Here is a 54,580-nt window from a genome sequence, read left to right as displayed (position 1 = left end):
GCTCTCCGAGCTCCTGGGCCTGGACCTCCTCGCGGTCCTCGAGGCCGAGCGCGCCACAGGTCGTCCTGGCGAGGCCGTCCGCGTCGTCGTGCCCGACGGGCTGCCCGAGGCACCCGAGGTCCGCACCGTCCTGCTCCTGGGCGTCGGCGACGCCGGTCCGAGCGCGCTGCGGCGCGCCGGCGCCACCCTGGCCCGCGCCACCACCGACCGCGACGCCGTCGCCACCAGCGCGGCCTCGCTCGGCGACGACGCCGGCCTCGACGCGTTCGTCGTCGGCCTCGTGCTCGGCTCCTTCGGCTTCCACTGGCGCTCCACGGGCCCGTCGGTGCGCCCCGTGGGCCGGGTCGTCCTCACCGGCTGCGACGCCGACCGTCGGCCCGTGCTCGAGCGCGCCCTGGCCGTCGGCGCCGCCAGCTGGCGCGCCCGCGCCCTCGCCGCCACCCCCTCGAACCTCAAGAGCCCCGCATGGCTGGCCGAGCAGGCCGTCGCGGTGGCCGAGGAGACCGGCCTGAAGCACCGGGTCTGGGACGAGCGCGAGCTCGCCGCCGACGGCTTCGGCGGCATCCTCGGCGTCGGCCAGGGCTCGGCCACCCCGCCGCGCCTGGTGCGGCTCGACTACACCCCGCCGAAGGCGAGCCGCCGCACCCCGACGATCGTCCTGGTCGGCAAGGGCATCACCTTCGACACCGGCGGCCTCTCGATCAAGCCCGGCGAGGCGATGGCCTCGATGAAGCGCGACATGACCGGCGCGGGCGTCGTCCTCGCGACGATGGCCGCCCTGCGCGACGTCGGCTGCCCGGTGCGCGTCGTCGGCCTGCTGTGCTGCGCCGAGAACGCCGTCTCCGGCTCGGCGATCCGCCCCGGCGACGTCCTGCGCCACTACGGCGGGCGCACCTCGGAGGTCACCAACACCGACGCCGAGGGCCGGCTCGTCATGGCCGACGGCCTCGCCTACGCCGTCGAGCAGATCAAGCCCGCGGCCCTCGTCGACGTCGCCACCCTCACCGGTGCGGTCAAGGTCGCGCTCGGCCTGCGCACCGGCGGCCTGTTCGCCTCCGACGACGTCCTCGCCGCGAGCCTGCGCGACGCCGGCACCGCGGCTGGCGAGCCGGTGTGGCGCCTGCCGTTGCACGCCGGCTACGAGGAGCGCCTGGCCTCCCCGGTCGCCGACGCCGACAACGCCGCCGGCGGCCCGGGCGCCGTCACGGCCGCGCTGTTCCTGCAGCACTTCACCGGCGGACTGCCGTGGGCGCACCTCGACCTCGCGTCGGTGGGCGACTCCCCGTCGGACTCCTTCGAGTGGAGCGCCGGACCCACGGGCTTCGGCGCCCGCCTCCTGCTCACCTGGCTCGGCTCGACCGAGCCGCTCGCGGGGGTCGGGGGCCGGGGGTGACCCGGTGACCCGCGCCCGCCGTCCGCTGCTCGGGCTGACGGTGCGCTGGTCGCTGGTGGGCTCGGCCGCCGACCTCGTCGACGAGCTGGCCACCCACGTCCACGGCCCCGAGCACGCCCGCCACACCGGCCAGGCCGGCCTGCGGTTCGTGCAGTGGCGCGCGGTGCGGGGCGCCTGGTTCGAGTGCCTCTACCTCTTCGGCGACGAGGCCAGCCGCGAGCGTCACGAGGAGTCGGTGCGCACCGGGGGCGCGGCCACCGCGATCTCGCGGGTCGTCGGAGCGCCGCCGGCGCTCGTCGAGGCCTGCGAGGTGCTGGCCCTCGCCGAGGGCTGGGACGGCTTCGTCCCCGCCCCGGAGTAGAGCCCCTCGAGCAGGTCCTCAGCCGGCGTCGGGGTGCCAGACCTTCCGGGCGCACAGCAGGCCGTCGCCCACCGGCAGGAGCACCGGGACGAGGCTCTCGTGCGCGGCGACGGCGCGGCCGAGCTCGCGGACGGCGACGGTCTCCTCGTCACGACGCGCGGGATCGGCCACCCGGTCGTGCCACAGGGCGTTGTCGAACGCGACGACGCCGCCGGGACGCAGCAGCCGCAGCGCCTCGGCCAGGTAGGCGGAGTACTCGGTCTTCTCGCCGTCGCAGAACACGAGGTCGTAGTGGCCGTCGGTGAGGCGGGGCAGCACGTCGAGGGCGGCGCCGGAGATGGTGCGCGCGCGCTGGGTGGGGATGCCGGCCTCGGTGAAGGTCTGGCGGGCCAGGCGCTGGTGCTCGGCCTCGATGTCGACGGTGGTGAGCACGCCGTCCTCCCGCATGCCGCGCAGCAGCCACAGGCCCGAGACGCCGGTGCCGGTGCCGATCTCGACGACCGAGCGGGCGTCGAGCACCGAGGCCAGGAAGCGCAGCACGGCGCCGGCGCCCGAGCCGATCGGCACGACGCCGACCTCGACGGCGCGGTCGCGGGCGGCGGCGAGGATCTCGTCCTCGGCCACGAAGGTCTCCGCGTAGGACCAGCTCGCGGGTGACACGGGGGGCAGCGCGCTCATGGGCCGCAACCTATCGCGCGACGCGCCCGGGCCGCCCGGACGCGCCCGGGGTGGGAACGCACGCGGCTCATCGGCCGTTGGACCAGGTCACAGGCTCCTCTCAGTCGGGGCCCCTAGCGTGAGCGAGGTCGAGGTGAGCATCGGCAGGAGAGGACGAGCCATGACCGGGCAGCAGGGGCATCAGGAGCCGCAGGGGCGCGAGCAGGCGCCTCGCGAGGGCGTCCCGAGCTGGGACGAGGTCGTCGAGCTGCACTCCGACCGCGTCTACCGCCTGGCCTACCGGCTCACCGGCAACCGTCCCGACGCCGAGGACCTCACCCAGGAGGTCTTCGTCCGCGTCTTCCGCTCGCTGGACTCCTACACGCCCGGCACCTTCGAGGGCTGGCTGCACCGCATCACCACCAACCTCTTCCTCGACCAGGCCCGTCGACGTCAGCGCATCCGCTTCGACGCCCTCTCCGACGAGCGGGCCGACCGCCTCACCAGCGCCAGCCCCGCGCCCGAGGCCGCCTACCACGACCAGCGCTTCGACGACGACGTCGAGCGGGCGCTGGCCACCCTGCCCCCGGACTTCCGGGCCGCGGTCGTCCTCTGCGACGTCGAGGGCCTCACCTACGAGGAGATCGCCGAGATCCTCGACGCCAAGCTCGGCACCGTGCGCTCGCGCATCCACCGCGGCCGCGCGATGCTGCGCAGCGCCCTGGCCCACCGCGCCCCGGGCCGCGGACGCACCCGCTTCGCCGGCCCGGTGCTCGAGTCGGCCCCCGTCGTCAAGCCGGTGGCGGGCCGGTGATCGGGCACCTCGGCACCCGCGTCAGCGCGCTCCTCGACGGCCAGCTCGGCCCCGAGGAGACCGAGCGCGCCTGGGCGCACGTGCACGTGTGCCACGGCTGCCGCGATCTCGTCGAGCGCGAGGGCTGGATCAAGACCCGCCTCTCCGGGCTCTCGGCCGACGCCGTGCCCGGCGCGCCCGAGGGACTCAAGGGCCTGCTCAAGGGCGACGCGTCCGGCGCCCCCGCCCCGGTGCCTCCCGCGCCGTGGCCCGCCCCGCCGAGCCGCTCCGCCGACCGGCCCAGCCGCGGCGCGCTGACGCTCGCCGCGATCGGCGGCGGTGCCGCGGGCGCCGCGGTCATGGGGGTCCTGACGCTCGGGGCCGCGCCGGCCGACGCCCCGACCCGTCAGCAGTCGCCGACGGTCTCGGTGGGCACGCCCACCCAGACCGACACCGTGCTCTTCCGCCGTCTCACCCGCTGACGCCACCGCTCGCGCACGACGCCCCGGCATGATGGAGCGGTGAGCGAGCAGGATCCCGCGGCGCCGCCGCCGTACCCGCACCCCTACGGCAGCCCCGCGCTGCCGCCGTCGTACCCGGGCGCGCAGCAGGCCGGCTACCGGCCCGTCCCCTCCAGCATCGACGTCGGCCCGCCGCAGGGACCCGGCCGCGAGCCGCGCGCCCGCACCTCGCCGTGGATCTGGCCGGCGGTCAGCGCGCTGGCGCTCGTGCTCGGCGTCGTCGGCGGCATCGTCGGCGCGGCCGCCTACGACCGCGGCGAGCAGCCCGCGATCGGACCGGTCGTCGACGGGCTCGACGGCGTCGACCTCGCCACCCGCGCCCCGCTCACCCCGCCGAACGGCACCGTCGCGAAGGTCGCGAAGACCCTGCTCCCCAGCACCGTGCAGATCATCGCCGAGTACCAGGGCCAGGACGACGGCGCCACCGGCTCGGGCTTCGTGCTCGACCGGCAGGGCCACGTCATCACCAACAACCACGTCGTCGCGGCGGCCGCCAAGGACGACGGACCGATCCAGGTCGTCGACCAGGACGGCACCCGCTACGACGCCACCATCGTGGGCCGCAGCACCGTCTACGACCTCGCGGTGCTCAGCGTCCCGAAGGCGAAGGGGCTGCGTCCGGCCGCGCTCGGCGCCTCCCGCAGCCTCGTCGTCGGCCAGACCGTGGTGGCGTTCGGGTCCCCGCTGGGCCTGAGCTCCACCGTCACCGCGGGCATCGTCAGCGCCCTGCAGCGGCCGGTGAGCACGGGGCGCACCGACGACCAGTCGTCCTACATCAACGCCGTGCAGACCGACGCCGCGATCAACCCCGGCAACTCCGGCGGCCCGCTGGTCGACCTGCTGGGCCGCGTCGTCGGGGTGAACTCCGCGATCGCCACCACCGGCGGCGGCGCGAGCACCGAGTCGGGCAGCATCGGCGTCGGGTTCGCGATCCCGGTGGAGCAGGTGCGCATCACCGCCGACCAGATCCTGCGCACCGGACGCGCCCAGTTCCCGGTGATCGGCGCCCAGGTGCGCACCGGGCGCGACGACGGGCGCGGCGCGGTGCTGGCGGAGATCGTCGACGGGGGCGCGGCGGCGGCCGCCGACCTGCGCTCGGGCGATCGGATCACCGCGGTCGACGGGCAGCGCGTCACCGACGGCATCGGCCTCATCGTCGCGATCCGCACCCACCAGCCCGGCGAGCAGGTGCGCTTCCGCGTGACCCGCGACGGCGAGACCCGCGAGATCGCGGTGCGACTGCGCGCCGAGGTGGGCTGAGCCCGAGGTCGATCCCGACCCGAGACCGGCAGCGGGACGGCTCAGGCGTCGGTGTCGGCGTCGACGTAGGGGTGCTCGTCGACGAACGCGCGGGTCTCGGCGTACATCCGCGCGATGTAGGCCTCGAGCTGCTCGGACTCCACCCGCCACTGGCCGCGTCCGCCGATCTTGATGGCGGGGAGGTCGCCGCGGCGCACCAGCGCGTACACCTGGGCGCTGGAGGTGTTGAGCACCTCGGCGACATCGGCGAGGGTGAGGAAGCGGGGCGTGCCGGCCATGTCCCCATCCTCGCACCCGCTCCGTCGGGACGCCGCCGCGGCGCCCCGGCCTGTGGAGGACCAGGTTTGAGCCGGCGGCGAGCGCGGAACTCGACCTGCATGGATCTCGGGACCCTCAGGACGTCGCGCGCGTCCACCACCGCATCGGAGCCCGCGCCGGGCGGCGCCGCCCAGCCGGCCCAGCGCACCCGCGCTCCCGGCTGGCGCGATCCCCGCCTCTGGGTCGGCCTCGCCCTCGTCGCAGGGTCGGTGCTCCTCGGCGCACGGGTCGTCGCGGCCGCAGACGAGACCGTGCCGGTCTGGGCGGCGCGCGCCGACCTCGGCGCCGGCACCACGCTGCGTCCGGGCGACCTCGTCCGCGAGCAGGTGCGGCTCTCCGACCCCGCCGACCTCGACCGCTACCTGCGCGCCGACGAGCCGCTGCCGGACGAGGCGGGCCTCCTGCGGCCCGTCGGCGCCGGCGAGCTCGTGCCGCGCGCGGCGCTGGGCGAGCGCTCGGGCACCGTCGAGGTCCCGCTCGCCGTCGACCCCGAGCAGGTGCCGGAGTCGGTGCGGCAGGGCAGCGTCGTCGACGTCTACCTGCTGGGCTCGTCCTCAGGCTCTTCAAGCTCCTCGGGCTCCTCGGGCTCCTCGGGCTCCTCGGGCTCCTCGGGCTCCTCGGGCTCGGCCGCCGGCGCGACGGACGCGCCCGGCGGCGCGCCCGCGCTGGCTGGCGTCAGCGTCGTCGACGCCCGCACCTCCGAGGAGAGCCTGGCCGTCAGCGGGAAGCGACGGCTCGTGCTCGCCGTCCCCGAGGACGCCGCCGCGGGGTTCTTCCGTCGGCTCGGTGCGCTCCAGGGTCCGCAGATCATCGTCGTCGGCCGTGGCTGAGCGATGAGCGGTCCCGTCGTCGTCCTGGTCTCCGCGGCCGGCGCCGCCTGGGAGTCCACCGTCCTCGCGGCGATGGCCGCCCGCCGCGACGTCGCCGTGCTCAAGCGCTGCGTCGACGTCGAGGACCTCCTCGCCTCCGCCGCCACCGGGCAGGCCCAGGTGGCCGTCGTCGGGCTCGACGCCGTCGGCCTGGACGCCTCGGCGCTCGAGCGACTGCGCCACCACCAGGTGACCCCGGTGGTCGTCGCGGGCCACGGCGTCGACGAGCGGGCGCGGGCCCACGCCGATCGCATCGGGGCCCGTCGGCTCGTCGCCGACGACGACCCCGCCGCGCTCCTGGCGGCCGTGCTCGAGGCCGGCGCGAGCGAGCCGGCGGGCGCACGCGCCGTCGCCGCCCTGCCCGAGGACCCCGGCCACCCAGGCGGCCACGGCGATCCCGGCCGGGCCGACGCGGACGCCGACGACGTCGAGCCGGTCGAGCCGGCCGGGCCGGCCGGGCCGGGCCGCGTCATCGTCGTCTGGGGGCCGGCCGGGGCCCCCGGACGCAGCACGGTCGCCGTCGGTCTCGCCGCCGCGCTCGCCGACCTCGGGCGCCCCACGGTGCTCGTCGACGCCGACCCCCAAGGTGGTGCGCTGGCCCACCAGCTCGGCGTCATCGAGGAGGTCTCCGGCCTCCTGGCCGCGGCCCGCCTCGACGTCACCGGTGCCCTGGAGCGTGACGCCGCCGGCGTCGTGCGCACCCTCGCGCCGCGCTGCGGCCTGGTCACCGGGCTCCCGCGCGCCGACCGCTGGAGCGAGGTCCGGGCCGGCGTCCTCGAGCGGCTGCTCGCCGCGCTCGTTCGCCACGGGGACGTCGTCGTCGACGTCGGCGCGAGCCTCGAGGACGACCCCGCCGCCGAGCTCGCCGGTCGACCGCCGCGTCAGCAGCTGACGCTGGAGGCCCTGGCCTGCGCCGACGCGATCGTCGCGGTCGGCGCCCCCGACCCCGTCGGGCTGGCGCGCATCGCCCGCGGGCTCGCCGAGCTGCGCGAGGTCGGCGTGGTCGCCGCCGTGGTCGTGCTCAACCGCATGCGCACCACCCTCGGCTGGTCCGAGCGCGAGATCGTGGCGATGCTGCGCGAGGTCTGCCGCGCGGAGGAGGTCGTGGTCGTGCCTGACGACCCCGCCGCCGTCGACCGCGCCCAGGCCGGTGGACGCCCCGTCACCGACGCCGACGGCCCGGCCGCCCGGGCGCTGCGGGTGCTGGCCGCCTCCGTCGCCGGCGTCGAGCCGCCCGCGCCCGCGGGCGGGGTCAGGCGGCGAAGAGGAGGTAGAGCCCGCCGACGGTGAAGCCCACCATCGCCACCAGCAGCGGCAGCTGACCGGTCACCTGGTGCCGCTTGGGCAGCAGCTTGATGGCGCGGTCGTGGGCGGCGATGACGCCGAGCACGTGGCCGGCCACGACCGCGATCACCTTGGTGTTGGCCAGCAGCGTCGGGTGGTAGGAGAGCCAGTAGCTCACCGTGAGGTTGCCGGTGCCGAGGTAGTCCGACCCGTTGCTGAGCGGATCGCTGGCCTTGACGACGGTGTCCTGCCCGACCTCGACGAAGTAGGAGAGGTAGTGCGCCACGATGTAGCCGACGATGATCGGCACCACCGAGTGCGCGAACCGCGGCGGCAGGCTCAGCCGTCGGGTGCCGGCCTCGACGCCCGTGGCGGCCGTGCCGGCCACCAGCACGCCGGCCACGACGAGCACGAAGACGAGCAGGCCCGCGTTGTTGGCCAGCTGGTTGGCCCAGTCGTGGTCCTTGACCACCGGCGTGTTCTGGATGAAGCGCACCCAGTGGCTGGAGTCCTTGAAGGAGTCGAAGGCCGTGCTGCCGAAGAGCACCGACACCACCGCCACCAGGCCGGGCAGAGCCGGAGTGGTGTCGAGGTTGGCCAACGGGCTGCGCAGGACGATCTGGCCGTCACGCCGGCCCCACACCGAGAGCCGGGCGACGAGGGAGGAGTAGACCTCGAAGGGGTCGGCCCGCTCGTAGAACCGGTCGCCGAACAGCGCGCCGCCGAGCAGCATGACGGCCACGTACACCGCCATCCACAGGCGCACGGGGCCGAGCTCGGTGGAGTAGGGGTAGACGAGCTCGAGCCACACGAACGCGTACAGGCCGAGGGCGGCGGGCCACAGGCCGAGGCGCTCTGGGTACTCGAACAGGCCGCGGGAGGAGTCGCCGCCGGTGACCTTCGCCAGCACCCAGTTGATCGAGCGCACCGGGCTGACGGCGCGGTAGAAGGGCCCGAGGAGCACGCTGGCGGGGACGATGCCGACCCACAGCCACACGTAGAACATCCCGAAGAACGGGTTGGTGAGCAGGTCCTGCCCGAAGACGGCCGCGAAGACGCCCCAGCCGAAGATCGCCAGGCCCACGACGCGCGCCAGCACGCGGAAGGCGACGCTGTCGACGACCGGCGTCAGCCAGGTCAGCGGCGTGCCGCTGGTGCGCTCGTCGAAGCGCGGGGTGCGCCACGCGACGGCGAGGACGACGAAGGAGACCGCCAGCGCCGCCACGGCGCCGACGATGGCCAGCTCGGGCGAGATCGGCAGGTCCTTGGCGCCGCCGATGCCGTGCGCCAGCGTCACCCCGTCGCCGACGACGGGGGAGTCGGTGCCGATCACGAGACCTGGAGCTGGACGATGACCTTGTCCAGGGTGTGCGACTCGACCGTGATGATGCCGGGCTGGTCGAGGTTGGTGAGCGTGAGCTCGGTGACGCCCTTCTGGTACTCCAGCTCCTGCTCGGGGGTGGAGTGCACGTGGATCTCGCCGGGCTTGTCGGCGGTGACCTTCAGGACCACCGGCTGGCCGACCTTGGCGGGCACCCGCTCGCCGTTCGGCGTCACCTGGTCGCCCTTGATCGTGACGTCGATCGTGGTGCCGGTGGCCTCGCTGGACGGGCTGCCCGACGCGCTGCCCGACGCGCTGTCGGACGCGGAGCCGGAGGCGCCTGCGGCGGGCGTGCCGGCGTCGGCTGCGGTGTCGGCCTCCCCGCCGCAACCGGCGAGGGCGAGGACGGCGGTGAGGGCGACGGCGGTGGCGGCCAGGCGCATGATCGATCCTTCGATGCTGGGTGCGGTGGGACGGGCGGGTGAGGCGGGCCACGTCGGTTGCGCCGAGACGTGGACGGTCCGGCGCCGTGACCTCTGCAAGAATCCCACGACGGACAACCACGCCTGGACGGAGGTCGCTCGATGGGTGAACGGCTGCGACCGCGCGACGCCGCGCTGCTGGCCGAGGAGTCCCTCGCGACCCCCAAGCACAACGCCACGGTCGAGATCTTCGACCCCGCCGACTCCGGCTTCGACCATGAGCGGCTGCTGGAGCTGATCGCCGACCGCATCGCCTTCGCGCCGCGCTACCGGCAGCGCCTGATGACGGTGCCGGGCCGTCTCGCGAACCCCGTGTGGGTCGACGACCCCGACTTCGACCTGCGCTTCCACGTGCGTCGCTCGGCGCTGCCGCGCCCGGGCACCCCCGACCAGCTGCGCGAGCTGGTGTCGCGGATCGTGTCGCGTCCGCTCGACCGCACCAAGCCGCTGTGGGAGATGTACCTCGTCGAGGGGCTGGCCGACGGCCGCCTCGCCCTGCTCTCGAAGTCCCACCAGGTGCTCGTCGACGGCGTCGAGACCGTCGACCTGGGCCAGGTGCTCCTCGACGCCTCCCCGACGCCGAAGGTGCTCGGCGCCGACGAGTGGCGGCCGTCCCGCACGCCGTCGCCCGGAGGCCTCGTCGCCGGTGCCGTGCGGGAGTCCCTCACCTCCGCCGACGTGCTGGCCGACACCATGCGCACCACCTCCGGCAGCGTGCTGCGCACCGCGGAGCACTGGCGCCACTCGGCCCGCCGCACGGCGGCCGCGCTCACCGGACGCCGACCGCAGCGTCCGCGCGGCATGCTCGCCGCGCACTCCCAGCAGCGCCGGGTCGTCTCGGTCGTCTCCGACCTCGCGGCCTACCGTCGCATCCGCGAGGTGCACGGCGGCACCGTCAACGACGTCATCCTCGCCACGATCGCCGGCGGCCTGCGCGGCTGGCTGCTCACCCACGACGAGTCGCTCGCGGGCTTCCGCCAGGTGCGCGCGCTCGTGCCGGTCTCGGTGATCGACCGCGAGCTCGAGGCCACCTCGCTCGGCAGCCAGATCGCCGCCCACTTCGTCGACCTGCCGATCGCCGAGCCGAGCCCGGTCGTGCGCCTGCACCAGGTGTCGTACTCCTTCCAGGCCCACAAGGAGACCGGACGCGGCGTCGCCGCCAACCGGCTCGCCGGCATCGCCGGCTTCGCGCCCACCACCTTCCACGCGATCGGCTCGCGGGTGGCCGCCGAGCAGGCGCGTCGCAGCTTCCAGCTGATGGTCACCAACGTCCCCGGCCCGCAGTCGCCGCTCTATGCCGCGGGCGCCCGCATGGAGCTCACCTATCCCGTGCCGCCGCTGCTGCCCGGGCACGCGCTCGCGATCGGCGTCACCAGCTACGACGGGCAGGTGGCCTACGGCATCACCGCCGACGGCGCGCGCGTCCCCGACGCCGACGTCCTCGGCCAGTGCCTCACCGAGGCCCTCGACGAGCTCCTCGACACCGTCACGGGCACCCGTCCGCGGGTGCCTCGTGGCCGCAAGCGGAAGGCCACCTCGTGATCCGCGTCTACGTCCCCTCGACCTTCGCCGAGCTCGCCGAGCTGCACGCCGCCGGCTCGGTGCCGACGACCGACGGCGTACGCGCCGGCGACACCTCCGAGGAGGCCGAGTACGACGCCCTCCTCGACGCCGCGGTCGCCTCCGCAGAGCGCGCGTCGGCCACCGCCGACCCCCGCCGCGTGGTGCTCGCCGTCGACGTCGCCACCCCCGGCGTCAGCGCCCCGTGGCGCGACGTCGCCAGCGTGCACGTCGACCTCGAGCCGGGCGCCGAGCCGGACGACGATCTCGCCTGGCACGCCACGCAGGAGGTCCCCTTCCTGCTCGGCGACGCCTGACCGCTCCGCGCGCACCTCGAGCCCGGGACCGGGGCTCGGTCAGGGGCTGGGATGCTCGCTGGGGTTCGGGCGGCGTCGGGGTGCGGGGGTCTCGACAGGCTCGACCACCGAAGTGGCGCACCGACGCAGGGCGGGAGGCCGGGCTCGCCTGGCTGCGCCTCTCGAGCGCGACGGACGAGGCGAGCCGCCGACGGCGAGGACCCCCGAGCCGCGACGCGGAGCACGGCGACCCCGTATGACACGATCGCGCGCATGGACGGACTCACCCACCCACCGACTCCGCTCAACGAGCCGAACCTCACCTACGGTCCGGGCTCGCCCGAGCGTGCCGCGCTGCTGACGGAGATCGATCGTCTCGAGAGCAGCCCGCGCGACCTCCCCGCCTACATCGGCGGCGAGTGGCGCACCGGGGGAGGCGCGGCGCTCGACGTCGTGCAGCCCCATGACCACGCGCACGTGCTCGGCACGACGCACCACAGCACCCGCGCGGACGCGCAGGCCGCGGTCGACGCCGCCACCGGCGCGGCGGCCGACTGGCGTCGCATGCCGCTGGACGAGCGCTGCGCGATCCTGCTGCGCGCCGCCGACCTGCTGGCCGGTCCGTGGCGTCAGCGGCTCAACGCCGCCACCGTGCTCGGCCAGTCGAAGACCGCCTTCCAGGCCGAGATCGACTCCGCCTGCGAGCTCATCGACTTCTGGCGCTTCAACGTGCACTACGCCAAGCAGATCGTCGCCGAGCAGCCGATCGCCAACAGCCCCGGCGTGTGGAACCGCACCGACCACCGTCCGCTCGAGGGCTTCGTCTACGCGATCACGCCGTTCAACTTCACCGCGATCGCGGGCAACCTCCCCACCGCGCCCGCGCTCATGGGCAACACCGTCGTGTGGAAGCCCTCGCCGACCCAGCAGCTGGCCGCGTCGCTCACCATGGAGCTGCTCGTCGAGGCCGGCATGCCGCCGGGCGTCATCAACATGCTCCCCGGTGACGGCCTGGAGGTCTCCGAGGTCGCCCTGACCCACCGCGACCTCGCCGGCATCCACTTCACCGGCTCCACCCCGACCTTCCAGCACCTGTGGCGCACGGTCGGCGAGAACATCGCCGGCTACCGCTCCTACCCGCGTCTGGTCGGCGAGACCGGCGGCAAGGACTTCGTCGTCGCCCACCCCTCGGCCGACCCCGAGGTGCTCATCACCGCGCTCATCCGCGGCGCCTTCGAGTACCAGGGCCAGAAGTGCTCGGCGGCCTCGCGCGCCTACGTGCCGCGCTCGCTGTGGGAGCAGATCCGCGACGACCTCGTGCAGCGCACCGAGGAGCTCAGCGTCGGCGACCCCACCGACCTCTCCCACTTCATGGGCGCGGTCATCGACGAGCGGGCCTTCCGCAAGCACGTCGCCGCGATCGAGCGGGCGCAGGCCACCCCGCACCTCGACGTCGTCGCCGGCGGCGGCACCGACGACTCCGTGGGCTGGTTCGTGCGGCCGACGATCGTCACCTCCACCGACCCGACCGACGAGATGTTCACGACCGAGTACTTCGGCCCGATCCTCGCCGTGCACGTCTACGAGGACGCCGACTTCGAGCAGGTCGTGCACGGGATGGAGTCGATCTCCTCCTACGCGCTCACCGGCGCCGTCATCGCCCGCGACCGGGCGGCCATCGCCTGGACCCGCGCGACGCTGCGCTTCGCGGCCGGCAACTTCTACATCAACGACAAGCCCACGGGCGCCGTCGTCGGGCAGCAGCCCTTCGGCGGCGGGCGCGCGTCGGGCACCAACGACAAGGCCGGCGCGGCCAGCAACCTGCTGCGCTGGACCTCGCCGCGCTCGATCAAGGAGACCTTCGTGGCTCCGACCGACCACCGGCACCCGCACCAGGGCTGAGCCCCGGCACGCACGACGGCCCGGACCCCGCGCGGGATCCGGGCCGTCGTCGCGTCAGCGGTGAGGCTGGCGGATCGGGCAAGCCTCAGGCGGCCAGGTAGCGCTGGCCGACCTTGTACTCCGCGCGCAGCGCCTTGAGGAGGAGATCGCCGATGAGGCCCTCGATCTTCGAGCCGACCAGCGGGATCCGCACGCGGATCTCGAGGTCGACGGTCTCGGTGGTGACGCCACCGGCCTCGGTGAGGGTGATGGTGCCCTCCATCTCGCCGGGCTTGCCGGGGATGGTGACGCTGAGGGCGGCGCGGTCCAGCGTGCCCCAGGTCTCCTTCTGCACGATGTTGACCTCGTCGCCCACGAACTTGGTGGCGAACGCGGGGATGCCCTGCGCGCGCTGCACCTGGTCGAGGGTGACGCTCATGCCGGCGCCGCTGCCGGAGACGGTGACGTCGTGCCGCACGACGCGCTGGTACTCGCAGACCTGCTCGCGGAACGCGGGGTCGGCGAGCATCGCGGCGACGTCGGCCAGCGGCGCGTCGTAGGTCAGCTCGTGTCGGATGCGCTTGCTCATCGCTCGCCCTTCAGCCATGCCGTGCCCACGGAGTGCTCGGCGTCCATGCCGGCGACGATCCTGTCGGCCAGCAGCTTCTCCAGCTTGCCGCCGATCAGCGGCACCTTGACGGTGATGTCCAGCTCCACGGTCTCGAGGGTGCCCGCCCCGTCCGCCGCGAGGCGGATGGTGCCGCTCACGGTGGCGGGCTTGCCGGGCGCCTCGATGTCGAGCGTGCCGCCGGTGGTGGACTCCCAGTGCTCGCGCTGGATCGCGCGGGTGGTCTCCCCGGCGATCTTGGTGGCGAAGGAGGGGAGTCCGGTGGTGCGCTGCACCTGGTCGACGACGAGGTCGAAGCCGGACGCCGACGGCGTCGCGGTGACCTCGGCGGAGACGACGTCCTGGGCCGCGCAGGCGGCCCGGCGGAAGTCGGGGTCGGCCAGCATGGCGTACACCTGGGCGGGCTCGGCGTCGTAGACGAGCTCGTGTCGGAACCTCACGGGCGCCATCATGCCGGAGGCGCGGGCGTAGGTTGCGCAGCATGTCCGCCGATCAGTCGTCCCTCCCGCCCGCGCCGTCGGTCTCCGAGGCCGAGGAGTCCTTCGTCTCCTTCGGCGAGCAGGGCGCTCAGCTCACCTACGGCTCCTACCTGCGGCTGCCGCAGCTGCTGGACTCCCAGCACCTGGAGTCCGACCCGCCGGCCCACGACGAGCTGCTGTTCATCACCATCCACCAGGTCTACGAGCTGTGGTTCAAGCAGCTGCTCCACGAGCTGGAGGCGGCGCGGGCGGCGATGCTCGAGGGTCGGCTGTGGTGGGCCCAGCACCTGCTCGGCCGCGTCCACGTCATCGAGCGGGTGCTGGTGCAGCAGGTCGACGTGCTCGAGACGATGACGCCCCAGGACTTCCTGCAGTTCCGGCAGCGGCTGGCGCCGGCGAGCGGCTTCCAGTCGGTGCAGTTCCGCGAGCTGGAGTTCCTCTCCGGCGCGCAGGACGCCGCGTACCTGCAGCGCTTCCGCGGGCTCACCGAGGCCGAGGAGGCGCGGCTGCGCGCGCGGCTCGACGAGCCGACCCTCTGGGACGCCTTCCGGCACGCCGTCGGCGCCTCCGGCCTGGCCGTGGACGACGACGCCTCGCTCGCCGCGTCGCTGCGCGAGGCGGCGCACGACCGCGGCAGCCACGCGGCGGTCTGGGCGCTGGCCGAGGCGCTGCTGCAGCACGACGAGCTGTGCGCGAGCTGGCGGATGCGGCACGTGGTGATGGTCGAGCGGATGATCGGCGCGAAGTCCGGCACCGGCGGCTCCAGCGGTGCCGCCTACCTGCGCTCGCGGGTGCCGCTGCAGTTCTACCCGGTGCTGTGGGAGCTGCGCTCGGCGCTGTGAGGCTCGCCCCGTGCCCGCCCCGGCCTGCGGGTGAGGGGACGACGGCGAACGCGGCCTAGCGTCGAGACCATGCCGCTGATCGCCGTCGACGTCGTCCGTGGTCGCTCGCCCGAGGAGGTGCGCACCCTCCTCGACGCCGTGCACGAGGCGATGGTGGGCGCCTTCGAGGTGCCCGAGACCGACCGCTACCAGGTGCTCACCCAGCACGAGCCCGGCGAGCTGGTGCTCCTCGACACCGGCCTGGGCCTGGAGCGCACCGACCGCGTCGTGATGATCCGGGTGACCAGCCGCGAGCGCACCGAGGAGGCCAAGACCGACTTCTACGCCCGGCTCGCGCGCCTGCTCGAGGAGCGCTGCGGGGTCGCCCCAAGCGACCTGATGGTGAGCATCGTCGAGAACGGCGCCGCCGACTGGTCCTTCGGGCTCGGCGTCGCGCAGTTCCTCACCGGCGGCCTGTAGGCCGGCCGAGCACCGCACGGGTGGGCGGTCGCGACGCGACCTCCGCCTGCGCCAGACTGCCCCGGTGAGCACCGAGCAGTCCCCCCAGCCCCACAGCCACCGGGGCGACCCGGCCGACGAGCAGCCGGATCGTCGCCTCATCGCCGGCGCGCTGCTGGCCGTCGTCGTGCTGCAGCTGCTCTTCGCGCTGTCCTACATCGGCGCCTTCCACGACCCCGAGCCGCACCAGGTGCCGCTGGCGGTGGCGGGCCCGTCGCAGGCCGCGGCGAGCCAGGTCGCGCAGAGCCTGGAGAAGGAGGGCGGGGACGCCGTCGCCGCCACGGTCGTGGCCGACGACGCCGCCGCGCGGGCGCGGGTGCGCGACCGGGAGTCGGCCGGGGCGCTCGTGGTGGGTGCGCAGAAGAAGGACCGTCTCTACGTCGCCTCGGCGGCCGGCGTCGGGCAGGCGCAGGCGATCGAGCAGGAGGTCCGCACCGCCGAGACCCGCGAGGGACGCACCCTCGAGGTGGTCGACCTCGCCCGGCTGCCGCAGGCCGACAGCCGCGGCGTGACGCCGTTCTACCTCGTGCTGGTGATGGCCTTCGGCGGGTACCTCGGCGTCACCGTGCTCAGCCTGCTGGCCAGCCCGCAGGCCTCCCGCGGGCGTCGCGCCGTGCAGCGGCTCGGCGCGATGGCCGCCTACGCGGCGGTCAGCGGCGTCCTGCTGACGCTGCTCGCGCGCTCGGTCTTCGGGCTCGTCGAGGGGCACCTCGTGGCCGTCATGCTCGCCACGACGCTCGTCGGGTACGCCGTCGCGTCGGTGGCCGTGACCCTCCAGGCGCTGCTCGGCACCGCCGGCACCGGCGTCGTGATCCTGCTCTTCGTCGTGCTCGGCAACCCGGCGGCCGGGGGAGCGGTGCCCTACGACTTCCTGCCCGGGCCGCTGGCCGCGGTCGGGCCGTGGCTGGTCAACGGGGCCGGGGTCGACCTCGTGCGCAACCTCCTCTACTTCGAGGGCCACGCGATCGCGCGTCCGCTGCTGGTGCTGGCGGCGTGGGCCGTGGCCGGCAGCGTCGGCGCGGTGCTGGTGAGCGCGCGGCGCTACCGCGCGGGCGGCGGGCGCTCGGACCTCGCGCCCGCGGTGGCCGCCGGGCTCTGAGGCGCTTCGGGACCCGTCGGATTCTCTCCGGCTCAGGTATTCACTCGATGTATACACCTGGTGTATACATCCCCTATGAGCCTCGCCACCGTCCTCCTCGGCGTCCTCGCCGACGGACCCGCGCACGGCTACGACCTCAAGCGACTCCACGACGAGCGATTCCCCGCGAGCAAGGCGCTGCCCTTCGGCCAGGTGTACTCCACTCTGGCCCGGCTGCAGCGTGACGAGCTCGTGGAGGCCGTCGAGGTGAAGCAGGAGTCGGGCCCCGAGCGCACGGTCTACGCCCTCACCGACGCCGGCCGCGCGCATCTCGACGACTGGCTCGGCCAGGTCGAGGAGCCCGCGTCCGCCGCCGCCGACGAGCTGGTGCGCAAGGTCATCACGGCCCTGCATCGTCGCGTCGACGCCACCGACTTCCTCCAGCGTCAGCGCGCGGCCCACATGAGCGTGCTGCGGCGGCTCACCGCGCAGCGCGCGGCCGCCGCCGACCTCGGCGAGCGGATCGCGCTCGACCACGCCATCGCCCACCTCGACGCCGAGCTGCGCTGGCTCGAGGAGACCCGCGTCCGCGCCGCCCAGCCCGCCCAGCCCGCCGCGAGCGGACCCTCGGAAGGAACCCCCGCATGACCTCCCTCCCCGGCACCACCCCGCTGGTCACCGCCCGTGGCCTGGTGAAGACCTTCGGCTCCACCCCGGCGCTGCGCGAGGTCTCCCTCGACGTCGACCCCGGCGAGATCGTCGCCGTCTCCGGCCCCTCGGGCAGCGGCAAGTCGACGCTGCTGCACTGCCTGGCCGGCCTCGTCGTCCCCGACGCGGGCTCGGTGAGCCTCGGCGGCGAGCGCCTCGACCACCTCTCCCTCGACGCCCGCACCACGCTGCGGCGTCGACGCATCGGGCTGGTGCTGCAGTTCGGCCAGCTCGTCCCCGAGCTCACCGCGCTGGAGAACGTCGCGCTGCCGCTGCTGCTGGAGAACCGCACCCGCGCCGAGGCGTGGTCCGGGGCCCGCGAGTGGCTGCGGCGCCTCAAGGTCGACGACGTCGCCGACGCGCGGCCCGCGCAGATGTCCGGCGGCCAGGCGCAGCGCGTGGCCATCGCCCGCGCCCTGGTCGCCTCGCCCGATCTGATCCTCGCCGACGAGCCCACCGGCGCCCTCGACACCGTCTCCGGCGACCTCGCCCTGGAGATCCTGGTGGGCGCCGCCCGCGTCACCGGCGCGGCGCTGGTGATCATCACCCACGACCACCGCGTCGCCGCCCTCGCCGAGCGCGAGGTCGTCATCCGCGACGGCCGCGTCGAGTCCGACGGGCGGGGCGCCTGATGCGCGGGATGGTCACGGTGCGGCTGGCGCTCACCGGCACCGGACGCCTGCGCGTGGCGCTGCTGGTGCTGGTCACCGCAGCCGTCGGCGCCCTCGGTCTCGTGGGCTGCGCCTACGTCATGCTCGGCCTCTCCGACACCTCGCTCAACGGCGGCGTCCCGATCGACGGCAGCGTCGGCGACGGGCTCATCGACCCCGTCGCCGACCCCGGCCTGCGCCCCGGCGCCCTGTTCGGCCTGGTCCTGACGCTGGTGCCGATCGTCCTCGTGCTCGACCAGGCCGTGCGCCTGGGCACCTCGCACCGCCGCACCCGCTACGCCGCGCTCGCGGTGGCCGGAGCCGGCCCGCGTGAGCTGCGCCGATGGGGTGCGATCGAGGTGGGCGTGCCGGTGGCGATCGGCGCGGTCGCGGCCTGGCCGGCCTACCTGTTGCTGTACGTCGTGCTCGGCGTCGCGCTCCGCGGCTCGGGCTCGGCGCTCGTGCCGACGTCGGTCGGGCCGGGTCTCCTGGGTCTGGTGGTCAGCGTGGCGCTGGTGGTCTACGGCGTCCTCGCGGGCGCCCGCGCCGGCGCCCGGCTCGGCGAGCCGCTCCCCGTCGCTCGGGGGGTGCGGCCCGCGCCGCGGCCGTGGGGCGTGGTGCCGTTGGTCGGGGGCGTGGTGCTCGTCGCCGTGTTCTGCCGTCGGTCCTACGGCAATGACGCCGACCTGCTGCTCGCGTTCGCCGCAGCCGCGCTGCTGGTCCTCGGTCTGGCCGGCCTGGTGCCGTGGACGGCGCGGCGCGTCGCCCTGCGGGTCGGGCAGACCACCTCCGACGCCGCCACGCTGCTCGCCGCGCAGCGGCTGGCCGCCGACCCGCGGCCGGCCGGGCGGGCGGCGGCCGCCGTGGGCGGCGTCGTGCTGGTGATGGTCACCACCACGCAGTTCGTCGCCGACGTCCTCGCGCCCAGCTCCGGCGTCGACGACGCCGGCTACTACGTGCAGCCCTCCGTCCTGGTCGCGGCCCTGGCGGTGCTCGGCGCGGTGCTGGTCGCGCTGGCGCTCGCGCTGCACGGCGTCGAGACACTGCTCGAGCGGCGGCGGGAGTGGGCGGCGCTGGTGGCCGTCGGCGTGCCGGCCGCGGTGGTGCTGCGCTCGCTGCGCCGCGAGGCCCTGCTGGCGACCCTGCCGGTGGCCGTGCTGACGGCGGTGCTTGGCTCGGCCGGCGTCGTGGTGCTCTTCGCGAGCCTGGGCGAGTCGGGCCTCCCGCAGCCGTGGGCGTTCGTCGGCGGCGCGGTGGCCGTGGGCGTCGTGACGCTGGCGGTGCTGGCCTCCTCGCGGGCGCTGCGACGTCCGGTGGTGGCCGGGCTGGGTCTGGAGCAGCTGCGCACCACCTGATCGTTGTTGCAAACACTTTGCAACAACGAGAGAGTGGCGGCATGACCGTCTACTCGCTCCCTGAGCTGCCCTACGACTACTCCGCGCTCGAGCCCTACATCGCCGGCGAGATCATGGAGCTGCACCACGGCAAGCATCACCAGACCTACGTCAAGGGCATCAACACCGCCGTCGACCAGCTCGCCGAGGCTCGCGACGCGCGCTCCTTCGGCTCGCTCTCGACGCTGGAGAAGAACCTCGCCTTCCACCTGGGCGGGCACGTCAACCACTCGGTGTTCTGGCCGAACATGAGCCCCGACGGCGGAGACAAGCCCACCGGCGAGCTCGCCCAGGTGATCGAGGAGTTCTTCGGCGGGTTCGACGCCTTCCGCGCCCACTTCGAGGCCAACGCCCTCGGCGTGCAGGGCTCGGGATGGTCGGTGCTGACCTGGGACGTCGTGGCCCAGCGGCCCTACGTCATCCAGCACTTCGACCACCAGGGCAACGTGCCGATCTGCATGGTGCCGCTGCTCATGCTCGACATGTGGGAGCACGCCTACTACCTGCAGTACCGCAACGACAAGGCCACCTTCGTCCAGCAGTGGTGGAACGTCGTCAACTGGGCCGACGTGCAGGCGCGCTTCGAGCGGGCGCGCACCCAGACGCCGGGCCTGGTGCTGTGAGCACCCGAGCGCAGCTGACCCCGGTCGTGGACGCCGCGCAGCGGGTCGCCGGCATCGTGGCCGCCCGCGGACGGGGCGACGCCGAGGGCGCCCGCGCCCTGATGGCCTCCTTCGAGGACGCGCAGGAGCTGGCCGGCGGCGCGCTGCTCGTCGCCGAGCTCAGCCTCGGCCTGCTGCGCCGAGAGACCGGGGAGTCCCTCGACGACTGCGTCCACGAGCTCTGCGTGCGGCTCGAGGAGGCGCTGGGCCGACCCTTGCCGGAGCAGTAGAACGCGTTCTACTGTGCGGGATCCCCCCGAGGAGGGCCCCGTGCTCCCGTCCCGTCGCTCCCTGCTGCGTCCCCTGCTGCGTCCCCTGCTGCGTCCGCTGCTGGGCACCGCCCTGCTGCTGGTCGGCGCGCTCCTGCTCCCCGCGGCCCCGGCGATCGCCGCCGGATCCTCCGGGGGCGAGCCGACCCCGCAGCTGCACCGCAGCGGCCGCCACCTCGTCGATCCCTACGGCCGCGTCGTCCTGGTGCACGGGGTGAACCTGGTCTGGAAGCGCGACCCCTACGTCCCGCCGGACACCGCGGCCGGCTTCACGGCCGCCGACGCCGACCTGCTGCGGCGCTACGGGTTCAACGGCGCGCGCATCGGCACCCTGTGGGCCGGGATCACGCCGGAGCGCAGCGGCGTCGCCGACCCGACCTACCTGCGGCGCTGGCAGCGGGTCATGGACCTCCTCGCCGACCGCGGGATGTGGATGCAGCTGGACTTCCACCAGGACCAGTGGCACGAGATCTACGGCGGCGAGGGCGTCCCGGACTTCGTCGCGGCGCGGCGTCCCCTGCCCTTCGCCCTGCTCCCGCCGCTGACCGCGCCCTTCCCGGCCGGCTACTACCTGCCCGAGCTCTCGCAGGTCTTCGACGACCTCTTCGCCGGCCGTGGCCCGGCCCGGGCGAGCTGGGTGGCGGCCTGGCGCATCGCCGCCCGGCACTGGCGCGACCAGCCGTACTCGATGGGCTACGACCTGCTCAACGAGCCGTGGGCCGGCAAGGAGGGCCTGACCTGCCTGCTCACCTCCTGTCCGGAGACCTACCGGCGCGAGCTGCAGCCGACCTACGAGCTCGCGCTGCGCGCCATCCGGTCCGTCGACCCCACGGGCATGGTCTGGTTCGAGCCGCAGCACTTCGCGGGCGGCCAGCAGCTCGACACCTTCTTCACCCCCGTCTCGGGCGAGCGCAACCTCGGCTACGCCTGGCACTCCTACTGCCCGCAGGTCTTCCTGCAGTCGCAGGGGATCCCGTTCGCCGACACCGCGCAGTGCCGCTCCTTCAGCGCCGAGCGGCAGGCCCACGCCATCGAGCAGGCCCACGACATGCAGGGCGCGGCGCTGATGAACGAGTTCGGCGCCACCGACGACGTCCAGGCCGTCCGCATCGACACCGAGGAGGCCGCGCGAGCCTTCATGGGCTGGACCTACTGGGCCTACAAGGGCTGGGACGACCCCACCACCGCCGACGGATCGCAGGGGCTCTTCGCCGACGACGCCGATCTCTCCACGCTCAAGACCGACAAGCTCAAGGCCCTCGTCCAGACCTACCCTCAGGCCACGGCCGGCACGCCGCTGGCGCTCTCCTTCGACGGCGTCACCGGCGACTTCTCCTACCGCTACCGGCCGCGCACGCTGCGCGACGGACACGGCCGGGTGCTGCCGACGGTCGTCTTCGTCAGCCCGCTGCACTATCGGGGGACGCCGCGGGTCACCGTGCGGGGAGGCCGACTGCTCGGCTCGGCCGCCGACCGGCGACTGCGGATCGCGGCCACCGGCACGGAGCCGGTCACCGTGACGGTGCGCTCGCGCTGACCCGCTGCTCCTCGCGTCCCAGGCCCGCGGAGCGGCCGGCGGCGACCCGGCGCAGGTGCACCGCGACCAGCACGCTCGTCACGGCCGCCCACACGCACCACAGCGAGATCAGGCCGTCCTGCATGAGCCAGGCCAACGCCGCGACGACGGCGAGGTTGAGCGCGCCGAAGGCGATGAGCGGGCGGGAGCGGGCGGCGAGCCCCGGCCCGCAGGTGGCGATCACGTAGACCAGCAGGAACAGAGCCTCGGCGGGCGGGTCGATGGAGTAGGCGATGTGGTGGCCCTCGATGCGGCGCCCGAGGGGTCCGTCGAGCAGCGCCTGCAGGCCGACCGCGCCCGCGATCGCCCCGCAGCCGACGAAGAGCAGGTCGGCTCTCGTCGAGCGGCCCAGGCGCAGGGCCGCGAACGCCGCCGGCACTGCGATCGGCACGATGCACACCGCGATCAGCACGTAGACCCAGGCGGCGACGGCGCCCGCGGCGCGGCAGGAGTCGTGGCCCTGGAGATCCCACCAGACGAGGGTCTCCATGAGCTGATGGGCGCCGAAGAGCACCGGCAGTGCGGCGAGCGGCAGCTGGCGCCGCCGCGTCACGTGACGCAGAGCGTCGACGCCGACGAGGGTCACGGCGGTGCCCGCGACGAGGTCCATCTCGGGGGAGAAGCACATGGGGAGGCCTTTCGTGGGGAGGCCTGAGGAGAGCGGAGGCGAGACGCGACCGACGCTAGGTCGACGTCCGCGCGGGTCACGACGTCGGAAGGGTGGGAGGGGCGTCCTCGACCGCCCCTTGACCGCAGAACTGGAACCCGTTCTACTTCCGGGGCATGGCCTCCTCCCGCCCGCTGCGCGTGGTCCAGTGGACCACCGGCAACATCGGCTCCCGCTCGCTCCACGCGATCCTGGCGCGCCCCGACCTCGAGCTCGTCGGCGTCTACGCGCACGGTGCGGAGAAGGTCGGGCGTGACGCCGCCGAGCTCTGCGGCTGGCCCCAGCCCACGGGCGTCCTGGCCACCGACAGCCTCGAGGAGCTCCTCGCGCTGCGCCCCGACGCCTGCGCCTACAACCCGCTGTGGAGCAGCATCGACGAGCTCGAGGCGCTGCTGGCCGCCGGCGTGAACGTGGTGACGACGGCCGCCTGGATCACGGGGGGCCGGCACACGCCGGAGGACCGCGCCCGCATCGACGCCGCCTGCGCCCGGGGCGGCTCGACGATCTTCGGCTCCGGCGCTCATCCCGGCATCACGAACCTGGTCGCGATGGTGCTCTCCGGCGGCTGCGAGCGCGTCGACGAGCTGCGCATCACCGAGTCCGTCGACTGCTCCACCTACGAGTCGGCCGGCACCATGAGCGAGATGGGCTTCGGACGCGACCCGAGCACGCCCGGCCTCGACGAGCACGTGCGTCGGGAGTCGGAGGTGTTCGCGGAGTCCGCGGCGATGATGGCCGACGCGATGGGGCTGACGCTCGACCGCCTCACCTTCGACGTCACCTTCACCGCCGCTCACGACGACGCCGACCTCGGGTTCATGCGCATCCCGCGGGGCACCGTCGGCAGCGTCTTCGGCTACCACCGCGGCTGGGTCGGGGAGCGCAACGTCGTCTCGGTCGGCTTCAACTGGACGATGGGCGTGGTGACCCCGCCCAAGCCGGTCGCGCACGGCCACGTCATCCAGGTGTTCGGCCGTCCGAACTTCCGCACCGTGCTGCACTGCCTGCCGCCCCATGACTGGGACGAGGAGGGCTTCATGGGGCCGGGGATGATCTACACCGCGATGCCGGCCACCAACGCGATCCCAGCCGTGGTCGCGGCGCCGCCGGGCGTCGTCACCCTCGCCGACCTGCCGGTGGTGACGGGCACGAGCTGGTGACGTCGGCCGCTCAGGCGGCGCGCGGCTCCAGGATCCACACCGGGATCTCGCGCTCGGTCCAGGCGGCGTAGGTCGCGAAGTCGGCGTAGAGGTCGACCAGGCGCGGCCACAGCTCCGCGCGCTCCGCGGCGTCGGCCATCCGTGCCGTCACCGGCACGCCGCGCCGTCCGCGCAGGTGGACGCGGGTCTGCGGGCTCGCAGCGAGGTTGAAGTGCCACTGCGGGTGCTTCGGCAGTCCGCCCTGGGAGGCGACGACGATCCAGCGCTCGCCGTCGCGCAGGTAGAGCAGCGGCGTCGTGAACAGCGTGCCGCTGCGGCGGCCTCGGTGCTCGAGCAGCAGCGTCGGGACGGGCTTGCGGAACCCGGCGCCGATGCGCCAGCTGCTGCCGATGCGGCCGTTGGTGCGGCGGAAGGCCCACACCTGCGCGCGGGCCGCGTGCTTGATCAGCCGGGCGGTCCACGGAGAGTCGAGACCCGGGGGGCGGTCCTGGGGGAGGGGCATGCCCGGAGGCTAGGGCAGAGGCCGGCGTCGGGCGTCCGGATCGGCGAGACCGACCGGACGCCCGACGTCACGCCTGACCACACGCCGGGCTCGCTCGACGGGCGCGTGGATGCCGGTCCAGCCGTAGCGGCAGCGGCGGACTGGTCCCGGAGGCCTCCGGCCTGCTCGGCCAGATCCTGCCTCAGGGCTGAGCGGGCCCCCACCCCGATGGCCTCGGGGGCGGGCGTCCGCGCTGCCTACGGTGGCGCCATGCCCGTCCTCGTGATCCTCGGCGCCGGACCAGGTCTCGGCGCCGCCACCGCTCGTCGCTTCGCCCGTGAGGGCCTCGCCGTCGCGCTGGTCGCGCGCGACGCCGAGCGGCTGGGAGCGCTGCGCGACGCGCTGGTCGCCGAGGGAGTGCGCGCCAGCGCCCACCCCGCCGACCTCACCGACCCCGGCGCCGTGCAGGCGGCGCTCGACGCCGTGGCCGCCGAGCACGGCGCGATCGACGTCGTCCAGTACAGCCCGATCCCGAGCCGTCGCCTGCTCAAGCCGGTGCTCGACACCGACCTCGACGACCTCGAGGCGGCCCTCGACCTCTCGGTGCGCGGGCCGGTGACGGCGATCCGGCACGTGCTGCCGGGCATGCTCGAGCGCGGGTCGGGCAGCGTCCTGCTGGTCAACGGCGGCAGCGCCGCGACGCCCAACGGTCGCGTCGCGGGCACGTCGGTGGCCTTCGCCGGGGAGTCCGCCTACGGCGCGATGCTCCACGAGGCCGTCGCCGAGCGGGGCGTGCGGGTGCGCCAGCTGATCGTGCCCGGCGAGATCGGGGGAGGCGACCCGCTCTTCGAGCCCGAGGCGCTCGCCGAGCGGCTGTGGCTCCTGCACGCCGAGCCCGGAGTCTTCCGCGCGACCGTCGGCGGCTGAGTCCGGCTGCTCCTAGGATGACGCCGTGTCGTCCGCGGGGGAGCAGGAGAGCTCGGGCATCGTCCTCGACGCCTTCGCCCTCGAGGCCATGGCGCCGCTCGCGTCGCTGCCGGGCGTCGTCCGGGTCGGCCTGGCCGTGAGCGAGGGCGGTGGACGGCGGCTGCTGTTCACCTCCGACGATCGGCGGGCCGACGACGACGCCTCCCTGGAGTGGTGCGCCATCGACGCCACTGCGCAGGTGCCGCTGACGCTCGCCGCCCGCGACTCCCGCGCCACGATCGGCTCCCTCGACGACCTCGAGGCCGCGTTCCCCGACTTCGTCTCCGGCCAGCGCGAGGCCGGCGTCGCGGGCGTCGCCGCCGTGCCGCTGCTCGCCGACGGCGTGGCCCTCGGCGGGTTCGTCGTCTACGTCGAGGACTCCTCGGCGCTCGACGGCCTGCGGACCACCGGAGGCCTCGAGGAGCTCGGACGCGTCATCGGCGGCCGTCTGGCCCGGCTGCGCGAGGAGCACCGCCGCCCGCGCGACCAGGCCGTGCCCGACGACGTCGAGGTCTTCGAGATGTCGGACTCCCCGGCCGACGTCGCTCGCGCGCGCCGCTTCCTGCGCGGGGTGCTGGACGCGCGCGGGGTCGGTGAGGAGCAGGTCGACGACGCGATCCTCTGCCTCGCCGAGCTGGCCACCAACGCGATCGTCCACACCCACGGCGGCTGCCGGGTCGAGGTGCGCTGCACCGCGGCCCTCCTCGGCGTCCGGGTCGTCGACCACGGCGGCCTCGGCACCGCACGACTCCCCGGCGCCAGCGACGTCTCCACGGTCGGCCGTGGCCTGCAGATCGTCGACGCCCTGGCCAGCCGCAGCGGCCGCGACGCCGCCCAGCATGTCAGCTGGTTCGAGATCGACCTGCCGGGGTCCCTGGACGAGCGCTCGGCCTGACGCAGGCTCAGGCGCCGCAGGCTCAGGTGCCGCAGTAGGTGGTGTAGGGCCGTGCGTCGGGGTCGGGCTCGGCATAGCGCTGGAGCTCGGGACGCTCGGTGAACGGGGAGCGGACGGCGTCGAGCAGCTGGTGCAGCGGCGCGAGGTCGCCCTCGGTCTCGGCGGCGGCCAGGGCCTCCTCGACGAGGTGGTTGCGCGGGATGTGGACGGGGTTGGTCGCGTCCATCGCGGCGGCGTCCGGCTCGAGGGCGCGCCAGTCGGCCAGCCAGGCGTCGAGCGCCGGCAGGTCGAGGACGAGGCCGCGCACCGGCTCGAGGTCGCCGCGGGCCGCCTCGCCCAGCCGGCGCCAGAAGCCGGTGTGGTCGACGCGGGCGTCGGCCATCAGCTGCAGCAGCGGGGCGATCAGCGGCGTCACGCGCTCGGCGTCGACGTGGGCCAGGCCCAGCTTGGCGCCGTAGCCGGCCTCGAGGGCGGCGTCGTGCGCGGTGCCGAAGACCCGCAGCTCCTCGGTGACCAGCTCGACGGCGCGGGCCTCGTCGGGGTCGACGAGCGGGAGCAGGGCCTCGGCGAGGCGGGCCAGGTTCCACAGCGCGATGCCCGGCTGGTTGCGATAGGCGTAGCGGCCGTCGCGGTCGATGGAGCTGAAGACGGTGGCGGGGTCGTAGGCGTCGAGGAAGGCGCAGGGGCCGTAGTCGATGGTCTCGCCCGAGAGCGTCATGTTGTCGGTGTTCATGACGCCGTGGACGAAGCCGAGCAGCATCCAGCGTGCGATCAGGTCGGCCTGCGCGGCGACGACGCCGCGGAACAGCGCCAGGGCGGGACGCTCGTCGTCCGCGGCCTCGGGGTGGTGCCGCGCGATGGCCTCGTCGACCACGCGCCGCAGGAGGTCGACGTCGTCGAGCGCGCGGGCGTGCTGCACGGTGCCGACCCGCAGGTGGCTCGCCGCCACCCGCGCCAGCACGGCTCCCGGCAGCGGCTGCTCGCGCTGGATCGCCCGCCCGGTGACGACGACGGCCAGCGCCCGGGTGGTCGGGACGCCGAGCGCGTGCATCGCCTCGCTGATCACCAGCTCGCGCAGCATCGGGCCGAGCGCGGCCAGCCCGTCGCCGCCCCGGGCGAACGGGGTGCGGCCGGATCCCTTGAGGTGCAGATCGCGCAGCCGGCCCTCGGCGTCGACGACCTCGCCGAGCAGCATCGCGCGACCGTCGCCGAGCCGGGCGAACCCGCCGAACTGGTGGCCGGCGTAGGCCTGGGCGACCGGTCGCGATGCGGGCGGGGGAGCGGTGCCGGTGAGCAGGCCCAGGCCCTCGGGCGAGCGCAGCCGCTCGGCGTCGAGCCCGAGATCGGCGGCGACGGCCTCGTTGAGCACCACCAGCTGCGGCTCCGGCGCGGGCGCGGCCTCGACAGGCACCGCGAGCTCGGGCAGACGGTCGGCGAAGCGGTGCTGCAGGTCGACGATCGCGGTCGCGGTGCTCATGCCTCGAGCCTACGCAGCCCCGGGGACGTCCTCCGCCGACCTCCGCCGTCCTCCGCCGTCCTCGGACGCTGCGGTGGACGCTGCGGTGGGCGGTGCGGTCGGCGTGGTGGAGTGAGCCCGTGCCGTGCGCCGATCTCCTGCTGGGACTGGTCGCCGGATTCGGCATCGCGGTCCTGACCACGCCGGTGGGCGTCTCCGGCGCGGTGTTCCTGCTGCCGGTGCAGCTGGCGGTGCTGCACGTCCCCAACCCCGCCGTCACCCCGACGAACCTGCTCTTCAACGTCGTCGCCGTCCCCGGGGGCCTCTGGCGCTACCGGCGGGAGCGCCTTTCGGGCGAGGTCGCGGACCTCACCCGGCTCCTGCTGCGCGGCACGCTGCCCGGGGTGGTGCTGGGATCGGTCGTCCGGGTCGAGCTGCTGCCCGGCCCGCGCCCCTTCCGCCTGGTCGTGGGGGCCGTGCTGCTCCTGATCGGGCTGTGGCTGGTGCGTCGCGTGCTCGCCCGGCCGGTGCCGCGGGCGCCGCTGGGCTCCCGGTCGACGGTCGCACTGGCCGGCGTCGTCGGCCTCGTGGGTGGCGTGTACGGCATCGGAGGCGGCTCGCTCCTCGCGCCGATCCTCGTCGGCACCGGCACCTCGGTGGCGGTGGTGGCGCCGGCCGCCCTGGCCTCGACCTTCCTCACCTCGCTGGCGGGCGCCGCCACGTACGCGGTGCTCGCCCTCCACGCCAGCGGCACGGTCGCGCCCGACTGGCCGGTCGGGCTGGCCTGCGGCCTCGGTGGCCTGCTGGGCGGGTACGTCGGCGCGCGACTCCAGCCGCAGGTCCCGACCCGGCTGCTGACGCTGCTGCTCGGCGTCGTGGCGGTCGCGCTGGGCGCCGCCTACCTCGCGCTCGCGTCCGGCTGAGTCGCCAGCCATCACCCCGGGCCGGATCGCTCGTTGTGGTGGACGTCACCCTCCCCTCGACGTCTAGGAGCATCGTGCGACGTCCCCTCCTGCCCGCCCTCGCGGCGGCCACCCTCCTCGCCGCCGTCCTGGCGCCCGACCTCGGCGGCGCGGTCGCCGCGGAAGGAGCTCCCGGTCGCGGCGTCGACGACCACGGCTCGATCCGCAACATCCTGCCGCCGGGCTCCAATGGCACCGTCACCGCCACCGACGTGCTCGCGCTCGGCGGCAGCACCACGGCGACCCCCGAGACGCCGGCCAACACCGCCGACCAGCTCGAGCTCTACGACCGCCTCACCACGCTGCAGCCCTCGAAGATCACCGGCGCCGACATCGACCGGCTCTTCAAGGACGCCTCCTTCACCCCCGAGACGGTTGTCTCGACGGCGACCCCGCGCGAGGGCGTGACGATCCAGCGCGACGCCTTCGGCGTCCCGTTCATCACCGGCACGACCTTCGAGAACGTCGAGTTCGGCGCGGGCTACGCCTCCACCCAGGACCGCATGTTCCTCATGGACGTGCTGCGGCACACCGGGCAGGCCCGCCTCACCGAGTTCGTCGGCGACAGCCCGAGCAACGTCGCGATGGACCGCGCGCAGCTGAAGGCGGCGCCCTACACGCCGCAGGAGGCCGAGGCCCAGGTGCAGAAGGCGGCCGATCGCGCCGGACCGGTCGGCGGACCCCGTCTGCTGGCCGCCGTCGACTCCTTCGTCGCCGGCATCAACGCCGCCCAGAGCGCGATGTGCCCCGTCGTCATCGCCCCCAGCTGCCCCGTCGAGTACGCCGCCCTCCAGAAGACCCCGGCGCCCTGGACCCGCGCGGACGTCGTCTACGTCGCCTCCCTCGTCGGCGGCATCTTCGGCAAGGGCGGTGGCCAGGAGGCCGACAACGCTGCCTGGTACCAGGCGCTCGTCAAGCGGTTCGGCGCGACCAAGGCGCGGCGCATGTACGCCGACCTGCGGGAGAAGGACGACCCGGAGGCGCCGGTCACCAGCACCCTCCGCACGCCCTACGACGGCGGCAACGGCCTGCACCCGGATCGTCCCGGCGTCGCGCTTCCTGACGTCGGCGGCCCGACGGGCTCGGGCTCCGGCGACCCGGTGGCCGGAAGCGCGGCCCTGCCGCTCCCGGCGGCGCCCGGCATCACCATGCCCGACGGCTCGTTCATCGGCCTGGACCTGCGCAGCCATGGCATGAGCAACGCCGTCCTGGTCGACGCCAAGCACAGCGCCACCGGCAAGCCGCTGGCGGTGATGGGCCCGCAGACCGGCTACTACGCCCCGCAGCTGCTCACCGAGGAGGTGCTCATGGGCCCCGGCATCCGGGCTCGCGGCGTCGCCTTCGCCGGCACCAACCTCTTCGTCCAGCTCGGCCGCGGCGTCGACTACGCCTGGTCGGCCACCAGCGCCGGCAGCGACAACGTCGACACCGTGGTGGAGCGGCTCTGCGATCCCGCCGGGGGTCCGGCGACCGTGGAGTCCACCGGCTACCGCGTCGGCGGCGCCTGCCGCGCGATGGACTCCTACGTGCACTCCGAGACCACGACGCCGAACCTCACCTCGCCCAGCCTGCCGACGACCTACGACTTCCAGGTGCTCCGCACGCCGCACGGCGTCGTCCAGAGGCGGACGACCGTGGGCGGCGTCCCGGTGGCCCTGGTCTCGCAGCGCTCGACGTACGGGCACGAGGTCGACTCGGTGATCGGCTTCTCCCAGTTCAACGACCCCGGCTACGTCCGTGACGCCGCGTCGTTCCAGAAGGCGGCGAGCCACATCGACTTCACCTTCAACTGGTTCTACGCCGACGACCGTGACATCTCCTACTACTCCTCCGGTCTGCTCCCGATCCGCTCCACGCACGTCGAGCCCGACCTCCCGCACTGGGCGGGATCGCGGTACGACTGGCAGGGCTGGCTCTCGGCCGGACGTCACGTCCACGAGACCAACCCCGCGCGCGGCTACTTCGTGTCGTGGAACAACAAGCCGGCGCCGGGCTTCGCGGCCTCCGACAGCAACTGGTCCTACGGCTCGGCCTACCGCAGCCTCGCCCTCGAGGTGCCGCTGCGGCGGGCGCTGCGCCAGGGCCGTCTCTCGATCGAGGACGTCGTGGGCGTCATGGCCACCGGCGCCGTCACCGACGCCCGCGCGCTCACCACGCTGCCGCGGCTGCTGCGCGTGATCGGGTCCGACCCCGCGCAGAAGGACGCCGTCCGGCTCCTGCGTGCCTGGCTGGCGGCCGGCGCTCCCCGCGTCGACCGCGATCGCGACGGCGCCTACGCCCACCAGCAGGCGATCGCCCTGTTCGACACCTGGTGGGAGGACGGCACGTCGTCGGTGGCGCGCGACGCCCTGCGGCCGCGCCTGGGCAGTCTCGTCTCGCGGCTCCCGCAGGCGCTCGACGACCATCCGCGCTCGGGCACCGGCTCGGCCTTCAACGGCATCGCCTGGTACGGCTACCTGGACAAGGACCTGCGCTCCCTGCTCGGCGACGCCGTGAAGGGCGGCTACAGCACCGGCTACTGCGGTCGCGGCTCGCTCCGGGCCTGCCGCACGGTCCTGCGCTCGTCCCTCGACGCGGCCGTCACGCGGCTCCTCGCCGCCCAGAAGGTCGGCTCGCTCGCGCAGGTCACCTACGACAAGTCCCAGGACGACATCCGGCACACCACCGCCGGCCTAGTCGGGGTCCGGCCGATCGACTGGCAGAACCGGCCGACCTTCCAGCAGGTCGTCGAGCTCACCTCGCACCGGCCCCGCTGAGGCGCCCGTCGTCCGCCCGCCGTCCGGCGGGCGGACGGCGGTGGCGCGTCGACGGCGTCGACCTTGAAGTCGTAGGGCGGGTGGGGCTCGAACCCACGACCCAAGGATCATGAGCACTCCCACGCTCAACCCTTGTGCTACCAGCGGATACAGGCGTGAGGTCGAGTCCTTCGCGGGTCGAGTCCCTTGCTGTTGACCGGGAGGCCGTTCGGGCCTCTCGGCGACGCGCAGGGCGAGAGTGGAGGAATCGTCCATGAACGATGTGTCAGAGCCTCAGGGGAGCCTCGAGCGGCTGCTGCTTCCCGGCGAGGTCGCCGAGCTCCTCGGGGTCCCGAAGAGCTGGGTCTATGAGGCGGCCAGGCGCAACAAGATCCCGTACGTGGCGGTGGGGCGCTACGTGAGGTTCCGTCGGGTGGAGCTGGAGCGGTGGATGGCCGAGGGTGGCACGCCGGCGGACCGAGAGCAGGTGTGAGCTCCGTCCGGCACCGCCAGAACGGACGTTCTGGCGGTGCCGGACGGGCGATACGTGTTCGGGGCGGGAGGCGGATCCTCTCCTCCTCGCGGAGAAGGGGCCCAGATGCACGCCAGGTAAGCCGCGTAGGCTGGCGAGCTGGCGATGTGCCGGCGCTCAGCGCAGTCAGGCTGAGATCACCGCCGACATCGTCCTCGGGGACGTCTTCGTCCCCGAGTCCTGCCTCCTGGGGGAGCCCGAGGCGGGCATGTCGGTCGCGGTCGGTGCGCTCGTGCGGGGACGGATCGGCATCGGCGCGGCCGGCGTCGGCGTGGCCCAGGCCGCGCTCGACCTCTCCGTGCACCGACTGCAGACGCGGGAGGTCTTCGGTCGGCCGCCGGGCGCGATGCAGCACTGGCAGTTCACGATGGCCCAGGGGGCCACGGAGATCGAGTGCGCGCGCAGCCTCTACCAGAAGGCGGCGATGCTCCTTGATCTCGGCGATGCGACCGCGGAGCCGGAGGCGGCGATGGCCAAGGCCTACGGCACCCGGCTGGCCAACGACTTCGTGCGCGAGGCGATCCAGATCCACGGTGCGCTCGGCTTCTCCCGCGAGGTCGGCGAGAGCGGTGAGTCGGTGCGGCTGGAGGAGATGTACCGCGACGCCAAGATCCTGGAGATCTTCGAGGGCGCCAACGAGCTGCAGCAGTGGATCGTGGCGCGGCGCCTGATCGGCCGCGACATCACCGGCTGACGTCGACCGATCACGACCGCCGGCGTCCCGCCGCCGGGGGACGTCCGTCTCCCGCCCGACAGGCGGCGAGGTGCACCGAGGCTCCCGTGCGCCGCAGTCCCGCCACCGCAGCCCCGTCGCCGCGGCGGACTGCTCGCCGACCGCCGCTGCCGCGGTCGTCGCCCAGGCCTGAGGACTCGCGACAGCGCGCTCCGGCGGCGAGACGGTCACCGCCGCGGGCCAGCCGAGCACCCCGACGTCGATGCGCGCGTCGTAGCCCGACGACCGCAGCGCGAGGACGAGCTGGAGGGCCGCGGCGAGCGAGGTCAGCCCGAAGAGGAGGCAGTGGCTGGGTCCGAGGAAGTCCCATGTGTCCTCAGCCCAAGGCGAGGCCGGACGTTCGTGCTCGGCGCACGAGAGACGGGAGGGCGCGGGCGAGTGGAATGGCGGTGGCGGCGCCACCTGCCCCCTCAGTCGTGGCGCCGCCTCCACCTCGCTGGTCCGCAGGGTGCTCATCGGATCCTCCACGGATCCGGGGAGAGCAGATGTCCGACGGCCACAGGTCTCCCTCTCGACGTGCCGATCCGGGGTCCGGGGCGGACGGTGATCGGACGGTGGGCTCCGAACCTAGGAGCGCGAGCGACTCCCGGCTTGTGCCTCGGCACCAAACAGCCGCCATGCGCTCAGGGGGCGGAGCCACGTGGCCGACGGGACCTCGGGGAACGCGCCGAGGGGCTGTGCGCCGAGGACAAGGAGTGCGGTCGCCTTTGGTGTCCGGACACGGTGTCGGCGGTCACATCGGCTTCTATCGTCAAGCCTCGCACCGGCCGGGTCCACCGGCTCCGAGACCGCGATCCCTCAGGGCGCCCTCGGTCGTGCCGACCTGCGAGGAGCGCTGCCGATGGGCGTCGAGATCAAGATCCAGGACCTGACGAAGTCCTTCGGCAAGCAGCTGATCTGGGGTGACGTCTCGTTGACGGTGCCGGCGGGTGAGATCTGCGTGATGCTGGGTCCGTCGGGCACGGGCAAGTCGGTGCTGTTGAAGACGCTGATCGGGCTGTTGAAGCCGGATCGTGGGTCGGTGGTGATCGAGGGCACCGACATCGCGTCGTGCAGCGAGAAGGAGCTCTACGAGATCCGGAAGCTGTTCGGCGTCCTCTTCCAGGACGGCGCGATGTTCGGGTCGATGAACCTCTACGACAACGTGGCGTTCCCGTTGCGCGAGCACACGAAGAAGTCGGAGTCCGAGGTCCGTCGCATCGTGATGGAGAAGATGGACCTCGTCGGTCTGCTGGGTGCGGAGGACAAGCTCCCTGGCGAGATCTCCGGCGGCATGCGCAAGCGCGCCGGCCTGGCCCGCGCCCTCGTGCTCGACCCCGAGATCGTGCTCTTCGACGAGCCCGACTCCGGCCTCGACCCGGTGCGCACCGCGTTCCTCAACCAGCTGATCGTGGACCTGAACGCCCAGATCGACGCGACGTTCCTGATCGTCACCCACGACATCAACACCGCGCGGACGGTGCCGGACAACATCGGGCTGCTCTACCACCGCCACCTGGCGATGTTCGGCCCCCGCGAGATGCTGCTGAGCTCGGAGGAGCCGGTGGTGCGTCAGTTCCTCAACGCCCAGCGCGTCGGTCCGATCGGGATGTCGGAGGAGAAGGACGCCGACGAGCTCGCCGCCGAGGCCGGCCAGGAGCTCCCGCCCCTGCCGCCCATCCCGTTGCAGCTGGAGCCGTCCAACGGCATCGCGCGTCGCTCGCAGCGTCCGCCGGGGGAGTGGTGCCGTGAGAACGGGGTCACCCCGCCCCCGGGCTCCTTCCAGGAGCTCACGCCGCTCGACGGCGCCGGTCGTCGTCGGGCGGATGCCCTGGCCTGACCCCCGTCGTCGATCACCACCGGGGCGATGCCCTGGTTGGTGTGCCGCACCCAACGACCCCATCGGCCTTGTGCTCTCGCCACAAGAGATGCCCGTCACACGGATCTAGCGTCGCGACCCGAGATCCGGAGGAGCCCCCATGTCATCCCCAGCCAGCAGCCGCATCGCTCGCGAGCCGCGCCCGTTCCCGGGCCGTGGCGCGCTCGTGCACACCGGCCGGCTCTTCGCCCTCAGCCTCGACGTCCTGGTCTACAGCTTCCGCCGGCCCTTCCAGACCCGCGAGCTGATCGAGCAGGCCTGGTTCGTCGCGAAGGTCTCCTCCCTGCCCACCGCGCTGTTCGCCATCCCGTTCGGCGCCACCATCTCGCTGCTGCTCTACCAGCTGCTCGACCAGTTCGGCGCCGCCTCCGCGACCGGCGCCGGCGGCGTCCTCGCCATCACCCAGCAGGCCGCGCCCATCGTCACCGCCCTGCTCATCTCCGGGGCCGGCGGCAGCGCGGTGGCCGCCGACCTCGGCGCCAGGACCATCCGCGAGGAGATCGACGCCATGCGGGTGCTCGGCATCGACCCGGTCCGGCGCCTCGTCGTCCCCCGCGTGCTCGCCATGGTCTTCGTGGCCGCCGTCCTCAATGGCCTGGCCACGGTCGTCGGCGTGGCGGGCGGCTACTACTTCAACGTCATCGCCCAGGGCGGGACGCCCGGCGCCTACATCAGCAGCTTCAACCTGCTCGCGCAGTCCTCCGACATCCTCGTCAGCGAGCTGAAGGCCATGATCTTCGGCTTCGTCGCCGGCGTCATCGCCGCCTATCGGGGCCTCAACCCGCCACCCGGTGCGAAGGGGGTGGGCGACGCGGTGAACCAGACGGTCGTCATCTCGTTCCTGTCGGTCTACATGATCAACCTCTTCATCACCCAGATCTACCTGCAGATCGTTCCCCCGAAGGGCCTGTGACGATGAGCTCCTCCGACTCGCTCGCGCGTCGATCCGTGGCGGCCGTCATCGGCCCCCTCACCGACCTCGGCGACCAGCTCTCCCTCTACGGGAAGGCGCTCAAGGGCGTGCCTCACGCCCTGCGGCACTACCGCCGCGAGATCCTGCGCCTGCTCGGCACGACGACCTTCGGCACCGGCGGGCTCGCGCTGATCGCCGGCACGGCCGGCGTCATGTTCGCGCTCTCGCTGTTCGTCGGCAGCCTCGTCGGACTCCAGGGCTTCCGCGGCCTGGACACCCTGGGCGCCGCGGCGCTCACCGGCTTCATCACGGCCTTCTTCAACACCCGCGACATCGCCCCCCTCATCGCCGGGATCGCGCTCACCGCCACGGTGGGCGCGGGCTTCACCGCCGAGATCGGCGCCCAGCGGATCTCCGAGGAGATCGACGCACTGGAGGTGATGGCGGTGCCGTCGGTGCCGTTCCTCATCACCACGCGCGTGATCGCCGGCTCGATCGCGGTGATCCCCCTCTATGTCGTCGGTCTGGTGGCCTCCTACCTCGCCGCACGCCTCAACGTCGTCTACATCAACGGGCTCTCCGCCGGCACCTACGACCACTACTTCCAGCTGTTCCTGCCACCGGGCGACGTGCTGCTCTCGTTCCTGAAGACGCTGATCTTCGCCTTCTTCGTGATGCTGGTGCACTGCTACTACGGCTACCGCGCCAGCGGCGGTCCCGCCGGCGTGGGCGTGGCCGTGGGACGGGCGGTCCGCCTGTCGCTGGCCGGGATCGGCATCATCGACTTCTTCCTCACGCTCGTGCTCTTCGGCACCGCGCCCTCGGTGACGATCGCCTGATGCGCCGCCGACTCGCTCCCTACCGCCTGCCACTGACCGGCCTGGTGTTCCTGGCGATCCTGGCCAGCCTCCTCGTCGCCGCGATCGTCGACTACCAGGGCGGCTTCACGCGCCGCACCGACGCCGTCCTCTACGTGCCCGACGCGGGGAGCCAGCTGGCACCCGGAGCCCAGATCAAGCTCCACGGGGCCGTCGTCGGCACGGTGCGCACGATCGAGCCCAGCACGCGCGGCGCCAAGCTCACCCTGGCCCTCGACCCCGCCCGGACCCACCTCATCCCGGCCGACACCGTCGCCCGCATCCTGCCCAAGACCCTCGTCGGCCAGGACTACGTGGACCTCGTCGTTCCGTCGGGATCGACCCGCTCGCCCATCACGGCCGGCGCCGTCATCCGTCGCGACACCAGCGCGGACGCGGCGACCCTGGAGGGCGCCCTCGACAGGCTCCTCGACGTCCTGCAGGCCCTCCCGCCCCAGCAGGTCGCCTCGACCCTCACCTCCATCTCCACCGCCCTGGCGGGGCGTGGCGAGCAGCTCGGCACCACGCTGACCTCGCTCCAGGACTACCTCAGCCGGCTCAACCCGTCGATCCCGACGCTGACCGCCGACCTGCGCGCGCTCAGCCGCTTCAGCGACACCTACGACCAGGCCGCGCCGGACCTGCTGGCTGCGCTGCGAGACCTCTCGACCACCTCCCGGACGGTGACCGAGCAGCGTGCCCAGGTCGACTCGCTGTTCACCGGGCTGCGCAGGACCGGCGACGACCTGCGCACCTTCCTCGCCCAGAACCAGCAGAACCTGATCCAGCTGGTCGACGTCAGCCGGCCCACCCTGGAGACCCTCGCCCGCTACGCGCCGGAGTACCCGTGCCTGCTCGGTCAGCTCGCCGGGCTCGTGCCCCGCATCGACCGGATCTTCGGCAAGGGCGAGGAGCGACCGGCCCTCAACATCACGCTGCGCGTGACCAACAGCCGCGGGAAGTACCTGCCGAACCAGGACGAGCCCGCCTACCGCGACGATCGCGGGCCCCGGTGCTACCAGATCACCCGCTTCGCCCCGCAGTACCCGGCCGACGGGCCGATCCAGGACGGTTCCTACGCGCCCCCGCCGGCCCGCACCGAGACCGACAGCGGCGCCGCTCCCGACCTTCCCGCGCGCTCGGAGCGCACGGGGGCTGCGGCCCGCGGCTCCGACTCGCGTCAGCGCGCGGCCAGCAAGGGCTCGGATGGCGCCTGGCCCGCCGCTCTGCCCGGATCGGACGCCGAGCAGAGCCTGATCGCGGGGCTGCTCGGACTGAGGCGGGGGGAGTCGCCGTTCGCGTCCCTCCTCATGGGCCCGCTGCTGCGAGGAAGCGAGGTGAGCGCGCGATGAAGAGCGTCCTGCCCTCGCTCATCAAGCTCACGATCTACACCGTCGTCATCGCCTTGGCGACGTCGCTGCTGGTGCTGATCATCGTCAACGGCCGCACCGGCGCCACGACCTCGTACTCCGCGGTGTTCAGCGACGCCAGCGGCGTGACCACCAACGACAGCGTCAAGATCGCCGGCGTCCAGGTCGGCAAGGTCACCGACGTCCAGGTCGTCGATCGGAAGCGGGCCCGGGTCTTCTTCGACGTCGAGCGCGACGTCGCCGTGCCGGCCTCCGTCGACGTCGCGATCCGCTACGAGAACCTGATCGGCGACCGGTTCCTCGAGCTGTCCCGCGGTGCCCGCCCGTCGTCGCGGACGCTGCCGGCCGACAGCACCATCCCGATGGACCGCACCCGTCCGGCCCTGAACCTCACGGTGCTCTTCGGCGGCTTCAGGCCCCTCTTCGAGGCCCTTCAGCCGAAGCAGGTCAACCAGTTCGCCGAGGAGATCCTCCAGACCCTGCAGGGCCAGGGCGGCACCGTCGACTCCCTGCTCGCGCACACCGCCTCCCTGACGAACACGATCGCCGACCGCGACCAGGTCATCGGCGACCTCGTGGACGACCTCAACGTCGTGCTCGGCACCGTGTCCACGCGGGACCGGCAGCTCTCCGACCTCGTCGTGCAGCTCCAGCGGTTCGTCACGGGTCTCTCCCAGGACCGCGGGGACATCGGGCAGGCGATCTCGGCGCTCGGTGGCCTGACCGACAGCGTCACCGGGCTCCTGGTCGACGCCCGCCCGCCGCTGCGCGAGGACATCCGAGCCCTCAACGGCCTGAGCGCGAACCTCGACCGCGGCAAGGGCACCATCGACGCCCAGCTCAAGGCCCTCGCGCCGCTGCTGGGCCGGGTGAACCGCACCGCCAGCTACGGATCGTGGTTCCAGTTCTACCTCTGCGACCTCGGCGGATCCCTCAGGGGACCCGCGGGCTCCCGCATCGGCATCACCGCCTACCAGAACACCGCTCGGAGGTGCGCACCGTGAAGAGCTTCCAGAGCCGCTCACCCATCCCGATCGCGATCATCGGCATCCTCGTCCTGACCCTCGCCCTGCTCGCGGCCTACAACACCGACCGCGTCCCGCTGCTCAGCAAGGGCACCACCTACCGCGCCGAGTTCGCCAACGCGGCCGGGATCCGGTCGGGGAACCCCGTGAAGATCGCCGGAGTGGTCGTCGGGCGTGTCAAGCAGGTCCGTCTCGACGGGGACCAGGTGGCGATCGAGTTCAAGATCGACGAGGCCTGGGTCGGCGACGCGTCCTCGGCGTCCATCCAGCTGAACACGCTCCTCGGGCAGCGCTACCTGGCCATCGACCCCGACGGCTCCCGCGAGCTCGCGGCCGGCGGCACGATCCCCCGCTCGCGCACGGAGACGCCCTACGACATCGTCCCGGCCATCAACCGCCTGTCGCGGACGGTGGGGGAGATCGACACGTCGAAGCTGGCCGCCTCCCTCGACGCGATGTCCGAGACCTTCTCCGACACCCCGGACAGCGTCGGTCAGGCCCTCACCGGCCTGCGCCGGATCTCCTCGACGATCTCCCGACGCAACGACGCCCTGACGACGCTCCTCCAGCGCGCCGACGTCGTGGCCAGCACCGTCGCGGACCGCGACGCCGAGATCGCGCGCCTGCTGAAGGACGTCAACCCGCTCCTGGCAGAGCTGCAGCGGCGCCGTGACGCCATCCACCAGCTCCTCGTCGGCACCCGCTCGCTCGGCACGCAGCTGTCGGGACTGGTGACCGACAACCAGGCGACGCTCAAGCCCGCCCTCGCCCACCTGGCCCGGGTCGCGGACGTCCTCGAGCGGAACAAGGAGAACCTGGACGCCGGCATCAAGGCGATCGGCCCCTACGTCCACCTCTTCTCCAACACCGTCGGCGTCGGCCGCTGGTTCGACGCGTTCGTCTGCGGACTCCTCCCCCTGCCGCTCGCCGGCGTCAACCAGAAGGGATGTGAGGCGTCGTGAGCGCCCTCGGACGTTCTCGCGGCCTGCTGTCGGGACGGCGCGGTGTCGCGCTCGTGCTCGTCGTCCTGCTGGTCGTCGCGGCCGTGGTCGCGCTCGGCCAGCGGGACGGGGGCCGCCGCGTGACCGTGTACTTCCCCTCCGCCGCCGCGCTCTACGTGGGCAACCCGGTCGAGGTGCTCGGCGTCCCGGTCGGCTCGGTGGAGTCGATCACCCCGCAGTCCGGGCGGGTGAAGGTCGTGCTCGACCTCGACGACGGCGTCGACCTGCCGGCGGACGTCTCGGCCCTCCAGGTCTCGCCCAGCCTCATCAGCGGGCGCAGCATCACGCTGGCCCCGGCGTACAGCAGCGGCCCCAGGCTCGGGGACGACGCGGTCATCCCGCTCGAGCGCGCCGAGGTGCCGCTCGACGTCAACGACCTCTACACCAGCGCCCAGGACCTCTCCTCGACGCTGGGTCCCACGGGAGCGAACAAGAACGGCGCCCTGAGCCGGGCACTGGACGTGCTGGCCCGCAACCTCGACGGCAACGGCGATCGGCTCGCTGCCGCCATCCGTGGGCTCGCCGACGCCTCCGGCACGCTGGCGGGCTCGCGTCAGGACCTGGCCGGCACCGTGCGCGGTCTGCAGACCTTCGTCAGCACGCTCTCGGACAACGACGGCGACGTCCGGGCCCTCAACACCCGGCTCGCCACCGTCTCGAGCTTCCTCGCGGACGATCGGACCGAGCTCGGGGCGGCGCTGGAGGAGCTCTCGGTGAGCCTCGGTCAGGTGGCCACCTTCGTCCGCGACAACCGGGCGACGCTGCGCACCAACGTCGACCGTCTCAGCAAGGTCACCCAGGTCCTCACCCGCAACCGCAGGCTGCTGGGCCAGATCCTCGACGAGGCGCCCACCGGTCTGGGCAACCTGGCGAACGCCTACGACTCCGCCGGCAGCACCCTCGACGTCCGCATCGACGTCAACGAGCTGGCCCTCGCCCCCGGCGCGCTCATCTGCGAGCTGCTCGCCCGCAGCACGCCCTCGCAGCTGCCCGACGTCCTCACGGGTCTCTGCGGCGACCTCACCAGCCCGCTCGACGGGCTGGGGCTGCCCACGCCGGCCCAGGTCGCAGCCACCCTCCAGCACCTGTTCCCCAGCCCGAACCCGGGAGGAGCCCGATGACCTCGATCCTGCGGCGACGTCGCGACCGGGCCCGGCCGATCGCGGCGACGATCGTCGCGCTCGCCCTCGGGGCCACCCTGACGGCCTGCAGCGGCCTGGACGACGGCGCCTACGACCTGCCGCTGCCCGGAGGCGCCGATGTCGGGTCGGACCCCTCGACCCTCACGGTGCACTTCAGCTCGGTGGAGGGGCTGGTGCCGAAGTCGAACGTCAAGATGGACAACGTCGCCGTGGGTCGCGTGGAGTCGATCGACGTCGATCGATCGAGCTGGACGGCCGTGGCGAAGGTCAAGGTCCGCGGCGACCTCGACCTGCCGGCCGACGTCCAGGCCCGGGTGCGTCGCAGCAGCCTCCTCGGCGAGTGGTACGTCGAGCTCGTGCGGCCCGACGATGCCACCGGCGTCCTCCCCGCCGGGACGAGCGCCACGATCCCGCTCGCCCGCACCGGCGGCACGGCGCAGGTCGAGGACGTCCTCGGCGCGCTCTCCATGCTGCTCAACAACGGTGGGCTGCCCCAGATCAACAGCATCATCAGCGAGCTGAACCGCGCCCTGGACGGCAACGAGTCCCAGGTGCGCGCCCTCCTGGGCGACCTGTCGGAGTTCACCGGACGCCTCGACGCCCGGCGCGACGACATCGTCACCGCCCTGGATCGGCTCTCGACCCTGAGCCGGACCCTGAGGACGAGCCGCGCCGACATCTCGACGGCGCTCGACGAGATCCCCCAGGGCCTCAAGGTCCTGGCCGACGAGCGTCCCCAGCTGGTGCGGATGCTCCGCTCGCTGGACCGACTCTCGAGCGTCGCGGTGCGCGTCGTGGAGCAGAGCAAGGACGACACCGTCGCGGACCTCGAGGCCCTGCGTCCCGTGCTGCGGGCCCTGGAGGTCGCAGGCGACGACCTGCCGGAGGCGTTGAAGCTGCTCGTCACCTTCCCGTTCACCCCCGCGGCGCGCGATGCCGTGCAGGGCGACTACGTCAACCTGGACACCAAGGTCGACCTCGACCTCGCCTCCGTGCTCGGCACGCTGACGGCGTCCAAGCAGCCGATCAACCTGGGCGGCCAGGACCTCCCGAACCCGCTTCCGCTGCTGCAGCAGCCCTCGGACCTGCTCGGCCAGATCACCGGGTCGATCACCAACCCCCTCCTCGGGCTGCTTGGCGGGGCGACCTCCGGTGTCGGTCAGGGCGGAACCACGGGCTCGAGCACCTCAGGCACCGGCTCCGGCGGCCTGCTCGGCGGTCTCCTGGGCGGGGGCGGACGATGATCAGTCGACGCACGCGGCTGCAGCTGCTCGCCTTTGTGGTGCTGGCCTCGGTGGGCCTCGTCTACGTCGGCGGCACGTACGCCGGCCTGGGACGGCTCTTCGGCTCCACCACCTACTCGGTCTCGATGGACCTGCGCGACTCCGGTGGCATCTTCACCAACGCCGAGGTCACCTACCGCGGGGTCACGGTCGGTCGGGTCGGCGCCCTGCACCCGACCGCGGACGGCGTCCGCGTCGACCTCGAGATCGACAAGGACGCTGAGCGGATCCCCGCCCGCGGGCTGGAGGCCGCCGTGCGCAACCTGTCTCTGATCGGGGAGCCCTACGTCGACCTCACCCCGACGGCCGCAGGGGCGCCCTACCTCGACGGCTCGTCGGTCATCCCCGCCGAGCGCACCACCACCCCGGTCGCTCCGGCCACCCTCCTGACCAGCGTCAACGGGCTCCTGGACTCCGTGCCGCGCGACTCCCTGCAGGTCATCCTGCGTGAGCTCGACGCCGCGTTCGCGGGCACCGGCCCGGATCTCGCGCGGGTGCTCGACAACACCGCCGCCTTCGTATCGACGGCGCGCGACGTGCTGCCGGAGACCATCCGACTGATCCAGGACGGGGCGACGGCGCTCCGGGCGCAGAACGACGGTGCCTCGAGCATCCGGTCCTTCAGCTCCGACCTGCGGCTGCTGGCCGGTCAGCTCAAGGACTCCGACGCCGACATCCGCCGGACGCTGCGCACGGGGCCGTCGGCGGCGACCCAGGTCAGCGCGCTCCTGCGGGAGTCGGGGCCGGGCATCAGCCAGCTCGTCGCGGACCTGCTGACCACCGGTCGGCTGGCCGAGCCGCGCAATAAGGCGATCCGGCAGCTCCTGGTCACCTACCCCGCGCTCGCCCGGGCGACCTACTCGGCGGTGCCGGGCGACGGCACCGTGCACTTCGGTCTGGTCCTCAACGCGTTCGACCCGCTGCCGTGCACCGCCGGGTACGAGTCCACCCGGCGCCGTCCCGGCACCGACACCACCGACATCCCGGTCAATCCCGACGCGACGTGCACGGAACGGCGGGGGAGCCCCATCGACGTGCGCGGCTCGCAGAACGCTCCCCGCCAGGGGACGCCGCCCGCCGCGACCGCAGGCACGCCGCGCCGGGGCGCCACCGCGTCCACGACGTCAGCGCCCAGCCCCGACCTGGTGGCCCGGCTGGCCGACCTGCTGCGCCAGCGCGCCCTGCCGATGGTGTCCGATCCGACGGAGGTCCTGCTCCAGGACCTCGGACAGCGATAGGCGATCCATGAACGACTCGACTCCTCGACCGCTCACCGTCCGCGTCCCGGCGGTGACCCGCACCTGGATCCTCCTCGCCGCGATGGTGGCGGTCGTCGCCTGCGCGGCTGCCGCCTGGATCGGCCTGCGCGCCGGCGGGGGCGACGGGACCGACCGTGCATCCGCCCGCGACGCCGCGCTGGCCGGCGCTCGCGAGGCGGCGGGCACCCTGACCACCCTCGACGCCTCCGACACGAAGGCGTCGGTCGCGCGATGGCGCGCCGTCACGACCGGCGCCCTGAGGCAGTCGGTGACCGCCGGGGACGGCGACCTCGCCCGCGTCATCGAGACCGGCGGCGTCGACACCTCCTCCGTGGTCAGCGACGCCGCGGTGGCACGGCTCGACGCCGGCGGCCAGGGGGCCACGGTGCTGGTCGCCGTCGATCTCACGCTGACCCCCACGACCGGATCGCCGGAGGTGCAGAAGCTGCGCCTGGTGGTCACCATGAAGCGCACCGCCGACGGCTGGAAGGCCAGCCGACTCCAGAACGTGGGGGCCTGACATGACAGCCGACGCCCGTGCGGACCGCATCCGTCTGCGCCTGCTCGTCGCTCTGGTCGTCGTGGCACTGCTCGCCTCCGGTGCCGCCGCCCTCCTCTGGCTGCGCGATGACGCGCAGCCCTCGGGGAACGCGGCCGTGGTCGACGCCGGAGCCACCGCGGAGGTCTCCCGGGAGGTCAGCGCGGCGATGGTGAGCCTGTGGTCCTACGACTACCGGGACCTGGCGAGGAGCCGCGCCCGCCTCGGCGCGATCACGACGACCGCGTTCGCCCGGACCTACCAGCCGATCTTCAAGCGCGTCGAGCGGCTCGCACCGGCGACCAAGGCGGTGGTCACCGCCACGGTCGGCGACGTGGCCGTCCAGACCCTCGACGGCGACCGGGCGGTCCTGCTCGTCTTCCTCGACCAGTCGGCCCGCAAGGGGGCGAGCGAGCCGGTCGCGGCCGGCGCGCGGCTCCGGGTCGAGGCGGTGCGGGAGCGCGGTGCCTGGCGGGTGTCGGGCGTGACGCCCTTCTGACCTCGCGGCACGTCCGCGACGCTCCGGTCAGCGCTCCGGGAGGACCGCCTCGCCCAGCCAGCGCACCGCGGTCAGGGCGACCTCGAGGTGCAGCCGGTCGTGCTCGAGCGGGAGCCCGCGCGTCTGGATCGCCTTGTCGATGCGGTACTTGACGGTGTTCTTGTGCAGGTGCATGGCGGTCGACGCCGCGAGGTAGCTGCTGCCGGCCTGCAGGAAGTCCAGCAGGGTCTCGCGCAGCCGGGCGACCGGCTCCCCGCGGCCCGCGAGCCCCCCGAGAGCCGAGGCCACCAGGCGTCGGGTCTCGTCGAGATCGCCGGCCAGCATCGAGGCGAGCTGGACGCCGTCGTCGGCGAAGGACGTGACGGGGCGGGCATGCTCGCCTGCCACGGTCGCCACCCGGTGGGCTCGCAGCGCCTGCCGGTGGGTGGCGAGGAAGCCGGTCTCCGAGGGGCCCGGTGCGCCGAGCGCGAGCCGATGGCGCGGGCCGACGGCGGCGACCAGCTCGGTCAGCGTCGCGTGATCGAGGTCGAGGTCGGCGCGCCGGCCCAGGGGCAGCCATCCCCAGGCGAGGCCGCCGTCCTGGGGGACGAAGAGCTGCTGACCCTGGGCGTCGAGCGCGGCGGCGACGTCGTTCACCAGCTGCTCGAGCCGGCGCAGGTCGAGGTGCGCGGCGTCGGGGTCCTCGACCCAGACGACGACCCCCAGGTGGTTCTGGCGCAGCCGGTGGCCCAGGGCCGCCTCCGCGGCGGCGGTGTCATAGGGGCGTCCCGAGAGGACCGTGGAGAGCATCGCCGCGCGCATCGTGTTGCGGTTCGCCAGCCAGCGCCCGCGCTCGGACTCGTACTCGGCCACGACCTGCTCGGCGATCAGGTCGACGTAGGCGAAGCTCGTGACCTGGAACGCCCGGGCGGTCTCCACCGAGACCCGGCTGTCGGTCTCGGTGCGGGCGATCTCCTCGACCACCCAGTCCAGGACGGTGCTCTGCCCGATCCGGTACGCGCGCAGGAGGGCGTTGGTGGAGACGCCGCGCTGGGCCAGCCGTCGGGCGTACTCGAGGGCCGCGGACGGCGGCCGCACCTCGGCGACGTCGATGCCGTACTGGATGACGGAGAGGAAGGTCTCGACGTTGCTCTCCGTGCTGGCTCGCAGCAGGTCCTGGATGACCGGATCGCCCCGCAGCTCGGGGATCGACTCCGCCATCTCGGCCTGCAGCGCGGCGCCGCTCTCGCGCAGGCGCTGACCGATCGCCTGCGCGACGGTGGCGACCCGCGTCGCGGTGGCGACCGGGAGCGTCGTCGAGTGTCGTGGCGCCGCAGCCATCGCGGACCTCCTGATTGGTTCCGGGAGACAAGACGTCCGTCACACGACGGCTTGTGGGGACATCGATCCGCATCTCTGGGCGGTTCCTGCTCCTCGTCGTGTGAAGCATGCCACGAAGAGGTCACCGAACTTTGTGACTCGGGACCAAACCTCCGTGCTCGCTCCGGACCTACTGTCCCGATCTGACCAGCAGGCGTCGAGGAGAGGACGAACCCGTGGAGAGCACCTATCTGCCGTGGCACCAGCCGGCCGATCGCGCAGACACCCCCTGCATGCGCGACGACCGGGTCGAGCTGACCTACGCCGAGTTCGCGGCCTGGGTCGACGCCGTCGCCGAGCAGCTCGTCGACGCGGGCGTGGGCCACGGGGACGTCGTCGCGATCATGCTGTCCAACCGCGTCGAGCTCCTCGTGACGCTGGTGGCGGCCTGGCGCGTCGGAGCGGTCGCCACGCCAGTCAACCCCGTCTTCACCGCGAACGAGGCCGACTACCAGATCGACGACGCGGGCGCGACGCTGGTCGTCAAGCACGCCGCCGGCGACCCGGACGGCGGTCGTCCCTCGATCCTCGTCGACGACCTCCGGAGGACCTCCACCGGCGTCGAGCTCCCGGCGGCGTCGACGGCGAGCTCCGACCTGGCCCTGCTCATCTACACCAGCGGGTCGACCGGTCGGCCCAAGGGCGTGATGCTCACCCACGGCAACGTCGCCGCCATGGCGAACGGCATGGGCACCGCGCTCGCGCTCACCGCGGAGGACCACTGCCTGCTGGTGCTCCCGCTCTTCCACGTCAACGCGATCTGCGTCAGCTTCCTCTCCACCATGATCGCCGGCGGACGGCTGTCGGTGCTCGGCCGGTTCCACCCCGTCGAGTTCCTCACCTCGGTGCAGACGCTGCGGCCCACCTTCTTCTCCGCCGTCCCCACCATCTACACCCACCTGCTCGCGCTCCCGGCGGAGCTGGCCTTCGACACCTCCTCGGTCCGCTTCGCCATCTGCGGGGCCGCGCCTGCCTCGCCGCAGCTGCTCGCCGGCGTCGAGGCGCGCTACGGCTTCCCGCTCGTCGAGGGCTACGGCCTCACCGAGGGCACGTGCGCCTCGACGGCGAACCCGCTCGACGGCGTCCGCAAGCCCGGCACGGTCGGCCCGGCGCTGCCCGGCCAGATCGTCGCGATCATGGCCCCGGACGGCAGCCTGCTCCCGGCGGGCGAGCGCGGCGAGGTCGTCATCAAGGGCGACAACGTCATGCTCGGCTACCTCAACCGCCCCGAGGCCACGGCCGAGGCGCTCGGCGACGGCTGGCTGCACACCGGCGACGTCGGCATCCTCGACGACGACGGCTACCTGCGCATCGTCGACCGCATCAAGGACATGATCATCAGGGGCGGGGAGAACATCTACCCCAAGGAGATCGAGAGCGTCCTCCTGTCCGATCCGGCGATCCTCGAGGCCGCGGTGGTGGGTGCTCCCGACCCCGTGTACGGCGAGGTCCCCGTCGCGTACGTGGTGGTGCATCCCGAGCACACCACCGACGCCGCCGCGCTCCGGGCGCTGTGCTCGCAGCAGCTGACCAAGGTGAAGGTCCCGACCTCCATCACCGTCCGAGCCGACCTGCCGAAGAACCCGGTCGGCAAGATCGACAAGCCGGCCCTGCGTCGCGAGCTCGCCGCGGCCGTCGTCACCCAGGAGGTCTGACCGATGGGCTTCATGACTCCCTCGCCGCAGCCGATGCCGCCCGCCGAGTTCCTGCGGCTCCCCCTCGCGGAGCGGATGCGGATCCTCGCCACCCACTGGGTCGAGGACGGCTTCGGGACGCCGCGTGTGCTGCACGTGGTGTACGTCCTCAAGATGCTGGGCCTGTACTTCGGCGTCGGCATCTGGATCGCTTCGATGACCAGCGGCATCGCGTTCACCGACGTGGGCTCCTGGTACAACAACATCGTCGTCTACCAGAAGCTGGCCGTGTGGCTGATGCTGCTGGAGGTCATCGGCCTCGGCGGCGCCTGGGGTCCGCTGTGCGGCCACTTCCGGCCGATGACGGGCAACATCCGCTACTGGCTGCGTCCGGGCACGATCCGGATGGCGCCCTGGGGTCGACGGGTCCCGCTCACCGGCGGTGACGAGCGCACCCTCGTCGACGTGGCGCTCTACGTCGGGGTGCTGGCCAGCCTGGTCGTGCCGCTCGTCGCGCAGGCCGACCCCGTGCCGGCGCGGTTCCTCCCGGCAGGCACCGGTGTCCAGGAGCTCGTGCCCGCCGAGGCGTTCATCCCGGTGCTCGTGCTGATGCCGCTGCTGGGCCTGCGGGACAAGGTGATCTTCCTGGCCGCCCGGTCCGAGCAGTACCTGCCGATCATGCTGTTCTCCGCGCTCTTCGGCACGATCGCCTCGACCGCCGACTTCGTCGATCTCGTCGTGGTGTTCAAGATCGTGATCTGCGTGGTGTGGATCGGCGCCGGAGTGTCGAAGTTCGGCGAGCACTTCGAGAACGTGGTCCCGCCGATGGTCTCGAACTCGCCGGGCCAGCTGAACGTCGTCAAGCGGCTGCAGTACCGCGACGCGCCCCACGACCTACGGCCCTCCCGCCTCGCCTGGTTCATGGCGCACGTCGGAGGCACCACCGTCGAGCTCGTCATCCCCGTCGTGCTCCTCCTCACCACCAACGCCACCGTCGCGCTCCTCGGCGCGCTCGGCATGCTGGTGTTCCACATCTTCATCACCTCGACCTTCCCGCTCGCGGTGCCGCTGGAGTGGAACGTCTTCTTCGGCTTCATCGCCATCGTGATGTGGGTCGGGTTCGACCCGGGCGTCTACAACATCTGGGACTTCTCCGAGCCCCTGCTGCTGATCCCGGTCTTCGCCCTGCTCACCTTCGGTCCGATCCTGGGCAACCTGCGCCCCGATCTCGTGTCCTTCCTGCCCTCGATGCGCCAGTACGCCGGCAACTGGGCCACGGGGGTCTGGGCGATGAGGCCCGGCATCGAGCAGCGCCTCAACGAGCTGCCCGGCGTCGAGAACCAGCTCGACCAGCTGCAGCGGATGGTCCCGACGCCGTACGAGCGGGACGACGCGGAGATGACGCTGCAGAAGGCGCTCGCCTGGCGCTCGATGCACAGCCAGGGGCGCGGCCTGTTCTCGGTGCTGCGCGCCAGCCTCGGCGACCTCGAGCAGCGCACCGTCCGCGAGGGCGAGTTCGTGTGCAACACGTTGGTCGGCTGGAACTTCGGCGACGGCCACCTGCACGACGAGCGCCTGGTGGCGGCCGTCCAGAAGCGTCTCGGGCTCGAGCCCGGCGACCTCGTCGTCGTCTTCGCCGAGTCGCAGCCCATCCACAAGAAGACCCAGCAGTACCGGGTCATCGACGCGGCGCTGGGCGTCGTGGAGCGAGGGGAGTGGACGGTGTCCGACTGCGTCCGCGAGCAGCCCTGGCTCCCGAACGGGCCGGTGCCCCTGCGCGTGCACTGGACCGCCCCCGGGTACGTCCGCACCGCCGGCACCGCGGACCTGACCCGCGAGACGGAGCCCTCCGCGTGACGGCAGCCGCGGTGGTCGGCAGCGGGCCCAACGGTCTCGCTGCCGCCATCCGGCTGGCCCAGGCCGGCCTGCGCGTCACCGTCGTCGAGGCCCACGATCGGCCCGGCGGGGGCACGCGCACGAGCGAGAACACGCTCCCCGGCGTGCTGCACGACGACTGCTCGGCGTTCCACCCGACCGGCGTCGCCTCGCCGTTCCTGGCCTCCCTGGCGCTCGAGCGACACGGTCTTGTCTGGCGGTGGCCCGAGATCGACCTCGCCCACCCGCTCGACGACGGCCGCGCGGGCGTCGCGGCGCGCGACAGGTCCCTGACCCGCGCCAGCCTCGGCGAGGTCGACGGGCGGCGCTGGGAGCGGATGTTCCACAGCTCGACCGCTCACTTCGAGGCCCTCATCGAGGAGGTCTTCCAGCCGGTCGCGCACGTCCCGCGGCACCCGGTGGTGCTGGGCCGCTTCGGCCTCCAGGCGCTGCTGCCGGCGACGGTGAGCGTGCGCCGGTTCCGGGACCAGCCCGCGCGCGCGCTCTTCGCCGGCGTCGCCGCCCACACCTTCCACCGCCTCGACACCCCGCTGAGCAGCTCGGTGGGGATGATGCTCACCGCCGCGGCCCACGCCGTGGGCTGGCCGGTGGCCGAGGGTGGCTCCGAGTCGATCACGCGCGCCCTGCTCGCCGAGCTCGCCGCGCTCGGCGGGACGGTGCGGTGCGGCGTCCGCGTCGACGACGTCGCGGACCTCGCCGCGCTCATCGGGGAGAGGCCGGAGGTCGTCGTGCTCGACACCTCACCGCGCGGCGCGGTCCGCATCCTCGGGGACCGTCTGCCGTCGCGGGTGCGTCGTGCGCTGTCCTCGTACCGGTACGGGCCCGGGACCTTCAAGGTCGACTTCGCCATCGACGGCGACATCCCGTGGCGCAACGAGCACTGCCGCCGGGCCGGCACCCTGCACCTCGGCGGATCCGCCGCCGAGATCGCCGCCGTGGAGAGGCAGAACGTTCGCGGCTCGATGCCGGAGCGGCCCTTCGTGCTGCTCGGTCAGCAGTACCTCGCCGACCCGACGCGGTCTCACGACGGCGTCAACCCGATCTACGCCTACGCCCACGTGCCGGCGGGCTTCGAGGGCGATGCGACGGAGGCGATCACGGCGCAGATCGAGCGGTTCGCGCCAGGCTTCCGCGATCGGGTGCTCGCCACGTCCACCCGCTCCCCGGAGGAGTTCGAGGCGTACAACGAGAACTGGGTCGGGGGCGACATCAGCACCGGCGCCAACACGGCGCTGCAGATCGCCTTGCGGCCACGCCTGGCCCGCGACCCCTACTCCCTGGGCGTGGAGGGCGCGTTCCTCTGCTCCTCCGCGACGCCGCCCGGCGCCGGGGTCCACGGCATGGGCGGGTTCCACGCGGCCGAGTCCGCGCTGCGGCACCTGCGGCGGGCGGGCCGGGACATCGCCGACCGTGTCGAGGCGCAGCGATGAGTCGTCACGATCTGCGCGGCCAGGTTCTCCTGGTGACCGGCGCCGGGCGGGGGATCGGCGCAGCGGTGGCGCGCCGCTTCCACGACGCCGGTGGTGCCGTCGCCCTGCTCGACGTGGACGAGGAGGCGACGGGGATGCTCGCCGCCGAGCTGGGCGATCGAGCGACCTCCGTCCGCTGCGACGTCACCGACCTGGAGTCGGTCGAGGGCGCCGTCCGACATGCCCAGGAGCGGTTCGGGCGCATCGACCGGGTCCTGGCCAACGCCGGCATTGCACCGCCCAGTCTCACCGTGCGCGACATCGCGGTGGCCGACTTCGAGCGCACCGTCGAGATCGACCTGCTCGGCCAGTGGCGCACCGCCCGTGCCGTCGCGGCGGCGATCGAGGAGTCGCGCGGGCACATCCTGTTCGTCGGCTCCATCTACGCCTTCTTCAACGGCACCCTCAACGCCTCCTACGCGATGAGCAAGGCCGGCGTCGAGCAGCTGGGCCGGGCGCTGCGGGTCGAGCTGGCCGCTGCGGGCGCCAGCGCAGGCGTCGCCTACCTCGGCTTCGTCGACACGGCGCTGGTGGACGAGGTCTATCGCCAGCCCCAGGTGGCCGCGTTCCGCCGTGCACTGCCCGCGCTCCTCACCAGGCCGATGCCCGTCGACCGCGCGGCCGACGCGCTGCTGCGCGGCCTGGTCGCCCGCCGCGCGCGCGTGACGGCCCCGGGCTGGGTCGGGCCGGCGCTCCTCGCCCGTGGACTGGTCGACCCGCTCGCCGATCGGCTGCTGATGACCCGCGCCGCACCGGCGATCGAGCTGGCCGTGCGTGACGTGCGGAGTGCGCGGGCCCCGTCGCCCGATGCCCTCGGCTAGCCCCTCGAGCGTGGACGCCGCCCCACGGGCGGCTCGTCCTCGGCATGACGGCGCCCGGCCGCCATCAGGCAGCCGGCGTCGAGTGGATCAGCGCTTACCGGTCCCCTCAGGGCGTTGGCCGCGCCCCAGAGACGCGACTCGAGCTCCTGCTGGGTGATCTTGCCGGAGGTCGAGGTGGGGGCGGCCATAGGGCGCATCTTTACCTATGGAGCTGCGTCAGCTCCACGGGTGGTCCGGATGAGGAGCGGCCCTACGTCACGAGCACCGGGCTCAGCCGTGGGAGGGTCCTCCATGCGCATCGTCACGTGGAACCTCGAGGGCAAGTGGTCCCCGGCGCACGCGGACGTCCTCGCCGCCCTCGACGGTGACCTGCTGCTGCTCACCGAGGTGCGTGACGACGTCGTGGTCGCCGGCATGGAGCTGCTCCTCGGACACCGAGAGATGGCTCCTGGTCGCCGGCTCGTCGCCGTGGCCGGGCGGAGCACCCCTCGGGGGCTCGACGACCCCCATGCCGCCTCCCTGCTCGCCGAGGTGGACGGCCTGCGGGTCTGCTGCACGGTGCTGCCGGCGCGGGGGTGGAGGCCGACCGACATCTACGGTCCAGGGTCGCTCAACGACATGACCGCGCCCATCTGGCCCGCGGTCCAGCGCGCCCGCCCTGACGTGTGGGGTGGTGACCTCAACCAGGCGCTGGTGGGCCGCGAGTGGGTCGGGACGAACCTCGGGCGGACGCGACTCCTCGAGACCGTCGCCGCGCTCGGGCTCCAGATGCCGACGGCGGAGCTCGCCTCAGCGACGGCGGGAGCTGGCTCCATCGACCACATCGCGGTGCCGGCGACCTGGGAGGTCACCACCGCGGTCAGGGTGCCGGTGGAGCGACGCCTCTCAGACCACAGCGCCTACGTGGTCGAGGCGCGGCCCGTCGTCGCCCACCGCTAGAACGGGCGTTGACAGACTCAGGACACCGGACGGTATCGAAGACGCGCGGAGCGACTGGCGCCGGCAGTCTCCGGCCAGTCGTGTCTCCAACGGGCGTCCCGGCCGCGTTACAGCTCCAGGCCCGGGACTTATCGCGAAAGTGGGCGCGCCGTTGTGGAGGCACCTGCTCTCAGCCTCTCGGGAAGAAAGGCAGGGGGGGCTCGTGACTGCGGCAGCAGTCTCGGAACGTGACGGCGGCCGGTTGAGATCGGCTTCCACGAGACGCGGCGTCCTGAGCAGTGGCGGGTCGTCCGGCAGTCCTTACCGTCGTCGGCGTCACGGTGAGGACGCCACACGTAGCGTGCCCCGACTGCTCACGCGCCCGGCCCCCCCTCGGGGCGACCTCGCGAGGCCCCCGGTCGGAGACCTGGCCGGGCCTCGAGGAGGCGAGCCGTCTCGCGGCGTTACGGCTGGAGTGCGCGCTCCGCCGCGGGTGAAGCGAAGCAGGGCCACTGCGACTGCCTGGACCCGCCCCCCGACGTCGGCGCCAGGGTCTCCGCCCCCTCCGCAACGGACGTTCTAGGCCGGGCGGCCGGCCACACGCAGGCGGCCTGGGCTGCTGGCGCGGTCAGCAGCGGAAGGCACTCGTGTGAGCCTGCTCAGGCTCGAGTAGGCCCACAACCTCCTCCAGCTCCACACGCAGCGTGCGCCGACCGGCAAGCCTGTAGGTGGTGAGCTCGCCGCGTTCGATGATGCGCCGGACGGTGCGCTCGGAGACGTCGAGCACCTCGGCAGCATGACGGAGGCTGACGAACCTCTGACCGAGGGCCGTTCCGCTCACGGTGTGCCTCCGCAGCGAGGCCACCTGGCGCAGCCAACCCCGGTGAGGCCGGGGAGCGACGCCGACGTCGTGGGCCGACGTCCTCCAGAAGCCTCCGCGGTGCCGACGGCAGCCTGGGGTCGCTCGAGCGTCATGGCTGGGACGGGGGCGAGGGGAGCCGCCGCGTGCGGCTGAAGAGGCTCATCACTTCGTTGCTGTCCAGCCGTGTGACGCGCACCCCCTGCACCTCATAGGAAGTGAGGCTGCCCCCGGCGACGAGGCGCTGGACGGATCGGATGGAGACCCCCAGGATCTCGGCAGCCTGGCGAGTGGTGATCAGGCGTCGCGGAGTGTCATGCATGGTCATGACTTCGACCTCGGGCCCCTCGACCACGACCCGCCGTCACACCGATGACCGCGCGAGGGCTGTCGAGCGCTGCTGAAGCGAGGCGGTTGCCTCGCGGCTGCGGCGGCCTCCTCCCGTGGCTACACGTGGAAGGTGATGGTTTCCATCCATGGCCGAGGTCTGACCGGTGCAGGGGGAAGGTGCGGAGGCACTACCGAAGATGCCCTTCGATGACCTGGCAACGGACGTTCAAGCGGTTACGTGCTCGCCTACTTCGCCGACGATGGCACTGCAGCAGTGCCCGCCACGCTCCAGGACTCCCGCACCGGGCCTGGATGGGCCTGAGGAAGGCGCCGACAGGATCCGCGGGCCGCTCGAAAGCGCTCGAGGGCGGCGGCTCAGGGCGGAAGTCGGTGGCGGGCTCGACGGCGGCGGAGGGCATGCCGGGTGTGTCGGCAGGTCTAGTCAATGCCGCCTAACGGTGCCTGAACGGCGCCGAACGTCCCTAGCCTGGCTCGATCATGTGGTTCTTCCGGTTCCATCGCTACTCGCGCGATCAGTGGCGCGCGCTGTGGTGGGTCTATCTGTCCACAACGCCGGTGGTCCTGACCGTGGCGCTCTTCGGCGCGCTCCTGGCGCTGCCCGCGGTGTTGGGCGACTCGCAGGACTCATCGACCCCGACGCCGACGGCCTCTGCCTCACCGACGCCCACGGCCACGCCGGCGGTGTCGCCGCTCGCGGGAGCCGTGGGCTACGGCTCGCTGTGCTACGACGGCTGGATGTCGCCCTCGGTCGGGCGCGGGACGTGCTCGTACCACGGCGGCGTGCGCGCGCCGCTGTTCCTGCAGCCGGACGGCGACGTGGTGCTGTTCGACGGCACCGTGATCCGGCCGGCCTCCTAGCCGAACCGCGCGAGCACAGGCCGCTTGGTCTGCTGCATGTTGAGGGCAACCTCCATGACCTGCAGCTGGCGGCCGGCGACCATCATCTTGGCGGCGTCGAGGGTGTGGAAGGAGCCGCCGCCTTCGCGGGTCTTCAGGCCGGCGGCCGAGCCCTCGTCGCGGACGTACTGGATCTTCTGGCCCTGCCACTCGGTGAGGAGCTCGCGGTCGTAGGGCAGCTCGATGCGGCCCATGTCGACGAGCTTGCGGAGGGGACTGCTGCACGATCAGGTGACAGGTTGGGTTAGGCCGCCTGGGTGGCGG

General features: G+C 73.3%; 56 protein-coding genes (1 of these 56 cut by a window edge). 43 read left to right on the top strand and 13 right to left on the bottom strand.

The window, feature by feature from the left end; translation table 11 throughout:
* Positions 1–1,393, top strand: the 3' portion of a protein-coding gene (locus ACZDWJ_RS11235; RefSeq protein WP_463521046.1) for a leucyl aminopeptidase family protein. 230 nt of this gene lie to the left of the window's left edge; the window shows 1,393 of its 1,623 coding nt (coding positions 231–1,623); its start codon lies beyond the left edge, outside the window; its stop codon occupies positions 1,391–1,393.
* Positions 1,394–1,397: 4 nt separating this feature from the next.
* Complete coding sequence (locus ACZDWJ_RS11230; protein WP_463521045.1) at positions 1,398–1,754, top strand: hypothetical protein; 357 nt, start codon at positions 1,398–1,400, stop codon at positions 1,752–1,754.
* An 18-nt stretch (positions 1,755–1,772) separates the two neighbouring features.
* Here the strand turns inward: ACZDWJ_RS11230 and ACZDWJ_RS11225 are convergent, their stop codons facing one another.
* Positions 1,773–2,432, bottom strand: a complete 660-nt coding sequence (locus ACZDWJ_RS11225) for an O-methyltransferase (protein ID WP_463521044.1) — start codon at positions 2,430–2,432, stop codon at positions 1,773–1,775.
* A gap of 160 nt (positions 2,433–2,592) precedes the next feature.
* Here ACZDWJ_RS11225 and sigE point away from each other — a divergent pair, with 160 nt between their 5' ends.
* Genes sigE through ACZDWJ_RS11210 form a run of 3 tightly spaced genes read left to right on the top strand, consistent with a single transcriptional unit; the run spans position 2,593 to position 4,985 of the window.
* Positions 2,593–3,225: an RNA polymerase sigma factor SigE gene (gene sigE / locus ACZDWJ_RS11220; RefSeq protein ID WP_463521043.1), complete on the top strand. Its 633-nt coding sequence runs from the start codon at positions 2,593–2,595 to the stop codon at positions 3,223–3,225.
* The gene (locus ACZDWJ_RS11215) at positions 3,222–3,686 is read left to right on the top strand and encodes a hypothetical protein (RefSeq protein ID WP_463521042.1); all 465 of its coding nucleotides are present in this window, start codon (positions 3,222–3,224) and stop codon (positions 3,684–3,686) included. The genes sigE and ACZDWJ_RS11215 overlap by 4 nt, the downstream gene beginning before the upstream one ends.
* A 39-nt stretch (positions 3,687–3,725) precedes the next feature.
* Positions 3,726–4,985 (top strand): S1C family serine protease, encoded by a 1,260-nt coding sequence (locus ACZDWJ_RS11210; protein WP_463521041.1) that lies wholly within the window; start codon positions 3,726–3,728, stop codon positions 4,983–4,985.
* Positions 4,986–5,026: 41 nt separating this feature from the next.
* Here ACZDWJ_RS11210 and ACZDWJ_RS11205 read toward each other — a convergent pair whose 3' ends face one another.
* On the bottom strand, positions 5,027–5,263 hold the full coding sequence (locus ACZDWJ_RS11205) for a helix-turn-helix domain-containing protein (protein WP_463521040.1): 237 nt from the start codon (positions 5,261–5,263) through the stop codon (positions 5,027–5,029).
* Between the two features lie 99 nt (positions 5,264–5,362).
* Here ACZDWJ_RS11205 and ACZDWJ_RS11200 point away from each other — a divergent pair, with 99 nt between their 5' ends.
* Both ACZDWJ_RS11200 and ACZDWJ_RS11195 read left to right on the top strand, forming a co-directional pair.
* Positions 5,363–6,133: a hypothetical protein gene (locus ACZDWJ_RS11200; protein WP_463521039.1), complete on the top strand. Its 771-nt coding sequence runs from the start codon at positions 5,363–5,365 to the stop codon at positions 6,131–6,133.
* Between the two features lie 3 nt (positions 6,134–6,136).
* Positions 6,137–7,462 (top strand): nucleotide-binding protein, encoded by a 1,326-nt coding sequence (locus ACZDWJ_RS11195; RefSeq protein ID WP_463521038.1) that lies wholly within the window; start codon positions 6,137–6,139, stop codon positions 7,460–7,462.
* On the opposite strand, the gene ACZDWJ_RS11190 is transcribed toward ACZDWJ_RS11195, so the two are convergent.
* Together ACZDWJ_RS11190 and ACZDWJ_RS11185 are read right to left on the bottom strand one after the other, a co-directional pair.
* A complete protein-coding gene (locus tag ACZDWJ_RS11190; protein ID WP_463521037.1) occupies positions 7,425–8,789 on the bottom strand; it encodes a hypothetical protein in 1,365 nt (454 codons plus the stop codon). The two genes, ACZDWJ_RS11195 and ACZDWJ_RS11190, sit on opposite strands and share 38 nt — an antisense overlap.
* Positions 8,786–9,220, bottom strand: a complete 435-nt coding sequence (locus ACZDWJ_RS11185) for a hypothetical protein (RefSeq protein WP_463521036.1) — start codon at positions 9,218–9,220, stop codon at positions 8,786–8,788. Before ACZDWJ_RS11185 ends, ACZDWJ_RS11190 begins: the two co-directional genes overlap by 4 nt.
* Before the next feature lie 141 nt (positions 9,221–9,361).
* Here ACZDWJ_RS11185 and ACZDWJ_RS11180 point away from each other — a divergent pair, with 141 nt between their 5' ends.
* The 3 genes from ACZDWJ_RS11180 to pruA all read left to right on the top strand — a co-directional run bounded on the left by ACZDWJ_RS11180 (position 9,362) and on the right by pruA (position 13,017).
* Entirely contained in the window at positions 9,362–10,801 is a 1,440-nt protein-coding gene (locus ACZDWJ_RS11180) for a WS/DGAT/MGAT family O-acyltransferase (protein ID WP_463521035.1), read from the top strand.
* Positions 10,798–11,136: a DUF6912 family protein gene (locus ACZDWJ_RS11175; protein WP_463521034.1), complete on the top strand. Its 339-nt coding sequence runs from the start codon at positions 10,798–10,800 to the stop codon at positions 11,134–11,136. The genes ACZDWJ_RS11180 and ACZDWJ_RS11175 overlap by 4 nt, the downstream gene beginning before the upstream one ends.
* 252 nt (positions 11,137–11,388) lie before the next feature.
* A complete protein-coding gene (gene pruA, locus ACZDWJ_RS11170) occupies positions 11,389–13,017 on the top strand; it encodes an L-glutamate gamma-semialdehyde dehydrogenase (RefSeq protein ID WP_463521033.1) in 1,629 nt (542 codons plus the stop codon).
* Between the two features lie 85 nt (positions 13,018–13,102).
* Here pruA and ACZDWJ_RS11165 read toward each other — a convergent pair whose 3' ends face one another.
* The gene (locus ACZDWJ_RS11165; RefSeq protein WP_463521032.1) at positions 13,103–13,585 is read right to left on the bottom strand and encodes a DUF2505 domain-containing protein; all 483 of its coding nucleotides are present in this window, start codon (positions 13,583–13,585) and stop codon (positions 13,103–13,105) included.
* Positions 13,582–14,064, bottom strand: a complete 483-nt coding sequence (locus ACZDWJ_RS11160) for a DUF2505 domain-containing protein (protein WP_463521031.1) — start codon at positions 14,062–14,064, stop codon at positions 13,582–13,584. The genes ACZDWJ_RS11165 and ACZDWJ_RS11160 overlap by 4 nt, the downstream gene beginning before the upstream one ends.
* A gap of 41 nt (positions 14,065–14,105) precedes the next feature.
* Between ACZDWJ_RS11160 and ACZDWJ_RS11155 the strand changes: the two genes are divergently transcribed.
* The 9 genes from ACZDWJ_RS11155 to ACZDWJ_RS11115 all read left to right on the top strand — a co-directional run bounded on the left by ACZDWJ_RS11155 (position 14,106) and on the right by ACZDWJ_RS11115 (position 21,741).
* Entirely contained in the window at positions 14,106–14,945 is an 840-nt protein-coding gene (locus ACZDWJ_RS11155) for a tryptophan 2,3-dioxygenase (RefSeq protein WP_463521030.1), read from the top strand.
* Between the two features lie 69 nt (positions 14,946–15,014).
* The gene (locus tag ACZDWJ_RS11150; RefSeq protein ID WP_463521029.1) at positions 15,015–15,404 is read left to right on the top strand and encodes a tautomerase family protein; all 390 of its coding nucleotides are present in this window, start codon (positions 15,015–15,017) and stop codon (positions 15,402–15,404) included.
* Between the two features lie 64 nt (positions 15,405–15,468).
* Complete coding sequence (locus ACZDWJ_RS11145) at positions 15,469–16,542, top strand: ABC transporter permease (protein ID WP_463521028.1); 1,074 nt, start codon at positions 15,469–15,471, stop codon at positions 16,540–16,542.
* Between the two features lie 75 nt (positions 16,543–16,617).
* A complete protein-coding gene (locus ACZDWJ_RS11140) occupies positions 16,618–17,169 on the top strand; it encodes a PadR family transcriptional regulator (protein ID WP_463521027.1) in 552 nt (183 codons plus the stop codon).
* Positions 17,166–17,861, top strand: a complete 696-nt coding sequence (locus ACZDWJ_RS11135; protein WP_463521026.1) for an ABC transporter ATP-binding protein — start codon at positions 17,166–17,168, stop codon at positions 17,859–17,861. The genes ACZDWJ_RS11140 and ACZDWJ_RS11135 overlap by 4 nt, the downstream gene beginning before the upstream one ends.
* Positions 17,861–19,234 carry a hypothetical protein gene (locus ACZDWJ_RS11130; protein ID WP_463521025.1) on the top strand — a complete coding sequence of 458 codons (1,374 nt, stop codon included), beginning with the start codon at positions 17,861–17,863 and terminating at the stop codon, positions 19,232–19,234. Before ACZDWJ_RS11135 ends, ACZDWJ_RS11130 begins: the two co-directional genes overlap by 1 nt.
* Positions 19,235–19,275: 41 nt before the next feature.
* The gene (locus tag ACZDWJ_RS11125; RefSeq protein WP_463521024.1) at positions 19,276–19,896 is read left to right on the top strand and encodes a superoxide dismutase; all 621 of its coding nucleotides are present in this window, start codon (positions 19,276–19,278) and stop codon (positions 19,894–19,896) included.
* On the top strand, positions 19,893–20,165 hold the full coding sequence (locus ACZDWJ_RS11120) for a hypothetical protein (RefSeq protein WP_463521023.1): 273 nt from the start codon (positions 19,893–19,895) through the stop codon (positions 20,163–20,165). Before ACZDWJ_RS11125 ends, ACZDWJ_RS11120 begins: the two co-directional genes overlap by 4 nt.
* Before the next feature lie 40 nt (positions 20,166–20,205).
* Positions 20,206–21,741, top strand: coding sequence for a cellulase family glycosylhydrolase (locus ACZDWJ_RS11115; RefSeq protein ID WP_463521022.1), 1,536 nt, complete (start codon positions 20,206–20,208; stop codon positions 21,739–21,741).
* Here ACZDWJ_RS11115 and ACZDWJ_RS11110 read toward each other — a convergent pair.
* Positions 21,716–22,408, bottom strand: a complete 693-nt coding sequence (locus tag ACZDWJ_RS11110; RefSeq protein ID WP_463521021.1) for a DUF6629 family protein — start codon at positions 22,406–22,408, stop codon at positions 21,716–21,718. The genes ACZDWJ_RS11115 and ACZDWJ_RS11110 overlap by 26 nt on opposite strands.
* Before the next feature lie 155 nt (positions 22,409–22,563).
* On the opposite strand from ACZDWJ_RS11110, the gene ACZDWJ_RS11105 reads away from it, so the two are divergent.
* Complete coding sequence (locus tag ACZDWJ_RS11105; protein WP_463521020.1) at positions 22,564–23,607, top strand: NAD(P)H-dependent amine dehydrogenase family protein; 1,044 nt, start codon at positions 22,564–22,566, stop codon at positions 23,605–23,607.
* A 10-nt stretch (positions 23,608–23,617) separates the two neighbouring features.
* On the opposite strand, the gene ACZDWJ_RS11100 is transcribed toward ACZDWJ_RS11105, so the two are convergent.
* Positions 23,618–24,109: a nitroreductase family deazaflavin-dependent oxidoreductase gene (locus tag ACZDWJ_RS11100; protein WP_463521019.1), complete on the bottom strand. Its 492-nt coding sequence runs from the start codon at positions 24,107–24,109 to the stop codon at positions 23,618–23,620.
* A 249-nt stretch (positions 24,110–24,358) separates the two neighbouring features.
* On the opposite strand from ACZDWJ_RS11100, the gene ACZDWJ_RS11095 reads away from it, so the two are divergent.
* Both ACZDWJ_RS11095 and ACZDWJ_RS11090 read left to right on the top strand, forming a co-directional pair.
* The gene (locus ACZDWJ_RS11095; protein WP_463521018.1) at positions 24,359–25,015 is read left to right on the top strand and encodes an SDR family NAD(P)-dependent oxidoreductase; all 657 of its coding nucleotides are present in this window, start codon (positions 24,359–24,361) and stop codon (positions 25,013–25,015) included.
* A 25-nt stretch (positions 25,016–25,040) separates the two neighbouring features.
* The gene (locus tag ACZDWJ_RS11090; protein WP_463521017.1) at positions 25,041–25,949 is read left to right on the top strand and encodes an ATP-binding protein; all 909 of its coding nucleotides are present in this window, start codon (positions 25,041–25,043) and stop codon (positions 25,947–25,949) included.
* A gap of 22 nt (positions 25,950–25,971) precedes the next feature.
* Here ACZDWJ_RS11090 and ACZDWJ_RS11085 read toward each other — a convergent pair whose 3' ends face one another.
* On the bottom strand, positions 25,972–27,426 hold the full coding sequence (locus tag ACZDWJ_RS11085) for a protein adenylyltransferase SelO (protein WP_463521016.1): 1,455 nt from the start codon (positions 27,424–27,426) through the stop codon (positions 25,972–25,974).
* A gap of 119 nt (positions 27,427–27,545) precedes the next feature.
* Here ACZDWJ_RS11085 and ACZDWJ_RS11080 point away from each other — a divergent pair, with 119 nt between their 5' ends.
* The 15 genes from ACZDWJ_RS11080 (at position 27,546) to ACZDWJ_RS11010 (ending at position 44,112) form a co-directional block, all read left to right on the top strand.
* A complete protein-coding gene (locus ACZDWJ_RS11080; protein ID WP_463521015.1) occupies positions 27,546–28,328 on the top strand; it encodes a TSUP family transporter in 783 nt (260 codons plus the stop codon).
* 74 nt (positions 28,329–28,402) lie between these two features.
* Complete coding sequence (locus tag ACZDWJ_RS11075; RefSeq protein ID WP_463521014.1) at positions 28,403–31,123, top strand: penicillin acylase family protein; 2,721 nt, start codon at positions 28,403–28,405, stop codon at positions 31,121–31,123.
* Between the two features lie 253 nt (positions 31,124–31,376).
* On the top strand, positions 31,377–31,595 hold the full coding sequence (locus tag ACZDWJ_RS11070; RefSeq protein ID WP_463521013.1) for a helix-turn-helix domain-containing protein: 219 nt from the start codon (positions 31,377–31,379) through the stop codon (positions 31,593–31,595).
* Between the two features lie 247 nt (positions 31,596–31,842).
* Positions 31,843–32,328 (top strand): acyl-CoA dehydrogenase family protein, encoded by a 486-nt coding sequence (locus ACZDWJ_RS11065; protein WP_463521012.1) that lies wholly within the window; start codon positions 31,843–31,845, stop codon positions 32,326–32,328.
* A gap of 880 nt (positions 32,329–33,208) precedes the next feature.
* A complete protein-coding gene (locus ACZDWJ_RS11060) occupies positions 33,209–34,186 on the top strand; it encodes an ABC transporter ATP-binding protein (RefSeq protein ID WP_463521011.1) in 978 nt (325 codons plus the stop codon).
* A 139-nt stretch (positions 34,187–34,325) separates the two neighbouring features.
* On the top strand, positions 34,326–35,138 hold the full coding sequence (locus ACZDWJ_RS11055; protein ID WP_463521010.1) for an MlaE family ABC transporter permease: 813 nt from the start codon (positions 34,326–34,328) through the stop codon (positions 35,136–35,138).
* 2 nt (positions 35,139–35,140) lie between these two features.
* Positions 35,141–35,977, top strand: coding sequence for an MlaE family ABC transporter permease (locus ACZDWJ_RS11050; RefSeq protein WP_463521009.1), 837 nt, complete (start codon positions 35,141–35,143; stop codon positions 35,975–35,977).
* Positions 35,977–37,347 (top strand): MCE family protein, encoded by a 1,371-nt coding sequence (locus ACZDWJ_RS11045; protein ID WP_463521008.1) that lies wholly within the window; start codon positions 35,977–35,979, stop codon positions 37,345–37,347. The genes ACZDWJ_RS11050 and ACZDWJ_RS11045 overlap by 1 nt, the downstream gene beginning before the upstream one ends.
* Positions 37,344–38,369 (top strand): MCE family protein, encoded by a 1,026-nt coding sequence (locus tag ACZDWJ_RS11040; protein ID WP_463521007.1) that lies wholly within the window; start codon positions 37,344–37,346, stop codon positions 38,367–38,369. The genes ACZDWJ_RS11045 and ACZDWJ_RS11040 overlap by 4 nt, the downstream gene beginning before the upstream one ends.
* Positions 38,366–39,352 carry an MCE family protein gene (locus ACZDWJ_RS11035; RefSeq protein ID WP_463521006.1) on the top strand — a complete coding sequence of 329 codons (987 nt, stop codon included), beginning with the start codon at positions 38,366–38,368 and terminating at the stop codon, positions 39,350–39,352. Before ACZDWJ_RS11040 ends, ACZDWJ_RS11035 begins: the two co-directional genes overlap by 4 nt.
* Entirely contained in the window at positions 39,349–40,512 is a 1,164-nt protein-coding gene (locus tag ACZDWJ_RS11030) for an MCE family protein (RefSeq protein ID WP_463521005.1), read from the top strand. Before ACZDWJ_RS11035 ends, ACZDWJ_RS11030 begins: the two co-directional genes overlap by 4 nt.
* The gene (locus ACZDWJ_RS11025; protein ID WP_463521004.1) at positions 40,509–41,777 is read left to right on the top strand and encodes an MCE family protein; all 1,269 of its coding nucleotides are present in this window, start codon (positions 40,509–40,511) and stop codon (positions 41,775–41,777) included. The genes ACZDWJ_RS11030 and ACZDWJ_RS11025 overlap by 4 nt, the downstream gene beginning before the upstream one ends.
* Positions 41,774–43,054, top strand: a complete 1,281-nt coding sequence (locus tag ACZDWJ_RS11020; protein ID WP_463521003.1) for an MCE family protein — start codon at positions 41,774–41,776, stop codon at positions 43,052–43,054. Before ACZDWJ_RS11025 ends, ACZDWJ_RS11020 begins: the two co-directional genes overlap by 4 nt.
* Positions 43,055–43,061: 7 nt before the next feature.
* Positions 43,062–43,595, top strand: a complete 534-nt coding sequence (locus ACZDWJ_RS11015) for a hypothetical protein (protein WP_463521002.1) — start codon at positions 43,062–43,064, stop codon at positions 43,593–43,595.
* Between the two features lies 1 nt (position 43,596).
* Positions 43,597–44,112 (top strand): thioredoxin domain-containing protein, encoded by a 516-nt coding sequence (locus ACZDWJ_RS11010; protein ID WP_463521001.1) that lies wholly within the window; start codon positions 43,597–43,599, stop codon positions 44,110–44,112.
* A 27-nt stretch (positions 44,113–44,139) separates the two neighbouring features.
* Here the strand turns inward: ACZDWJ_RS11010 and ACZDWJ_RS11005 are convergent, their stop codons facing one another.
* On the bottom strand, positions 44,140–45,432 hold the full coding sequence (locus tag ACZDWJ_RS11005; RefSeq protein WP_463521000.1) for a PucR family transcriptional regulator: 1,293 nt from the start codon (positions 45,430–45,432) through the stop codon (positions 44,140–44,142).
* 215 nt (positions 45,433–45,647) lie between these two features.
* Between ACZDWJ_RS11005 and ACZDWJ_RS11000 the strand changes: the two genes are divergently transcribed.
* The 5 genes from ACZDWJ_RS11000 to ACZDWJ_RS10980 all read left to right on the top strand — a co-directional run bounded on the left by ACZDWJ_RS11000 (position 45,648) and on the right by ACZDWJ_RS10980 (position 52,230).
* Positions 45,648–47,126 carry a class I adenylate-forming enzyme family protein gene (locus tag ACZDWJ_RS11000; protein WP_463520999.1) on the top strand — a complete coding sequence of 493 codons (1,479 nt, stop codon included), beginning with the start codon at positions 45,648–45,650 and terminating at the stop codon, positions 47,124–47,126.
* 3 nt (positions 47,127–47,129) lie between these two features.
* Positions 47,130–48,962: a DUF3556 domain-containing protein gene (locus ACZDWJ_RS10995; protein WP_463520998.1), complete on the top strand. Its 1,833-nt coding sequence runs from the start codon at positions 47,130–47,132 to the stop codon at positions 48,960–48,962.
* Entirely contained in the window at positions 48,959–50,431 is a 1,473-nt protein-coding gene (locus ACZDWJ_RS10990) for a phytoene desaturase family protein (RefSeq protein ID WP_463520997.1), read from the top strand. Before ACZDWJ_RS10995 ends, ACZDWJ_RS10990 begins: the two co-directional genes overlap by 4 nt.
* A complete protein-coding gene (locus ACZDWJ_RS10985) occupies positions 50,428–51,291 on the top strand; it encodes a short-chain dehydrogenase/reductase (protein ID WP_463520996.1) in 864 nt (287 codons plus the stop codon). Before ACZDWJ_RS10990 ends, ACZDWJ_RS10985 begins: the two co-directional genes overlap by 4 nt.
* A gap of 291 nt (positions 51,292–51,582) precedes the next feature.
* The gene (locus tag ACZDWJ_RS10980; RefSeq protein WP_463520995.1) at positions 51,583–52,230 is read left to right on the top strand and encodes a hypothetical protein; all 648 of its coding nucleotides are present in this window, start codon (positions 51,583–51,585) and stop codon (positions 52,228–52,230) included.
* 607 nt (positions 52,231–52,837) lie between these two features.
* On the opposite strand, the gene ACZDWJ_RS10975 is transcribed toward ACZDWJ_RS10980, so the two are convergent.
* Together ACZDWJ_RS10975 and ACZDWJ_RS10970 are read right to left on the bottom strand one after the other, a co-directional pair.
* Positions 52,838–53,050, bottom strand: a complete 213-nt coding sequence (locus ACZDWJ_RS10975) for a helix-turn-helix domain-containing protein (protein ID WP_463520994.1) — start codon at positions 53,048–53,050, stop codon at positions 52,838–52,840.
* A gap of 130 nt (positions 53,051–53,180) precedes the next feature.
* The gene (locus tag ACZDWJ_RS10970; RefSeq protein ID WP_463520993.1) at positions 53,181–53,396 is read right to left on the bottom strand and encodes a helix-turn-helix transcriptional regulator; all 216 of its coding nucleotides are present in this window, start codon (positions 53,394–53,396) and stop codon (positions 53,181–53,183) included.
* Positions 53,397–53,896: 500 nt separating this feature from the next.
* Here ACZDWJ_RS10970 and ACZDWJ_RS10965 point away from each other — a divergent pair, with 500 nt between their 5' ends.
* Complete coding sequence (locus tag ACZDWJ_RS10965; protein WP_463520992.1) at positions 53,897–54,277, top strand: hypothetical protein; 381 nt, start codon at positions 53,897–53,899, stop codon at positions 54,275–54,277.
* Here ACZDWJ_RS10965 and ACZDWJ_RS10960 read toward each other — a convergent pair.
* On the bottom strand, positions 54,274–54,510 hold the full coding sequence (locus ACZDWJ_RS10960) for a hypothetical protein (RefSeq protein ID WP_463520991.1): 237 nt from the start codon (positions 54,508–54,510) through the stop codon (positions 54,274–54,276). The genes ACZDWJ_RS10965 and ACZDWJ_RS10960 overlap by 4 nt on opposite strands.
* Positions 54,511–54,580 lie beyond the last annotated feature (70 nt).

The sequence above is a fragment of the Nocardioides sp. B129/18 genome, from assembly GCF_055282735.1.
The sequence above is the reverse complement of the archived record's forward strand: the minus strand, read 5'-3'. Positions and strand labels throughout refer to the sequence as shown.

Coding starts and splice junctions, on each gene's coding strand:
- ACZDWJ_RS11225 (WP_463521044.1), bottom strand. CDS start 2,432: ATGAGCGCGCTGCCCCCCGTGTCACCCGCGAGCTGGTCCTACGCGGAG.
- sigE (WP_463521043.1), top strand. CDS start 2,593: ATGACCGGGCAGCAGGGGCATCAGGAGCCGCAGGGGCGCGAGCAGGCG.
- ACZDWJ_RS11205 (WP_463521040.1), bottom strand. CDS start 5,263: ATGGCCGGCACGCCCCGCTTCCTCACCCTCGCCGATGTCGCCGAGGTG.
- ACZDWJ_RS11200 (WP_463521039.1), top strand. CDS start 5,363: ATGGATCTCGGGACCCTCAGGACGTCGCGCGCGTCCACCACCGCATCG.
- ACZDWJ_RS11195 (WP_463521038.1), top strand. CDS start 6,137: ATGAGCGGTCCCGTCGTCGTCCTGGTCTCCGCGGCCGGCGCCGCCTGG.
- ACZDWJ_RS11185 (WP_463521036.1), bottom strand. CDS start 9,220: ATGCGCCTGGCCGCCACCGCCGTCGCCCTCACCGCCGTCCTCGCCCTC.
- ACZDWJ_RS11180 (WP_463521035.1), top strand. CDS start 9,362: ATGGGTGAACGGCTGCGACCGCGCGACGCCGCGCTGCTGGCCGAGGAG.
- pruA (WP_463521033.1), top strand. CDS start 11,389: ATGGACGGACTCACCCACCCACCGACTCCGCTCAACGAGCCGAACCTC.
- ACZDWJ_RS11165 (WP_463521032.1), bottom strand. CDS start 13,585: ATGAGCAAGCGCATCCGACACGAGCTGACCTACGACGCGCCGCTGGCC.
- ACZDWJ_RS11155 (WP_463521030.1), top strand. CDS start 14,106: ATGTCCGCCGATCAGTCGTCCCTCCCGCCCGCGCCGTCGGTCTCCGAG.
- ACZDWJ_RS11150 (WP_463521029.1), top strand. CDS start 15,015: ATGCCGCTGATCGCCGTCGACGTCGTCCGTGGTCGCTCGCCCGAGGAG.
- ACZDWJ_RS11140 (WP_463521027.1), top strand. CDS start 16,618: ATGAGCCTCGCCACCGTCCTCCTCGGCGTCCTCGCCGACGGACCCGCG.
- ACZDWJ_RS11135 (WP_463521026.1), top strand. CDS start 17,166: ATGACCTCCCTCCCCGGCACCACCCCGCTGGTCACCGCCCGTGGCCTG.
- ACZDWJ_RS11130 (WP_463521025.1), top strand. CDS start 17,861: ATGCGCGGGATGGTCACGGTGCGGCTGGCGCTCACCGGCACCGGACGC.
- ACZDWJ_RS11125 (WP_463521024.1), top strand. CDS start 19,276: ATGACCGTCTACTCGCTCCCTGAGCTGCCCTACGACTACTCCGCGCTC.
- ACZDWJ_RS11110 (WP_463521021.1), bottom strand. CDS start 22,408: ATGTGCTTCTCCCCCGAGATGGACCTCGTCGCGGGCACCGCCGTGACC.
- ACZDWJ_RS11105 (WP_463521020.1), top strand. CDS start 22,564: ATGGCCTCCTCCCGCCCGCTGCGCGTGGTCCAGTGGACCACCGGCAAC.
- ACZDWJ_RS11100 (WP_463521019.1), bottom strand. CDS start 24,109: ATGCCCCTCCCCCAGGACCGCCCCCCGGGTCTCGACTCTCCGTGGACC.
- ACZDWJ_RS11095 (WP_463521018.1), top strand. CDS start 24,359: ATGCCCGTCCTCGTGATCCTCGGCGCCGGACCAGGTCTCGGCGCCGCC.
- ACZDWJ_RS11085 (WP_463521016.1), bottom strand. CDS start 27,426: ATGAGCACCGCGACCGCGATCGTCGACCTGCAGCACCGCTTCGCCGAC.
- ACZDWJ_RS11070 (WP_463521013.1), top strand. CDS start 31,377: ATGAACGATGTGTCAGAGCCTCAGGGGAGCCTCGAGCGGCTGCTGCTT.
- ACZDWJ_RS11065 (WP_463521012.1), top strand. CDS start 31,843: ATGTCGGTCGCGGTCGGTGCGCTCGTGCGGGGACGGATCGGCATCGGC.
- ACZDWJ_RS11060 (WP_463521011.1), top strand. CDS start 33,209: ATGGGCGTCGAGATCAAGATCCAGGACCTGACGAAGTCCTTCGGCAAG.
- ACZDWJ_RS11055 (WP_463521010.1), top strand. CDS start 34,326: ATGTCATCCCCAGCCAGCAGCCGCATCGCTCGCGAGCCGCGCCCGTTC.
- ACZDWJ_RS11050 (WP_463521009.1), top strand. CDS start 35,141: ATGAGCTCCTCCGACTCGCTCGCGCGTCGATCCGTGGCGGCCGTCATC.
- ACZDWJ_RS11045 (WP_463521008.1), top strand. CDS start 35,977: ATGCGCCGCCGACTCGCTCCCTACCGCCTGCCACTGACCGGCCTGGTG.
- ACZDWJ_RS11040 (WP_463521007.1), top strand. CDS start 37,344: ATGAAGAGCGTCCTGCCCTCGCTCATCAAGCTCACGATCTACACCGTC.
- ACZDWJ_RS11025 (WP_463521004.1), top strand. CDS start 40,509: ATGACCTCGATCCTGCGGCGACGTCGCGACCGGGCCCGGCCGATCGCG.
- ACZDWJ_RS11020 (WP_463521003.1), top strand. CDS start 41,774: ATGATCAGTCGACGCACGCGGCTGCAGCTGCTCGCCTTTGTGGTGCTG.
- ACZDWJ_RS11015 (WP_463521002.1), top strand. CDS start 43,062: ATGAACGACTCGACTCCTCGACCGCTCACCGTCCGCGTCCCGGCGGTG.
- ACZDWJ_RS11010 (WP_463521001.1), top strand. CDS start 43,597: ATGACAGCCGACGCCCGTGCGGACCGCATCCGTCTGCGCCTGCTCGTC.
- ACZDWJ_RS11005 (WP_463521000.1), bottom strand. CDS start 45,432: ATGGCTGCGGCGCCACGACACTCGACGACGCTCCCGGTCGCCACCGCG.
- ACZDWJ_RS10995 (WP_463520998.1), top strand. CDS start 47,130: ATGGGCTTCATGACTCCCTCGCCGCAGCCGATGCCGCCCGCCGAGTTC.
- ACZDWJ_RS10985 (WP_463520996.1), top strand. CDS start 50,428: ATGAGTCGTCACGATCTGCGCGGCCAGGTTCTCCTGGTGACCGGCGCC.
- ACZDWJ_RS10980 (WP_463520995.1), top strand. CDS start 51,583: ATGCGCATCGTCACGTGGAACCTCGAGGGCAAGTGGTCCCCGGCGCAC.
- ACZDWJ_RS10970 (WP_463520993.1), bottom strand. CDS start 53,396: ATGACCATGCATGACACTCCGCGACGCCTGATCACCACTCGCCAGGCT.
- ACZDWJ_RS10965 (WP_463520992.1), top strand. CDS start 53,897: ATGTGGTTCTTCCGGTTCCATCGCTACTCGCGCGATCAGTGGCGCGCG.
- ACZDWJ_RS10960 (WP_463520991.1), bottom strand. CDS start 54,510: ATGGGCCGCATCGAGCTGCCCTACGACCGCGAGCTCCTCACCGAGTGG.